The 54,226-nt window shown below is 66.5% G+C and carries 60 protein-coding genes, 1 tRNA gene and 1 other RNA gene (2 of these 62 cut by a window edge); 41 read left to right on the top strand and 21 right to left on the bottom strand.

Translation table 11 applies throughout. The annotated features are described in order from the left end of the window. A protein-coding gene (locus ACUXST_RS12040) for a calcium-binding protein (RefSeq protein WP_458390226.1) crosses the window boundary here: on the top strand, positions 1-105 show its final stretch. Its footprint begins 1,398 nt before the window's first position; the window shows 105 of its 1,503 coding nt (coding positions 1,399-1,503); its start codon lies off the left edge, out of view; its stop codon occupies positions 103-105. 215 nt (positions 106-320) lie between these two features. Beyond that, entirely contained in the window at positions 321-1,982 is a 1,662-nt protein-coding gene (locus ACUXST_RS12035; RefSeq protein WP_458390225.1) for a calcium-binding protein, read from the top strand. 28 nt (positions 1,983-2,010) lie between these two features. On the opposite strand, the gene ACUXST_RS12030 is transcribed toward ACUXST_RS12035, so the two are convergent. From ACUXST_RS12030 to msrA, 3 genes are all read right to left on the bottom strand, one after another. Then, complete coding sequence (locus ACUXST_RS12030) at positions 2,011-2,730, bottom strand: SDR family NAD(P)-dependent oxidoreductase (protein WP_458390224.1); 720 nt, start codon at positions 2,728-2,730, stop codon at positions 2,011-2,013. A gap of 42 nt (positions 2,731-2,772) precedes the next feature. Then, a complete protein-coding gene (gene purF, locus ACUXST_RS12025; protein ID WP_458390223.1) occupies positions 2,773-4,221 on the bottom strand; it encodes an amidophosphoribosyltransferase in 1,449 nt (482 codons plus the stop codon). A 95-nt stretch (positions 4,222-4,316) separates the two neighbouring features. Beyond that, positions 4,317-4,916: a peptide-methionine (S)-S-oxide reductase MsrA gene (gene msrA / locus ACUXST_RS12020; RefSeq protein ID WP_458390222.1), complete on the bottom strand. Its 600-nt coding sequence runs from the start codon at positions 4,914-4,916 to the stop codon at positions 4,317-4,319. 120 nt (positions 4,917-5,036) lie between these two features. Here msrA and ACUXST_RS12015 point away from each other — a divergent pair, with 120 nt between their 5' ends. From ACUXST_RS12015 to ACUXST_RS12000, 4 genes are all read left to right on the top strand, one after another. After that, positions 5,037-6,833: an acyl-CoA dehydrogenase C-terminal domain-containing protein gene (locus tag ACUXST_RS12015; protein ID WP_458390221.1), complete on the top strand. Its 1,797-nt coding sequence runs from the start codon at positions 5,037-5,039 to the stop codon at positions 6,831-6,833. Positions 6,834-6,973: 140 nt separating this feature from the next. Further along, entirely contained in the window at positions 6,974-8,011 is a 1,038-nt protein-coding gene (locus ACUXST_RS12010; protein ID WP_458390220.1) for a rod shape-determining protein, read from the top strand. A gap of 60 nt (positions 8,012-8,071) precedes the next feature. Then, positions 8,072-8,470 carry a DUF1801 domain-containing protein gene (locus ACUXST_RS12005; RefSeq protein ID WP_458390219.1) on the top strand — a complete coding sequence of 133 codons (399 nt, stop codon included), beginning with the start codon at positions 8,072-8,074 and terminating at the stop codon, positions 8,468-8,470. Between the two features lie 138 nt (positions 8,471-8,608). Beyond that, positions 8,609-9,181: a hypothetical protein gene (locus ACUXST_RS12000; RefSeq protein ID WP_458390218.1), complete on the top strand. Its 573-nt coding sequence runs from the start codon at positions 8,609-8,611 to the stop codon at positions 9,179-9,181. 66 nt (positions 9,182-9,247) lie between these two features. Here the strand turns inward: ACUXST_RS12000 and ACUXST_RS11995 are convergent, their stop codons facing one another. From ACUXST_RS11995 to ACUXST_RS11980, 4 genes are all read right to left on the bottom strand, one after another. Beyond that, positions 9,248-11,920, bottom strand: coding sequence for an EAL domain-containing protein (locus tag ACUXST_RS11995; protein WP_458390217.1), 2,673 nt, complete (start codon positions 11,918-11,920; stop codon positions 9,248-9,250). A 117-nt stretch (positions 11,921-12,037) separates the two neighbouring features. After that, complete coding sequence (gene cysK / locus ACUXST_RS11990; RefSeq protein ID WP_458390216.1) at positions 12,038-12,967, bottom strand: cysteine synthase A; 930 nt, start codon at positions 12,965-12,967, stop codon at positions 12,038-12,040. After that, complete coding sequence (locus ACUXST_RS11985; protein ID WP_458390215.1) at positions 12,964-14,238, bottom strand: MFS transporter; 1,275 nt, start codon at positions 14,236-14,238, stop codon at positions 12,964-12,966. Before ACUXST_RS11985 ends, cysK begins: the two co-directional genes overlap by 4 nt. 9 nt (positions 14,239-14,247) lie before the next feature. Then, positions 14,248-15,486 (bottom strand): cation:proton antiporter, encoded by a 1,239-nt coding sequence (locus ACUXST_RS11980; RefSeq protein WP_458390214.1) that lies wholly within the window; start codon positions 15,484-15,486, stop codon positions 14,248-14,250. 91 nt (positions 15,487-15,577) lie between these two features. Between ACUXST_RS11980 and radA the strand changes: the two genes are divergently transcribed. Genes radA through ACUXST_RS11955 form a run of 5 tightly spaced genes read left to right on the top strand, consistent with a single transcriptional unit; the run spans position 15,578 to position 20,754 of the window. Next, a complete protein-coding gene (gene radA / locus ACUXST_RS11975) occupies positions 15,578-16,942 on the top strand; it encodes a DNA repair protein RadA (protein ID WP_458390213.1) in 1,365 nt (454 codons plus the stop codon). Positions 16,943-16,995: 53 nt separating this feature from the next. Then, positions 16,996-18,420: an MFS transporter gene (locus ACUXST_RS11970; protein ID WP_458390212.1), complete on the top strand. Its 1,425-nt coding sequence runs from the start codon at positions 16,996-16,998 to the stop codon at positions 18,418-18,420. A 44-nt stretch (positions 18,421-18,464) separates the two neighbouring features. After that, on the top strand, positions 18,465-18,992 hold the full coding sequence (locus ACUXST_RS11965) for a CvpA family protein (protein WP_458390211.1): 528 nt from the start codon (positions 18,465-18,467) through the stop codon (positions 18,990-18,992). Next, on the top strand, positions 18,989-20,299 hold the full coding sequence (gene cysS, locus ACUXST_RS11960) for a cysteine--tRNA ligase (RefSeq protein ID WP_458390210.1): 1,311 nt from the start codon (positions 18,989-18,991) through the stop codon (positions 20,297-20,299). Before ACUXST_RS11965 ends, cysS begins: the two co-directional genes overlap by 4 nt. Further along, positions 20,296-20,754, top strand: coding sequence for an iron-sulfur cluster assembly scaffold protein (locus ACUXST_RS11955; RefSeq protein WP_458390209.1), 459 nt, complete (start codon positions 20,296-20,298; stop codon positions 20,752-20,754). Before cysS ends, ACUXST_RS11955 begins: the two co-directional genes overlap by 4 nt. Here the strand turns inward: ACUXST_RS11955 and ACUXST_RS11950 are convergent. Continuing rightward, on the bottom strand, positions 20,678-21,262 hold the full coding sequence (locus ACUXST_RS11950) for a shikimate kinase (RefSeq protein ID WP_458390208.1): 585 nt from the start codon (positions 21,260-21,262) through the stop codon (positions 20,678-20,680). The two genes, ACUXST_RS11955 and ACUXST_RS11950, sit on opposite strands and share 77 nt — an antisense overlap. A gap of 68 nt (positions 21,263-21,330) precedes the next feature. Between ACUXST_RS11950 and ACUXST_RS11945 the strand changes: the two genes are divergently transcribed. The 5 genes from ACUXST_RS11945 (at position 21,331) to ACUXST_RS11925 (ending at position 26,634) form a co-directional block, all read left to right on the top strand. Next, positions 21,331-21,465, top strand: a complete 135-nt coding sequence (locus tag ACUXST_RS11945; protein WP_458390207.1) for a hypothetical protein — start codon at positions 21,331-21,333, stop codon at positions 21,463-21,465. Beyond that, entirely contained in the window at positions 21,455-23,248 is a 1,794-nt protein-coding gene (locus ACUXST_RS11940) for a hypothetical protein (protein ID WP_458390206.1), read from the top strand. The genes ACUXST_RS11945 and ACUXST_RS11940 overlap by 11 nt, the downstream gene beginning before the upstream one ends. A 38-nt stretch (positions 23,249-23,286) precedes the next feature. Next, positions 23,287-24,129, top strand: coding sequence for a tyrosine recombinase (locus ACUXST_RS11935; protein WP_458390337.1), 843 nt, complete (start codon positions 23,287-23,289; stop codon positions 24,127-24,129). A gap of 35 nt (positions 24,130-24,164) precedes the next feature. Further along, a complete protein-coding gene (locus ACUXST_RS11930; RefSeq protein WP_458390336.1) occupies positions 24,165-25,106 on the top strand; it encodes an acetyl-CoA carboxylase carboxyltransferase subunit alpha in 942 nt (313 codons plus the stop codon). Positions 25,107-25,179: 73 nt separating this feature from the next. Then, positions 25,180-26,634: a M48 family metalloprotease gene (locus ACUXST_RS11925; RefSeq protein WP_458390205.1), complete on the top strand. Its 1,455-nt coding sequence runs from the start codon at positions 25,180-25,182 to the stop codon at positions 26,632-26,634. 9 nt (positions 26,635-26,643) lie between these two features. Here the strand turns inward: ACUXST_RS11925 and ACUXST_RS11920 are convergent, their stop codons facing one another. After that, positions 26,644-26,826, bottom strand: coding sequence for a Flp family type IVb pilin (locus ACUXST_RS11920; protein ID WP_458390204.1), 183 nt, complete (start codon positions 26,824-26,826; stop codon positions 26,644-26,646). Between the two features lie 86 nt (positions 26,827-26,912). Then, positions 26,913-27,704 (bottom strand): methyltransferase domain-containing protein, encoded by a 792-nt coding sequence (locus tag ACUXST_RS11915; protein WP_458390203.1) that lies wholly within the window; start codon positions 27,702-27,704, stop codon positions 26,913-26,915. Between ACUXST_RS11915 and ACUXST_RS11910 the strand changes: the two genes are divergently transcribed. The 8 genes from ACUXST_RS11910 to folE all read left to right on the top strand — a co-directional run bounded on the left by ACUXST_RS11910 (position 27,682) and on the right by folE (position 32,327). Beyond that, complete coding sequence (locus tag ACUXST_RS11910) at positions 27,682-28,482, top strand: ComF family protein (RefSeq protein ID WP_458390202.1); 801 nt, start codon at positions 27,682-27,684, stop codon at positions 28,480-28,482. The two genes, ACUXST_RS11915 and ACUXST_RS11910, sit on opposite strands and share 23 nt — an antisense overlap. Before the next feature lie 35 nt (positions 28,483-28,517). Continuing rightward, positions 28,518-28,775 carry a glutaredoxin 3 gene (gene grxC, locus ACUXST_RS11905; RefSeq protein ID WP_458390201.1) on the top strand — a complete coding sequence of 86 codons (258 nt, stop codon included), beginning with the start codon at positions 28,518-28,520 and terminating at the stop codon, positions 28,773-28,775. Beyond that, positions 28,772-29,599, top strand: coding sequence for a carbon-nitrogen hydrolase family protein (locus ACUXST_RS11900; protein ID WP_458390200.1), 828 nt, complete (start codon positions 28,772-28,774; stop codon positions 29,597-29,599). The genes grxC and ACUXST_RS11900 overlap by 4 nt, the downstream gene beginning before the upstream one ends. Then, complete coding sequence (locus ACUXST_RS11895; RefSeq protein ID WP_458390199.1) at positions 29,596-29,997, top strand: DUF1178 family protein; 402 nt, start codon at positions 29,596-29,598, stop codon at positions 29,995-29,997. The genes ACUXST_RS11900 and ACUXST_RS11895 overlap by 4 nt, the downstream gene beginning before the upstream one ends. Positions 29,998-30,031: 34 nt before the next feature. Further along, positions 30,032-30,108, top strand: a tRNA-Arg gene (locus ACUXST_RS11890). Between the two features lie 15 nt (positions 30,109-30,123). Next, positions 30,124-30,408, top strand: coding sequence for a DUF6356 family protein (locus tag ACUXST_RS11885; protein WP_458390198.1), 285 nt, complete (start codon positions 30,124-30,126; stop codon positions 30,406-30,408). Further along, the gene (locus ACUXST_RS11880) at positions 30,398-31,732 is read left to right on the top strand and encodes an FAD/NAD(P)-binding protein (RefSeq protein ID WP_458390197.1); all 1,335 of its coding nucleotides are present in this window, start codon (positions 30,398-30,400) and stop codon (positions 31,730-31,732) included. The genes ACUXST_RS11885 and ACUXST_RS11880 overlap by 11 nt, the downstream gene beginning before the upstream one ends. Further along, entirely contained in the window at positions 31,716-32,327 is a 612-nt protein-coding gene (folE, locus tag ACUXST_RS11875; RefSeq protein ID WP_458390196.1) for a GTP cyclohydrolase I FolE, read from the top strand. The genes ACUXST_RS11880 and folE overlap by 17 nt, the downstream gene beginning before the upstream one ends. Positions 32,328-32,388: 61 nt before the next feature. Here folE and ACUXST_RS11870 read toward each other — a convergent pair whose 3' ends face one another. Further along, a complete protein-coding gene (locus tag ACUXST_RS11870; protein ID WP_458390195.1) occupies positions 32,389-32,847 on the bottom strand; it encodes a ferritin-like domain-containing protein in 459 nt (152 codons plus the stop codon). Positions 32,848-33,039: 192 nt separating this feature from the next. Here ACUXST_RS11870 and ACUXST_RS11865 point away from each other — a divergent pair, with 192 nt between their 5' ends. The 3 genes from ACUXST_RS11865 to ACUXST_RS11855 all read left to right on the top strand — a co-directional run bounded on the left by ACUXST_RS11865 (position 33,040) and on the right by ACUXST_RS11855 (position 36,786). After that, positions 33,040-34,623, top strand: a complete 1,584-nt coding sequence (locus ACUXST_RS11865) for a flavin monoamine oxidase family protein (protein ID WP_458390194.1) — start codon at positions 33,040-33,042, stop codon at positions 34,621-34,623. 88 nt (positions 34,624-34,711) lie between these two features. After that, the gene (locus ACUXST_RS11860; protein ID WP_458390193.1) at positions 34,712-35,473 is read left to right on the top strand and encodes a class I SAM-dependent methyltransferase; all 762 of its coding nucleotides are present in this window, start codon (positions 34,712-34,714) and stop codon (positions 35,471-35,473) included. After that, positions 35,470-36,786: a dicarboxylate/amino acid:cation symporter gene (locus tag ACUXST_RS11855; protein ID WP_458390192.1), complete on the top strand. Its 1,317-nt coding sequence runs from the start codon at positions 35,470-35,472 to the stop codon at positions 36,784-36,786. Before ACUXST_RS11860 ends, ACUXST_RS11855 begins: the two co-directional genes overlap by 4 nt. Here ACUXST_RS11855 and ACUXST_RS11850 read toward each other — a convergent pair. Further along, positions 36,750-37,496 carry a LytR/AlgR family response regulator transcription factor gene (locus ACUXST_RS11850; RefSeq protein ID WP_458390191.1) on the bottom strand — a complete coding sequence of 249 codons (747 nt, stop codon included), beginning with the start codon at positions 37,494-37,496 and terminating at the stop codon, positions 36,750-36,752. The two genes, ACUXST_RS11855 and ACUXST_RS11850, sit on opposite strands and share 37 nt — an antisense overlap. Then, positions 37,489-38,697 (bottom strand): sensor histidine kinase, encoded by a 1,209-nt coding sequence (locus ACUXST_RS11845; protein ID WP_458390335.1) that lies wholly within the window; start codon positions 38,695-38,697, stop codon positions 37,489-37,491. Before ACUXST_RS11845 ends, ACUXST_RS11850 begins: the two co-directional genes overlap by 8 nt. 143 nt (positions 38,698-38,840) lie before the next feature. On the opposite strand from ACUXST_RS11845, the gene ACUXST_RS11840 reads away from it, so the two are divergent. Both ACUXST_RS11840 and ACUXST_RS11835 read left to right on the top strand, forming a co-directional pair. Then, a complete protein-coding gene (locus tag ACUXST_RS11840; protein WP_458390190.1) occupies positions 38,841-39,059 on the top strand; it encodes a hypothetical protein in 219 nt (72 codons plus the stop codon). Positions 39,060-39,253: 194 nt separating this feature from the next. Next, the gene (locus ACUXST_RS11835; RefSeq protein ID WP_458390189.1) at positions 39,254-39,805 is read left to right on the top strand and encodes a hypothetical protein; all 552 of its coding nucleotides are present in this window, start codon (positions 39,254-39,256) and stop codon (positions 39,803-39,805) included. 14 nt (positions 39,806-39,819) lie between these two features. Here the strand turns inward: ACUXST_RS11835 and ACUXST_RS11830 are convergent, their stop codons facing one another. The 4 genes from ACUXST_RS11830 to ACUXST_RS11815 all read right to left on the bottom strand — a co-directional run bounded on the left by ACUXST_RS11830 (position 39,820) and on the right by ACUXST_RS11815 (position 43,313). After that, a complete protein-coding gene (locus tag ACUXST_RS11830; protein ID WP_458390188.1) occupies positions 39,820-40,305 on the bottom strand; it encodes a 5' nucleotidase, NT5C type in 486 nt (161 codons plus the stop codon). Then, positions 40,305-40,682: a hypothetical protein gene (locus ACUXST_RS11825; RefSeq protein WP_458390187.1), complete on the bottom strand. Its 378-nt coding sequence runs from the start codon at positions 40,680-40,682 to the stop codon at positions 40,305-40,307. Before ACUXST_RS11825 ends, ACUXST_RS11830 begins: the two co-directional genes overlap by 1 nt. 25 nt (positions 40,683-40,707) lie before the next feature. Beyond that, positions 40,708-42,105: a UDP-N-acetylmuramate--L-alanine ligase gene (locus ACUXST_RS11820; RefSeq protein WP_458390186.1), complete on the bottom strand. Its 1,398-nt coding sequence runs from the start codon at positions 42,103-42,105 to the stop codon at positions 40,708-40,710. A 134-nt stretch (positions 42,106-42,239) separates the two neighbouring features. Further along, on the bottom strand, positions 42,240-43,313 hold the full coding sequence (locus tag ACUXST_RS11815; protein ID WP_458390185.1) for an aspartyl protease family protein: 1,074 nt from the start codon (positions 43,311-43,313) through the stop codon (positions 42,240-42,242). A 159-nt stretch (positions 43,314-43,472) separates the two neighbouring features. Here ACUXST_RS11815 and ACUXST_RS11810 point away from each other — a divergent pair, with 159 nt between their 5' ends. The 3 genes from ACUXST_RS11810 to ACUXST_RS11800 all read left to right on the top strand — a co-directional run bounded on the left by ACUXST_RS11810 (position 43,473) and on the right by ACUXST_RS11800 (position 45,325). After that, positions 43,473-44,117, top strand: coding sequence for a dihydrofolate reductase family protein (locus ACUXST_RS11810; protein WP_458390184.1), 645 nt, complete (start codon positions 43,473-43,475; stop codon positions 44,115-44,117). 53 nt (positions 44,118-44,170) lie between these two features. Beyond that, complete coding sequence (locus tag ACUXST_RS11805) at positions 44,171-44,983, top strand: LD-carboxypeptidase (RefSeq protein ID WP_458390183.1); 813 nt, start codon at positions 44,171-44,173, stop codon at positions 44,981-44,983. Between the two features lie 72 nt (positions 44,984-45,055). Beyond that, positions 45,056-45,325: an SWIB/MDM2 domain-containing protein gene (locus ACUXST_RS11800; protein ID WP_458390182.1), complete on the top strand. Its 270-nt coding sequence runs from the start codon at positions 45,056-45,058 to the stop codon at positions 45,323-45,325. 84 nt (positions 45,326-45,409) lie between these two features. Here the strand turns inward: ACUXST_RS11800 and ACUXST_RS11795 are convergent, their stop codons facing one another. Then, entirely contained in the window at positions 45,410-46,150 is a 741-nt protein-coding gene (locus ACUXST_RS11795) for an NUDIX hydrolase (RefSeq protein WP_458390181.1), read from the bottom strand. 84 nt (positions 46,151-46,234) lie between these two features. Next, entirely contained in the window at positions 46,235-46,504 is a 270-nt protein-coding gene (locus ACUXST_RS11790) for a hypothetical protein (protein WP_458390180.1), read from the bottom strand. A gap of 73 nt (positions 46,505-46,577) precedes the next feature. On the opposite strand from ACUXST_RS11790, the gene ssrA reads away from it, so the two are divergent. Continuing rightward, positions 46,578-46,921, top strand: a transfer-messenger RNA (tmRNA) gene (gene ssrA, locus ACUXST_RS11785). Between the two features lie 87 nt (positions 46,922-47,008). Here ssrA and mscL read toward each other — a convergent pair. After that, complete coding sequence (gene mscL / locus ACUXST_RS11780; protein ID WP_458390179.1) at positions 47,009-47,431, bottom strand: large conductance mechanosensitive channel protein MscL; 423 nt, start codon at positions 47,429-47,431, stop codon at positions 47,009-47,011. A gap of 94 nt (positions 47,432-47,525) precedes the next feature. Then, positions 47,526-47,807: a hypothetical protein gene (locus ACUXST_RS11775; protein WP_458390178.1), complete on the bottom strand. Its 282-nt coding sequence runs from the start codon at positions 47,805-47,807 to the stop codon at positions 47,526-47,528. A gap of 274 nt (positions 47,808-48,081) precedes the next feature. On the opposite strand from ACUXST_RS11775, the gene ACUXST_RS11770 reads away from it, so the two are divergent. From ACUXST_RS11770 to ACUXST_RS11735, 8 genes are all read left to right on the top strand, one after another. Continuing rightward, positions 48,082-48,699 carry a LemA family protein gene (locus ACUXST_RS11770; RefSeq protein WP_458390177.1) on the top strand — a complete coding sequence of 206 codons (618 nt, stop codon included), beginning with the start codon at positions 48,082-48,084 and terminating at the stop codon, positions 48,697-48,699. A gap of 44 nt (positions 48,700-48,743) precedes the next feature. Continuing rightward, on the top strand, positions 48,744-49,583 hold the full coding sequence (locus ACUXST_RS11765; protein ID WP_458390176.1) for a TPM domain-containing protein: 840 nt from the start codon (positions 48,744-48,746) through the stop codon (positions 49,581-49,583). After that, positions 49,577-50,254: a TPM domain-containing protein gene (locus ACUXST_RS11760; protein WP_458390175.1), complete on the top strand. Its 678-nt coding sequence runs from the start codon at positions 49,577-49,579 to the stop codon at positions 50,252-50,254. Before ACUXST_RS11765 ends, ACUXST_RS11760 begins: the two co-directional genes overlap by 7 nt. Continuing rightward, positions 50,251-50,766, top strand: coding sequence for an NUDIX hydrolase (locus ACUXST_RS11755; protein WP_458390174.1), 516 nt, complete (start codon positions 50,251-50,253; stop codon positions 50,764-50,766). Before ACUXST_RS11760 ends, ACUXST_RS11755 begins: the two co-directional genes overlap by 4 nt. A 38-nt stretch (positions 50,767-50,804) precedes the next feature. Then, positions 50,805-51,638, top strand: a complete 834-nt coding sequence (locus tag ACUXST_RS11750; RefSeq protein WP_458390173.1) for a metallophosphoesterase family protein — start codon at positions 50,805-50,807, stop codon at positions 51,636-51,638. A 38-nt stretch (positions 51,639-51,676) separates the two neighbouring features. After that, positions 51,677-52,534 (top strand): carboxylating nicotinate-nucleotide diphosphorylase, encoded by an 858-nt coding sequence (nadC, locus tag ACUXST_RS11745; RefSeq protein ID WP_458390172.1) that lies wholly within the window; start codon positions 51,677-51,679, stop codon positions 52,532-52,534. 103 nt (positions 52,535-52,637) lie between these two features. Continuing rightward, on the top strand, positions 52,638-53,222 hold the full coding sequence (locus ACUXST_RS11740) for a hypothetical protein (protein WP_458390171.1): 585 nt from the start codon (positions 52,638-52,640) through the stop codon (positions 53,220-53,222). Positions 53,223-53,360: 138 nt separating this feature from the next. Then, a protein-coding gene (locus ACUXST_RS11735) for an NAD(P)H-dependent flavin oxidoreductase (protein WP_458390170.1) crosses the window boundary here: on the top strand, positions 53,361-54,226 show its 5' portion. It continues 541 nt past the right edge of the window; 866 of the gene's 1,407 nt are visible here — the first part of the coding sequence; the start codon lies at positions 53,361-53,363; its stop codon lies off the right edge, out of view.

The raw sequence follows: 54,226 nt of genomic DNA, 5'->3' as shown, positions 1-54,226 counted from the left end.
ACTGATTTCACGTTTTACGGAGACACGAACGGGGACAGCATCGCAGACTTCCAACTGGCAGTGCATGCGACAGGAACCATCTATCTGGACGACTTAACCTTCTAGCGCTTGGACTGATGCACAGGGAGGCGTCGGGGCGCCGGAGCAATCCGGCGCCCTTTTCTTGATGAGCGAGCCCGTGAGAAGGTCCGGGGACTGCATCTCCGAGATTGATCCAGACTGGACTCATCTCTTCGGCAATCTTGTATCCACGCACTCGGTTCACGCTTTAACCCACTGCAGAGTTCGCGCTTTGTTCGCGCAGCAGAGGGGTTCCGTGAATGCCAGGCCGTTTCTTCACCAACGATGCCGACCAGTTCACGGTCAGGGGTCCCGGCGAATTCTTCCTGACCTTCCTGGACGGACTCGACGTACTCACGGTCGCCGGGGGCACCACGACCATGGCCGCGATGGGCGACGGCGACGACCGGGTCCGGCTGATCGCGGGGACCGCAACTATCTACGGTGAAGCCGGAGCCGACCGGTTCGACATCTGGGCATCGGGCGCGGCTTGTGCCGGTGGCGGCGGCGACGATCTCTTCGTGCTGCGGGATGGCTCCGGCCTGCTGATCTCGGGCGAGGATGGCGATGACCGGATCAATCTCGCGGGCGACGTCGGCAGCCTGAGCGCCGACCTCGGGTCCGGCAACGATGCGTTCGTCGGCGCCGGGTTCGCAGTGACCGGGACTATTCGGGGCGGCGGAGGTGACGACGTCTTCTATGATCTGAACGGCAGCGCCGGCCTGACGGTTTACGGCGGAGCCGGCAACGATATCTACCGGCTGAGCGGCGCCAGTTCCGCGACCATCGTTGAATTGACAGGCGATGGGACGGACACGGTGCAGCTTGCTCGTGGAGCGACATACAGCCTTCCCAATAACGTCGAGAACATCATCGTCGGCAGCTATGCCGGCAGCAGCGGAACCGCTGCAACGATCACCGGCAACGCCGCTGCGAACGGGATCTCCGGCTCCGGCAATGCCGAGACGATCGACGGTCAGGGCGGCAACGATCATCTGTACGGCAAGGGTGGTGACGACCTCCTGTCAGGTGGAGCCGGCAACGACGCCGTTGACGGCGGCGGCGGCAGCGATGCCCTCTACGGGAACGCCGGCAACGACGTACTAAACGGCCGTGACGGTGCGGACACGACCGCCGGTGGCAGCGGCGACGACATCTACTACGTCGACAGCTTCGCGGACGCGGTGATCGAGAAGGCGGACGAGGGCGCCGATACCGTCCGGACGAGTGTCAGCCTGACCCTTGCTGAGAATGTCGAAAACGGCGTGGTTGCCGACGCTTCGGGCCTGTCGCTGTACGGCAACGGTTTGGATAATCGCCTCTACGGCGTCGCTGGTGACGACTACCTTATGGCCGACGGCGGCAACGACTTCCTGACCGGCGGTGCCGGCAATGACTACCTCGGCGGCGAGACCGGGAACGACGTCCTGATTGGCGGGGCGGGCAACGATTATCTGTTCGGGGACGAGGGGGATGACAGCCTTCAGGGCGGCGATGGCGACGACTATTTCCAAGGCTATACCGGCAATGACCTGGTGGATGGCGGAGGCGGGGACGACTGCATCGCCGGTGGCCCTGGCGCCGACACACTGACCGGCGGCGCCGGCCGGGACAGTTTCTGTTATTACGATGCCGGCGATTCAGCGCTTGGCTCGCCAGATGAGATCACCGACTTCGCGAGCGCCCTTCGCGGCTCGAACAGCGACCAACTCGACCTGTCCGCTATGGATGCAGACACGAGAGCCGACGGCGATCAGGCATTCGAGGGCTATTCCACCGTAGCCATTGCGCACGGGCTCTGGTCGACAAGCAACGGCACCGATCTGACGCTCTATGGCGATGTGAACGGCGATGCAGCCGCTGACTTCGCGGTCGTTCTGCACGCGTGCGCGGGGCTGGCTGCCCAGGACATCCTCTTCTAGCGAAGCGGCCGTCACGTCGCGGCGCCGCTCAGGCTTCGACGCGTATCTTCTCGCCGGTTGGCGCATCGCCGGTCAGCCGCTCGAGGATCGCGCGTGCGACAACCTCCGGCGGCTTGACGCTCTCCGGCTCCTCGCCAGGGAAGGCGAGCGCCCGCATGCGGGTCCTGGTCGCGCCGGGATCGACGATGTGGACGCGAATCCGCCCGGTATAGGCCGTCTCGTCCGCATAGGTGCCGAGCAGGCCCTCTAACGCCGCCTTGGACGACCCGTAGGCGCCCCAGAAGGCGCGCGGCTCGCCACCGACGGACGAGGTCAACGCGACGACGTCCGCGCGGTCGGCCTTGCGGAGCAGCGGGTCGAAGGCGGCAATCATCGCCTGGTTGGCGAGGAGGTTGAGCGTCAGGACGCGCGAATATTCCTTCGGGTCGATGTCCTGCACGGGCGTCAGCGAGCCGAGCAGCGCGGCGTTCAGCACCAGCATGTCCAGCCTGCCCCAGCGTTCCGCGACTGCCGCCCCGAGCTTGGAGATCGACTCGCCTTCCGTGAGGTCGAGCGGTGCGATAGTCGCGCTTCCGCCGGCGGCATGGATGCGGTCCTCGATCTCCTCGAGAGCCGCGCTGGTGCGCGCCACCAGGATGACGTGGGCGCCGGCAGCGGCAAGCGCTTCGGCCGTGGCCGCGCCGATGCCGCGGCTGGCGCCCGTTACGAGAGCGAGCTTGTCGGCGAAAGGCTTTGCGTCGTCGGTCATGGGCGGCGCACTAGAGCCTGCCCGGTCGATTGGGAACCGGTGCTAGCGGCTGGCGACCAGCGACAGAGCCGCGCCGCCATCCTTTTCGGAGACGTCGGTCAGCATCGTCGGGTAATCGCCGGTGAAGCAGGCGTCGCAGCGCTGCGGGGCTCCCGCGTTCCGCTCTTGTCCCAAGGCCCGATAGAGGCCTTCGATCGAGACGAAGGCCAGGCTGTCGGCGTTGATGTAGTCGCGCATCTGCTCGACACCCATCTGGGCCGCGAGCAGCTTGGCACGCTCCGGCGTGTCGACGCCGTAGAAGCAGCTGTGGCGCGTCGGAGGCGAGGCGATGCGCATGTGCACTTCGCGAGCGCCGGCATCGCGCATCATCTGCACGATTTTCACGCTGGTGGTGCCGCGGACAATGGAGTCGTCGATGAGGACGATGCTCTTGCCGTGCACCAGGGCGGAATTGGCGTTGTGCTTCAGCTTCACGCCGAGGTGCCGCACGTCCTGGCTGGGCTGGATGAAGGTGCGTCCGACATAGTGCGAGCGGATGATGCCGAGCTCGAACGGGATGCCGCTCGCCTGGCTGAAGCCGATGGCGGCGGGAACGCCGCTGTCCGGCACCGGCACGACATAGTCGGCCTCAACCGGAGCTTCACGCGAGAGCTCCGCGCCGATGGCCTTGCGAACTTCGTAGACGGACTGGCCGTCGGCGACCGAGTCCGGCCGGGAGAAATAGACGTGCTCGAAGATGCACGGCCGCGGCGCGATCTTCTCGAACGGGCGGAAGGAACGGATGCCGTCGTCGTTGACGAGGATCAGTTCGCCCGGGTCGACGTCACGGATGAAGGTCGCACCAATGACATCGAGGGCCACCGTCTCCGAGGCGAAGATCGTCGCTTCGCCGAGCTTGCCCATGACGAGCGGCCGGATGCCGAGCGGGTCGCGGCAGGCGACCAGCCCCTGTTCGGTGAGGACCAGGAGCGAATAGGCGCCTTCAACCTGCTTCAAAGCGTCGGTCAGGCGATCGAGCATGGTGGTGAAGTGCGACGTCGCGACGAGGTGGATGATGACTTCGGTGTCGCTGGTCGACTGGAAGATCGAGCCGCGGCGATTGAGGGTGCGGCGAAGCTTCAGCGCGTTCGAGAGATTGCCGTTGTGGGCGACTGCGAACCCGCCCTCGGCAAGTTCAGCGAACAGCGGTTGAACATTGCGAAGAGCGGTTTCGCCCGTCGTCGAATAGCGGACGTGACCAATCGCGGTGGGCCCGGCGAGGCGGCGGATGATGTCGTCACGGTCGAAATTGCCGGCAACGTGGCCCATCGCGCGGTGCGAGTGGAAATGCTTGCCGTCGAAGCTGGTGACGCCTGCCGCTTCCTGGCCGCGGTGCTGCAGCGCGTGAAGTCCCAGGGCGACGAAGCTGGAGGCGTGGTCCGCGCCCCAGATCCCGAAGACGCCGCACTCCTCGCGCAGCTTATCGTCGTCGAACGGATTGGTCGTCAGCATGGATTTTCGGCCCCACCCAGCGTTGGATCGCCCATATAGGGCGCGGATGCTGCCTTGTCGCCCCCAGCCTTAATAAGCGCTGAAAAATTAAATACTTAGGCTTTCCAAAGGGCTGGGTAGGTCGCCTTGAGGCGGCGCAGCTTCGGCAGGTCGTTAACGACGATGTAGCCGTAGGTCGGATGCTTGCGCGCGAAGTCCTGGTGCGAGTCTTCCGCCGGGTAGAAGCCGCCGTTCTCGATTCGGGTTGCGATAGGCGCCTTGAAGGCATGTGCAGCGTCGAGGCGCGCGATGAACGCCTTCGCCTGGGCTGCCTGGGTCGGCGATTGCGGGAAGACCGCGGAGCGATAGCTCGGTCCGCTATCCGGGCCCTGCCGATTCACCTGGGTCGGGTCGTGCGCAACGGCGAAATAGACCTGCAGCAGCTGGGCGTAGCTGATCTTCGCCGGGTCGAAGCTGATCCGGACGGCTTCCGCATGCCCCGTGCGTTCGGAGCTGACAGCGTCGTAATTCGCCGTCGAGCGGCTGCCGCCCGCGTAGCCTGACACGACGCCAGTGACGCCTTTCACATGCTCGAACACCGCTTCCATGCCCCAGAAGCAGCCGCCGGCAAGCACTGCCGTTTCGGTCCGGGAAGCCGCTGGGGCCGGCGTCGCGAACGGCGCCAGGGCAATGATTGCGAGCGTCCAGACCTTCATCATCGTCTCCTTTGATCCCCTCGATATACGCGGGCAACTGAATGGCGGATGCACCCGGGGCCAACGTCTGGACGGGCAGGGGCACGCGCCATAAGACTTTACTGACACGGAGGTCAGCTGATGCCCATCTACACCGCGCCCGTCCGCGAGACACGTTTCGTGCTCAACGAGGTGCTCGACATCGGCCGCTATTCGAACCTGCCGGGCTTCGCCAACGCCACGCCTGATCTCGTCGATGCCATCCTGGACGAGGCAGGACGGTTCGCCGCGGAAGTGCTGGCGCCGTTGAACCGGGTCGGCGACGAAGTCGGCTGCACGCGGTCGGAAGATGGCTCCGTCACCGCGCCGCCGGGGTTCAAGGACGCTTACCGGCAATTCTGCGAGGCGGGCTGGCCGACGCTGACTGCGCCCGAGGACTATGGAGGACAGGGCCTACCGCAGGTCGTCGGCACCGCCGTGAGCGAGTACATCCTCTCCGCCAATCACGCGTTCGAAATGTACCAGGGGCTGACGTCGGGGGCGATTGCAGCACTGCTGGCGAAAGCATCGGACGAACTCAAGCAGCGCTACGTACCCAGGATGGTGACGGGGGAGTGGACCGGTACCATGAACCTGACGGAGCCGCACTGCGGCACCGACCTTGGGCTCTTGAAGACCCGAGCAGATCCTGAGCCCGACGGAAGCTATGCGGTCTCGGGCACCAAGATCTTCATCTCGTCGGGCGAGCACGATCTGAGCGAAAACATCATCCACCTGGTGCTCGCGAAGATCGCCGGAGCTCCGGACACAGTGAAGGGCATTTCGCTGTTCGTGGTGCCGAAGTTCCTCGTCAACGACGATGGCTCGGTGGGGGAGCGCAACGCGGTCTCCTGCGGCGCGCTCGAGAAGAAGATGGGCATCCACGGCAACGCGACCTGCGTGATGAACTACGACGCGGCCAAAGGGTGGTTGGTCGGCGAGCCCGGGAAGGGCCTCCAGGCGATGTTCATCATGATGAACGCCGCTCGCCTCGGGGTGGGCCTTCAGGGGCTGGCCCAGGGCGAGGTCGCTTACCAGAACGCAGTCGCTTACGCGAAGGACCGGCGGCAGGGTCGCGCGCTGAAAGAAGGCGAGCGGGAGGAGGGCGCGAGAGCGGACCCGATCATCGTCCATCCGGACGTCCGGCGGATGCTGCTGAAGGCGAAGGGCTGGAACGAGGCGGGGCGGGCGCTGGTGCTGTGGGGCGCGTTGCTGGTCGACCTGGCGCGCCGGTCGCCCGACGAGGCGGAGCGGAGGGAGGCGGACGACCGGCTCGGGCTGCTAACGCCGGTCATCAAGGGCTATCTGACGGACAAGGGCTTCGAAGCTGCGGTGCTGGCCCAGCAGGTGCTCGGTGGCCACGGTTACATCCGCGAGCACGGGCTCGAGCAGTTCGTGCGCGATGCGCGGATCACCCAGATCTACGAGGGCACCAACGGCATCCAGGCGATGGACCTGGTCGGGCGCAAGCTGCCGCGCGACGGCGGCCGGGCAATTCGCCGCTTCTTCGAAATGGTTGGCAAGGACATCGCCGGAGCTCGGGCTAGCGGCGACGCGCAGGGGATTGCCGCTGCGCTCGAGCCAGCGCTCGCTGACTTGCAAGCCGCGACCCTGTGGCTGGCGCAGCATGCGACGGCGGACCCGGACAACGCGGGTGCCGGCGCCTACCCGTACATGGAGCTGATGGGCCTCGTCAGCTTCGGGTGGATGTGGCTGAAGATGGCCGGGGCGGCGGGACGGGCGCTCGCTGCGGGAGAGGGCGACAGCGCCTTCCACGAAGCCAAGCTCGGGACGGCGCGCTTGTATGCCCAGCGTGAACTGCCGTTGTCGGCAGCGCTTCGCCGCCAGATCGAGGCCGGTGCCGAGGCTCTCATGACAGTGCCGGTTGACGCATTCTGAAGTCCGGCTGCTCACCGCGCGAATACAACGACTTATGGTTAACTGGTTCGCAGCCTAGTGCGCGCGGGCGCAGCCTGTGCGTAGCCTTCTTCTCTGTCGGGGGTCGGCACCCAATCATTTTTTGTCCTGGGGAGGGGCGCGTGCGTTCTTTGTTCAATTTCTCGGCGCGCGACATCGCGATCGATCTCGGCACTGCGAATACGGTCGTCTACCTGCGCGGCAGCGGGATCGTCACGAGCGAGCCGTCCGTCGTGGCGATGGAAACCATCAACGGCGTCCGCAAGGTTCGCGCCGTTGGCGACGACGCCAAGCTGATGATGGGCAAGACCCCGGAAAACCTCCGCACGATCCGTCCGCTCCGTAGCGGCGTCATTGCCGACCTCGAGGTCGCCGAGGAGATGATCAAGCACTTCATCCGCAAGGCGCATGGCGGGCCGACCCGCTTCTCGCGCGGGCCGGAGGTCGTGATCTGCATCCCGTCCGGCGCCACAAGCGTCGAGCGGCGGGCAATCCGTGACGCGGTGACGAACGCCGGCGCCGACAGGGTGTCGCTGATCGAGGAGCCCATGGCGGCGGCAATCGGCGCCGGGCTTCCGGTCACCCAGCCGATCGGCTCCATGGTCGTGGACATCGGCGGCGGCACGACTGAAGTCGGCGTCATCTCTCTTCAGGGGCTCGCCTACTGCCGCTCGGCGAGGGTGGGCGGCGACCGCATGGACGAGGCCATCACGGCCTACATCCGCCGCAACTACAACTTGATGATCGGCGAGGCGACGGCCGAGCGCGTGAAGCTGGAAATCGGCACCGCGCGCCTTCGCGGCGACACCCCGAAGCTGGTCAGCCACGTTCGCGGCCGCGATGTTGGCCGCGGCGTCCCGAGCGAAATCACGTTGGATCAGGCGCAGGTTGCCGAGGCGCTGTCCGAGCCGGTCAACCGGATCGTCGAGGTGGTGCGCGCCGCGCTCGAGCACACGCAGCCGGAGATTGCCGCGGACGTCATCGACCAGGGCATCACCATGACGGGCGGCGGATCGCTGCTGCGCGAGATCAGCGCGGTTCTGGCGGACGAGACCGGGCTGGCAGTCCGGGTTGCCGACAATCCGCTGAGCTGTGTCGCGCTCGGCGCCGGGCAGACGCTCGAGGACCAGGCGTACCGCGGGGCACTGCTCGCCGCCTGAGGCAAGCCAAACCCGCCCGCTGCTGCTACGCCCGGTTCTGCAGCAGGAGGACGACGCGTCATGACGGACTCGAAAGCAGAGGATGGCAAGTCGGCGTCCGAACTGATCGACCAGCGAATTGCTGACCTCGGCGATTGGCGCGGCGCAACGCTCGCGCGCGTGCGCGGACTGATCAAGGAAGCGGTTCCCGAGGTCGTCGAGGAGTGGAAGTGGCGCGGCGTGCCGGTCTGGTCCGACCACGGCATCATCTGCACGGGCGAGACCTACAAGAGCGTGGTCAAGCTGACGTTCGCGAAGGGCGCTTCGCTCGCGGACCCCGCAGGGCTGTTCAACTCGAGCCTCGAGGGAAACACTCGAAGAGCGATCGACATCCCCGAAGGCGCCGAAATCGACGGTGAAGCGCTGAAGGTGCTGGTCCGCTCCGCGGCTGCTCTGAACAGATCGAAGCCCCGCCGCTAAGCCATTCTGCCGGTTTGTTTAACTCCCGTTCATCGCCGCACGACGAGGCGACTGACTGACGGGACGAACGCAGGGCCACGGCTGATGCGAGGAACGTTCTATCCTCGAACAAACCAATCCCATCAGAAGGGACTATCCATGACCATGATGAAAACGATGCTGGCGGCCGGCGCGGCGATTGCGGCCGTGGCCGCTGCCGCTCCGGCCTCGGCGCAGAGCTATTACGGATACTCGCAGCCCACCTATGGCTACGCCCAGCCGACTTACGGCTCTGCGCAGCCGCGTTATGGCTATTCGCAGCCGACGTACGGCTATTCGCAGCCGACGTACGGCTATGCACAGCCGGGCTACGCGCAGCCTTATGGCGGCTATGCCATGAACACGAACGCCGCGACTCAGCAGTGCGCGGCTGCCGTCCAGAGCCGCCTCGGCAACCGCAGCACCATCGGCGGGATCCTCGGCGCGGTCCTTGGCACCAACACGATGGGCCGCGTCGTCTCGGTCACGCAGGTGCAGCCGCGCAACAATGGCACGGTTCGCGTGCGTGGTCTGGCCAGCAGCGGGCGCTATGCGTCGAACAACTACGGTCCGTATGGCGTGGGCGCCTATGGCGCGCTCGGCTACGGCTACCAGAACGCGGCCGACCTCTCGTTCCGCTGCGACGTCGACATGAACGGCTATGTCCGCAACGTCGACATCAATCGCCGCTAGATCGGCCGATCAGAGGTTCGCAAGGGAGGAGCGCCGGCTTGCCGGCGCTCCTTTTTAGTACGCCGCCTAGCTGGCGCGGCGTTCGACGAACCATTTCTGGGCGTCGCGCGGCTCCCGCTTGGGCGCGAGGCGCGCGAGGTCGAACGGTTCGAGGAACTGCAATCCGAACTTGCCCTCTTGAGCCCAGCGAACGATGCCGCGGACGGGGGCGACACCGATGATGTCGATCGTCACCTGCATGCCGGGTGAGACGGCGTTCGGGCATTCAACCAGCGCTCCCATCGACGAGATGTTGCGAAGCCTGAGCTCGATCCTCTCGCCATCTATGGAAGTGACCGCGCGGCGCATCAACCGGTGCCGCGCTTCACGGGCGCATTGGTAACCGTCCGCTTCGACCGTGACCAAGTTGGCGAGCTCGCGAGCGGTCTCGCCCGGGCCGGGTTTGCCGAAGATGTAGCCCTGGACCATGCTGACCCCGAGCTCGCGGATGAGCTGCAGATCGTCGTGCGTCTCGACGCCCTCGGCGCAAGTATCCATTCCCAGCGTCTCGGCGAGCGTCACGATGGCGCGGATGATGGCCGCGTTGCGGTTCACCGTAGACGCGGCGCCGCGGACGAAGCTCTGGTCGATCTTGATCTTGTCGAAGGGCGCCTTCTTCAAATAGCCAAGCGAGCTGTAGCCGGTGCCGAAGTCGTCCAGCGCCAGCCGGACGCCGAGCCGTTTCAGGCCGGCGAAGGTCTCGTCGGTCGAATCGCCGTCGGCCAGGAACACGCCCTCGGTGATTTCGAGCTCCAGCCGATCGGCACGGACGCCGGTCGCCTCGAGGTGCTTGGCGATGACTGCGACGATGCCCGGGTCGTTGAACTGCAGCGGGGACAGATTGACGGCGATGCGGACCTGCTCGGGCCACTGCGCGGCTTCCTCGAGCGCGGTCCGGAGCACCCATTCGCCGATCGCGCCGATGAGGCCCGCTTCCTCTGCCAGCGGCACGAACTTGTCGGGCGAGATGCGGCCGCGGGTCGGGTGAGCCCAGCGGACCAGTGCCTCGAAGCCGGAAATCTCCTCGCCGGCCGTGCGCACAATCGGCTGGTAGGCAACGCTCAGCTCGTTGCGGGCGATCGCCTGACGGAGGTCGTTTTCGAGCACCTGTCGCTCGGCGGCCTCGCTGTGCATCGACGGTTCGTAGAAGCAATGCTTGCCGCGGCCGGCGCCCTTGGCGGCGTAGAGCGCGAGGTCGGCGTTGCGGACGAGCGCATCGGCACCAGTCCGGCCCGGGTCACCGATGGCGATGCCGAGCGAGGCGCCGATGGTCACCGTGTGGCCTTCGATCATGTAGTGGCGTGAAACCTGCTCGATCAGCGTGCGGGCGAGCGACTCGATCAGGCCGATGTCGACGGTGCCGGGAAGCACCGCCTGGAACTCGTCGCCGCCGAGCCGGCCGACCTGGCCATGCTGGCCCATCACCGACTTCAGGCGGTCCGCGACCTGGCGCAGCAAGGCGTCGCCGATCGGGTGCCCGAGCGTGTCGTTGACGTTCTTGAAGCGATCGAGATCGATCATCATCAAGGTGCAACCCTTCTGCCGGTTGGCAGCATTGCGCAGCGCCTCGTCGAGCGTCTGCCGCATCATCGCGCGATTGGGCAGGCCGGTCAGCGAGTCGAAGCGGGCAAGACGCGTGATCTCCTGCTCCGACCTGCGCTGCTCGGTGAGATCGGTGCCGATGCCCCGGAAGCCGAGGAAGCGGCCGCGCTCGTCGAAGATCGGGTTGCCGGAGAGGGACCAGTGCACGTCCTGATCGCTGGCCGGACGAACGACGACGTCGGAGAACGGGAAACGGGCGGACAGATGGAAGCCTAGCGTCTTGCGCTCTTCCGACGCGCCGGAGCTGTTGACGTCGACGGACAACAGGTCCGTGAACTGGCGGCCGAGCAATGCGCCGGGCTCGCAGTTGAAGTCGTCGGCAAGCTGCTTGGAGACGTAGGACAGGGTGCCCAGCGGGTCCGTCTCCCAGAACCAGCCGCGGCCGGTGTTCTCGAACTCGTCGACGAAGTTCAGCGCCTTCTTGGCCTGCCACTCGACCCCAAGCCGCTGCCTGCCATTCGCGACGGACTTGCGGGTCGCCGCAACGGTGTAGACGAACACGGAGATCGCGACGGCATTGACCGCGAAACTGACCAGCGGCTCGGGCGAGAAAAGCAATGTTCCGAGGAGCGCGACGCCGACGTTGATGATTGCCAGCGGCGGCGACGTAACCGAGACGACGCTGCGCAGGACGAAGCAGCTGGCCAGCGCGATGGTCGCGAACGACACGTCGGCGGCAGCGAATGCGTGCACCGCTCCGCCCGCGACCGTGGAGCAGATCCCGACGGTGGCGATGTAGCCGCACATGAGGCGGCCGATCGTGTGCGATGCGAACTGAAGTCCACGCCAGCGGCTGACCACGAGTCCGGCGGCGAGATCGAGAATCAGCGCGATGACGAGCGGCAGGACGATGGCCACGGTGGTGGAGGAGCCGCTTCGTGCAGCCGGCGACACGAGCAGGGTGACCCCTGCGATCAGGTGGCTGGCAAGGAGCAGCCAGGGAACGAAAGTCCAGCCCGCGACCCGCAGCTCGGCGAGCCGCTGGTCAGTGCTCGACTCATGCTCCCGGACGTCGAACAGCAGGGCTTCGCTGGCGGACGCGCTGCGCGGGGCGATCCATTCAACCTCTGGATTCTTGCCGAACAGCGTACGCCGCATTCGTACTCACCCTCACCGACAGGAGTCGACGCGGCCGCTCGCCCGTCGGGCCGCGCCGCCGGCAAGGCTTAGCAGTCCGGGTTAACGGCGAGGCAAAGGAACACGGTTACCGGTGCATTAAGCTGTTTGTTCCGGTAGGAAATCCGGGACGGACAGGTAGCGCTCGCCAGTGTCGTAGTTGAAGGTGAGGATGCGGGCGCTCTCGCCGAGTTCGCCAAGCTTCTGCTGCACCCCGACAAGTGCCGCGCCCGACGAAATGCCGATCAGCAGCCCCTCTTCACGAGCGGCGCGGCGGGCCATTTCCTTGGCTTGATTGGCATCGACGTCGATGATGCCATCGAGCACGCCGGTATTGAGGATGCTCGGGATGAAATTCGCGCCGAGACCCTGGATCGGGTGCGGACCGGGCTTGCCGCCGGTCAGGATAGGCGACAGCGCCGGCTCGACGGCGAAGACCTTCAAGTTAGGCCAGACCGGCTTCAGCACCTCGGCGCACGCCGTGATGTGGCCGCCGGTGCCGACTCCGGTAATGATCGCGTCGATCGGCGAATCGCCGAAGTCGCGGAGAATCTCCTGGGCGGTGGTGCGCCGGTGGACCTCGACGTTGGCGGCATTGTCGAACTGCGCCGGCATCCAGCTGTTCGGCGTCTGCTCGACCAGTTCGCGGGCGCGATCGACGGCGCCCTGCATGCCCTTTTCCTTGGCGGTGAGGTCGAAGCTGGCGCCGTAAGCGAGCATCAGGCGGCGGCGCTCAAGGCTCATGCTCTCGGGCATGACCAGGACCAGCTTGTAGCCCTTCACGGCGGCGACCATCGCCAGGCCGATGCCGGTGTTGCCGGAGGTCGGCTCGATGATCGTGCCGCCCGGCTTCAAGGCGCCGGAACTCTCCGCATCCTCGATCATGGCGAGGGCGATTCGGTCCTTGATGGAGCCGCCGGGATTGGCGCGTTCGGACTTCATCCACACTTCGGCACGATCACCGAACAGGCGGTTGATCCGGATGTGCGGCGTATTGCCGATGGTCTCGAGGACGTTTGCGGCCTTCATCCCACGCTCTCCTTTGGTTTCAGTTCGTCCAAGTCGGGTGCGTCAAAGCTTCTTGCAAGCCGCAGCTCCGGGAATTTCCAGCCCCAGATTGCAACGACGAGAACTGCGCCCACACCCCCGGCGATGACCGCCGCTATGGGCCCGATCAGCGCGCCGAGGAAGCCCGACTCCGCCTCGCCAAGCTCGTTCGAGGCGGAGATGAAGAGAGAGGACACCGCGCCGACGCGGCCCCGCATCTCGTCCGGCGTATAAAGCTGGATCAGCGACTGGCGGACATAGACCGAGAACATGTCGGCGGCGCCGAGGACCGCCAGGCACGCAAGCGACAAGGGCATCCGGCGCGAGATGCCGAAGAGGATGGTGGCCGCTCCGAACACCGCCACGGCGGCAAGCATCTTCAGCCCGACGTTGCTCTTCAGCGGGCGCACGGCGAAGAACGCGGCCGTCAGCGTCGCCCCGACAGCTGGCGCGGCGCGCAGGTGGCCTAGGCCTTCGGGGCCGGCGTGGAGCACGTCGCGCGCAAAGACCGGCAGCATCGCCGTCGCGCCGCCGAGCAGGACGGCGAACAGGTCGAGGCTGATCGCTCCGAGCACCAGGCGGTTGTGGCGGACGTACCGAAGACCCTCGATCATCTGCCGCCACGGATGGCGCGTGCGGTCGATGTCGGTCCGCGGCAGCGGCGGGATGGCGAACAGGCCTGCCAGCGCGACCGCGAACAGCAGGACGCTCGCAGCGTAGGGCGCGACTGGTGCGACCGCGTAGAGATAGCCGCCGAGCGCCGGGCCGCCGATTGCGCCGGCCTGCCAAGCGATCGACGACAGGGCGATGGCGCGAGGGAGGATTTCTCGGGGAACGAGATTCGGCGCGAGCGCTCCAAGCGCGGGACCGGCAAACGCCCGTGCCACGCCGAGCAGTGCGGCGATCACGTAGAGAGCCGGCAAGGTGGTCGCGTGCCGCCAGGCAAGCGCCGCCAACGCCACCGCACACAGCAGCTCCAGGGCCACCGACAACCGAGCGATCCAGCGGCGGTCGACGCGGTCGGCGGTCCAGCCGGTGATCAGCGTCAGCAGGAACAGCGGCACGAACTGAACGAGGCCGATCATCCCCAGCCGGAGGGCTGCCGCTTCCTGCCCCATGCTGTGGCGGGCAATGTCGTAGGCCTGCCAGCCGATGACGATGACCATCGCCATCTGCGCGACGGTCGTGCTGAGCCGCGCCAGCCAGAAGGCGCGGAATGCCGGGATTCGAAGCGGTTCGGGGAGCAGGCTCACCCGCCGCGCCTAGCCGTCCGCCGGAGGAGCGGCAACGGCCTCCGAGGACTCCGCGGCGAGACCGAGCCGGCGGATCAGAAGCGGCATCGTCAAGCCTTGAACGAAGATGGAGAAGGCGACGACCAGGAAGGCCGTGACGATGATGGCGAGCCGCTCGGGCACGTTGGCCGGAAGCGCCAGCGCGAGCGCGAGGGCTAGCGCGCCGCGCAACCCTCCCCACACAAGCACGTGCTGGTACGCGCCCGGAACGGCGATCTTCGAGCGTCCGAACAAGGCCGAGAGCGGATAGACGGCGACGATGCGGCCGAGCAGCACCAGCACGATGGCAGCGAGGCCGATCCGCCAGCCGAGCTGGTGCAGGGGCTGCGCGGCCTCGTGCAGGCCGATGAGAAAGAAGACGAAGCTGTTCGCGAGGAACGCAAAATAGTCCCACGCCGACATGACGTGGTCGCGGCCCTCGTCGGAAATCGAACCGAGCCAGCCGATGTTGCCGATCACCAGCCCCGCGGCCACGCAGGCCAGCACGCCGGATGCATGGAAATGCTCTGCTGTGAGGAACGAGGCGTAGGCGGCGATCGTCGTCAGCGTGATCTCCACCAGGTGGTCGTCGGTTCGCCCCGCGATCATCAGGATCACGCCGCCAACCAGGGAGCCGATCAGGACCCCGCCGATGGTCGTCCACAGGAACTGAGTCGCAACGCCGGCGGGCGTCGCGGCTGCCGTGCTGACCGCGATACCTGCCAGCACCGCGAAGAGTACGGCCGCTACGCCATCGTTGAGCAGGCTCTCCGATTCGACGAGCATGCTTAGGCGCCGCTCGACCTTGAGCTCGCGGAACGACGCGATCACCGAGACCGGATCGGTGGCCGCGATCAAGACGCCGAACAGGGCGGCGCCGATCCAGCTCCAGCCGATCAGCCAGTGCATGCCAGCCGCGACGACCGCCGCAGCGATTGCGACGCCCGCAAAGGCGAGGAGCAGCACGACGGGCAACTCGCGCCGGAACGGCTTCCATTCGAGCTGCAGCGCCGCTTCGAACACCAGCGGCGGCAGGAACACGTTGAAGATGAGGTCGCGCGAAAGCGGGATCTCGGGAGCGGTTGGAAGGAAGGCGATGCCGACGCCGGCAGCCACCAGGCCGACGCTGTACGGCAGGCCAAAGCGCCGGGAGACCATCGCCATCAGGCAGGCGACGATCAGCAGCACGCCGATCGAGGCAAATGGGAAGGTTTCGACGGACGCGCTCATGGCCGCGCCATAACAAGCGTTTTCGGCCAGGTCTGCCCTGCTGCAGCTGTTCGGGGCTAGGAGAACGAAACGGGATCAGTTAGGCTCAGTCATGGCCAAGCCGAAATCCCGCTACGTGTGTCAGTCATGCGGCTCCATCTCGAGCCGGTGGCAGGGGCAATGCGTCGACTGTTCCGAGTGGAACACGCTGGTGCAGGAGACGGCCGAGGTCTCGAACATCTTCGCCGCCAAGCACAACCTGCAGGGCGGCGGGCGGACGATTCAGCTGGTCGGGCTGGAGACGCCTGCGAAGCTGCCGGAACGGCTGCCGAGCGGGCTTGCCGAGTTCGACCGCGCGATCGGCGGCGGCATCGTGCCGGGTTCGGCGATGCTGGTCGGAGGCGATCCCGGCATCGGCAAGTCGACGCTGCTGCTCCAGGTCGCAGCGCGTCTGGCGAGCGCCGGGCAAAGCGTCATCTACGTGTCGGGAGAGGAGTCGGCCGAGCAGGTCCGGCTTCGGGCTGTTCGGCTTGGTCTCGGCGGCGCGCCGGTGCAGCTGGCGGCTGCGACCTCCGTCCGCGACATTCTGACCACCGTTGGCGACGACGCGCCGGCGCTGCTGATCATCGATTCGATCCAGACCATGCACAGCGACCTCATCGAAGGCGCGCCGGGCACGGTCAGCCAGGTGCGGGCTTCGGCGCAGGAGCTCGTCCGCTTCGCCAAGGAGCATGCGACTGCCGTGGTCCTCGTCGGCCACGTCACCAAGGACGGCACCATCGCCGGGCCGCGGGTGCTCGAGCATATGGTCGACACGGTGCTGAGCTTCGAAGGCGAGCGGAGTCACCAATACCGGATACTTCGCGCCATGAAGAACCGCTTCGGCGGGACGGATGAGATCGGCGTGTTCGCGATGGAAGGGGCGGGCCTCGCCGAAGTGCCGAACCCCTCGGCGCTGTTCCTCACCAGCCGCGGCGAGCCGGTCAGCGGCACCAGCGTCTTCCCGGCCATCGAAGGCTCGCGCCCGGTGCTGGTCGAGATCCAGGCTCTGGTCGTCAGGTTGGCAACGGCGGCAACCCCGCGCCGCGCGGCGGTCGGCTGGGATAGTGGCCGCCTCGCCATGATCCTGGCCGTGCTTGAAGCGCGCTGCGGCATGAGTTTCGCTACGGCGGAGGTCTATCTCAATGTCGCCGGTGGATATCGCCTCAGCGACCCGGCTGCGGATCTGGCAGTCGCGGCGGCGCTGGTGTCGGCACTGTCCGAGCGCCCGGTGCCGGGTGACTGCGTGGTGCTTGGCGAGATCGCTTTGTCCGGTGAAATCCGGCCGGTCGCACACGCGGGACTGCGGTTGAAGGAATCCGCCAAACTCGGGTTCGAAGCGGGGTGGCTGCCCAAAGGCATCAAAGGCGGCGAGGGATTGCGAATGAATGAGTTCGCCAACTTGCGCGGGCTGGTGGACCAGGTCCTGGGCCGCTGAGCCGCAGCCGTAGCATCCATTCGGCCGGAGACGCGTTGCCCGCCCATTCAGCCGTGAACGTCCAAACCCAAATTCCCTCGGAGCAGCAGGCGGCCCAGGCTCAGGACGGCCTGCCGGTCCCGCGCCGCTACTGGTCCGTCGCCAGCATCTGGCTCGCCCTGACCATGGCCGTGCTGGACGGCGCGATCGCCAACGTCGCGCTGCCGACCATCGCCCGCGAGCTTGGCGCTTCGCCGGCAAGTTCGGTGTGGGTGATCAACGCCTATCAGCTCACCATCACCATGCTGCTTCTGCCACTCGCGGCGCTCGGAGACCGCGTGGGCTACAAGACGATCTACATCCCCGGCCTGGCGCTGTTCACGATCGGCTCGATCGCCTGTGCGTTCGGCAACACGCTCCTGCTCCTGATCCTGGCGCGGGTATTCCAGGGCGTCGGCGCCGCCTGCATCATGAGCATGAACGCGGCACTGGTGCGGGCAACTTACCCGTCGAGCATGCTGGGCCGAGGCATCGGCTACAATGCCATGGTGCTGTCGATGTCGGCGGCGATCGGGCCGACACTGGCGGCGCTCATCCTGAGCGTCGCGTCCTGGCAGTGGCTGTTCCTGATCAACCTGCCGATCGGCATCGCCGCGCTTTACGTCGGCCGACGGTCGCTTCCGGAGCCGCGTGGCCATGGGCAGCCGTTTGCGTGGACCTCGGCGGCGCTCAGTGCGGCGATGATGGGGCTGGTGGTGTTCGGCGCCGAGATGTTCGCGCGGGAAGGCGCCGGGCTTGGTCTGATCATGGTCGTCGGCGGAGTGGCCGCGGGCGCAGCGCTGGTGTGGCGGGACTGGAGCCGGCCGAACCCGCTGATGCCGCTCGACCTGCTGCGCATACCGATCTTCAGCCTCTCGATCACGACGTCGGTGGTATCGTTTGCCGCGCAGATGCTGGCCTACGTCGCCATCCCGTTCCTGCTTCAGTCGGTGCTCCATCGAAGCGTCTTCGCGACCGGGCTGCTGATGACTCCCTGGCCCATCGCAGTTGGCTTCGCTGCTCCGTTCGCCGGGCGGCTGGCGGACCGGGTTCCTTCGGGGCTGCTGGGCGGGATCGGGCTGGCGATCTTCGCGGCGGGCTTGTTCGCGCTATCGCGGCTCGGGGCTGATCCCGGCAACTTGGACATTGCCTGGAGGATGGCAGTGTGCGGCCTCGGTTTCGGGCTGTTCCAGTCGCCCAACAACCGCACGATCGTCAGCGCCGCGCCAAAACCGCGATCCGGTGCCGCGGGCGGAATGCTGGCGACAGCCCGGCTACTCGGCCAGACGGCGGGCGCGGTGACCGTGGGTGCGGCGTTCCACCTGTTCGGCGTCGGCGTGACGCCCAAGCTGCTCCTTGCCGCAGCGATTGCCGCTCTGGTCGCGGCGGGGATCAGCCTGACGCGCCTCCGGGTGCAGCCGCCGTCGCGCGTTGCTGTCTACAGGCCGATCCTCGACTAGCTCGGGACTGGCGCGGATAATTCGGCTCGGCTAGCCGAACGCTTGTGAGCGCGCTGGATATCTTCGTCTTCATCCTGCTGATCGGTGGCGGGGCAATCGGCTTCGTGCGCGGCTTCGTGCACGAGATCATCTCGCTGCTCGCCTGGATCGTCGCCGTCGCCATGCTCAAGCTGTTCCACGCGCAGCTCTGGGCGGGGCTGACCGGCAATGTGGTTGCGAGCCCGGCAGCGGCGGCGGTCCTCGCCTTTGCGATCCTCTTCGTTCCAAGCTTCCTCGCGGTGAAGCTGCTTGCCCGCGCGATCGGCGGCCGGACTCGCAAGCATGCCGTGCTGGGGCCGTTCGACCGTGTGCTCGGCGGCGGCTTCGGGCTGCTGAAGGGATTGCTCGGCGCGACCCTGTTCTTTCTTCTCGCCAACCTCGCCACGGACATGGTCTACGGCCCGCAGGCCGAGCGGCCGGCCTGGATGATCAAGTCGCGGACCTACCCGCTGCTGAACGCCAGCGGCCGCTCCATCGTCGACTGGGTGGAAGCCCGCCGGCACCATCCCGTGGCACGCCCGGACGACCAATGATCCGCCTTTACGACACCATGACGCGTGAGAAGCGGCCGTTCGTGCCTTTGAACCCGGAGCGGGTCACGATGTATGTCTGCGGCCCGACCGTCTATGGCCGCGCCCACATCGGCAATGCGCGTCCGGCCGTCGTCTTCGACACGCTGGCCCGACTGGTCCGCCACGAGTTCGGGGCCAAGAGCCTGGTCTATGCCCGCAACGTGACCGACGTCGACGACAAGATCATTGCCTCCGCCGAAGAGGAGGGCGTCGCGCCGGCGGTGATCACCGAGCGCTACGAGCGCTTCTATCTCGAGGACATGGGCGCTCTCGGTGTCGCCGCGCCGGACATCGCGCCCCATGCCACGCATGAGATCGCGCCGATGATCGCGATGATCGAGCGGCTGGTGGGTCTTGGCCATGCCTATGAGGCGGAAGGCCACGTCCTGTTCAACGTTCCCTCGGACCCGCAATATGGCGCGCTCAGCCGGCGTGACCGGGACTCCATGCTGGCCGGAGCGCGGGTCGAGGTGGCGCCCTACAAGCGCGATCCGGCCGACTTCGTCCTGTGGAAGCCGAGCGGTGAGCACATCATCGGCTGGGACTCGCCGTGGGGAAGGGGCCGTCCGGGCTGGCACATCGAGTGCTCGGCAATGATCAGCGCCCATCTCGGCGAGACGATCGACATCCATGGCGGCGGGCTCGACCTCATTTTCCCGCACCACGAGAACGAGATTGCGCAGAGCCGCTGCGCTCACGCCGGGGCGCCGCTGGCCCGCTTCTGGATCCACAACGGCTTCCTCGACATGGGTGCCGAGAAGATGTCGAAGTCGCTTGGCAACGTGATCACGCCGAACGAGCTGCTGGCGCAGGGACACAAGGGTGAGACGCTGCGGCTGGCGTTGCTCTCCGCCCATTACCGGCAGCCGCTGCCGTGGACCGAGGGGCTGATCGCGCAATCGAAGGCGAGCCTCGACCGGCTCTATCGTTCGGCAGGAGACGCGGAGGCCGGCGACGTCGACGGGGGAGTAGTGGACGCGCTTTCCGACGACCTCAACACGCCGCTGGCGCTATCGCGCCTTTCGGCCATCGAGGACGCCGCGACACTTCGGGCGAGCGGACAGTTGCTCGGACTGCTCGGCGAGAGCGGCGGCGCCTGGTTCCAGGGCGATGCGCACCCAAGCGCGATCGAACAGCGGATCGCGCACCGCGCGGCTGCGAAGGCCTCGCGCGATTTTGCGACAGCCGACCGTATCCGCGAAGAGCTGAAGGCCGAGGGCATCATCCTCGAGGACGGGGCCGGCGGAACGACCTGGCGGCGGGAATGAACGCGCCGCTCTATACCGCCGAGATATTGCGACTCGCAGCTTCGCTGTCGGACTCGCGTCCGCTGGGACGAGAAGATGGGACTGCGGAGCTGCGCTCGCCGACCTGCGGAAGCCGCGTGAAGATATCGGTTGAGGTCGGACACGACGCGCGCATCGAGGCACTGTCGCAGCAGGTTCATGCCTGCGCCTTCGGTCAGGCCTCGGCGGCGATCCTGCAGGAGGGCGCCATCGGCCGCAGCGCTGATGAGGTCGAGCGGACGGTGGAAGCCATCACGGCCTGGCTGGAGGGCTCTGACGAACTCCCCGCCTGGGACGGCATCGCCGCGCTCGCGCCCGCGCGATCCCGGCGCGCGCGACATGCGGCCATCCTGCTTCCGTTCAGGTCCCTAGCGGCTGCGCTGGTTGCGGCTGGGCGCCGTCGTGATCAGGTCCAAGATATTCCTCCAGCGCCCTGACGATCGTCTCGACGACGTCGCGATGGGCGCCGTCGTTGCTTCGCACGTGGATGTGGGCCTCGGCGTAGGCCGGCCGCTCTTCCTCGGCGATCCGCTGCAGGGTTGCCTTTGGGTCGTCGGTGCGCAGCAGCGGCCGGGTGTTGCGGCGCTTGGTCCGCTCGGCGAGCACCTCCACCGGCGCATCGAGCCACACCGTGATGGTTTGCGTTTTCAGAAGCTCGCGGGTGCCCGGGTCAACGAACACGCCCCCGCCTGTGGAGATCACGCGAACTCGCCCATCCACCAGTCGTGCGACGAGCCGTCGCTCACCATCGCGATAGTCCTGCTCGCCAAAGCGTTCGAAAACCTCGGCCGCGGAGAAGCCCGAGGCGTCCTCGATCTCCGCGTCGCTGTCGACGAATGGCAGGTTGAGCCGGCGGGCGAGACGGCGGCCGACGGTCGACTTGCCGACGCCCATCAGGCCGACGAGGACGACCGGGCGGTCGAGACGCTGCGACAAATCACTCACCGGAAAGGGCTATACAGCGCGATGCAGCGTCGGCAAAAGCGCTCAACCGGAAGGATCCAGCGAAACCCATGCCGCGCATTGTCGTCCTGATCATCGTCCTCGTGCTCATCATCGGCGGTCTCGTCCTGCTGTCGACCCTGCCCAAGGAGCAGCCGACGCGGACGATCCAGGTCGATGTCGCCCAACCCGCCAATGCGCAGTAGGACACTGCTGATTGCCGCATGCGGGGCCGCGCTGGCCGCCGCAATTCCGGCGATCGCCCAGGAGACCGCACAGCCGCAGCCGGCGCCGACGCAAACGCCGCCCGCGGCTTCGCAGCCCGCAACCTTGTCGCCGGTGCAATCCTCCACGCCCGCCATCCGCAGGGCGCCCGACAACGATCTGTCGAGCAGTTCCAGCGGGGACACCGGCATCGAGGAAGTTTCCGCCGAGAACCTGCCGCCGCCGCCGCCGCCCGTAGAATATCCCGGTTTCGCAAGGCGCGACCCGTGGGTCGTCGGGCGGCTCGATCCCACTTCGATAGGCCTGGGTGTGCAGCCATGGGGCACGGCGGACGGCGCCTTCCTGTCCAGCCTGATGCACAGCATGGACACGCCGCTCGCTTCGCGGTGGGTGCACATGGCTCTGCGCGACGCGCTGCTGGCGAAGGCCCATGCTCCCGCGAACGTGAACCCGGTCGACTGGGCCGCCGAGCGCGCCTGGCTGCTGCTTCGGATGGGGGAGGCTGCCGCATCGCGGATGATCGTGTCTGGCGTCGACGCCGACCGCTTCACGCCGAAGATGGTGCAGGTCGGCGTCCAGTCGGCGCTCGCGAATGCCGACCCTGCGGCGCTTTGTCCGCTGCAGGAGGGCATCCGCCAGTACGATCCGGGCATTCGCCAGCTCGTGGGGGCGATGTGCGCGTCGCTGGCCGGAGAGCCGCAAAGCGCATCCGCCCAGATCAGCGATGCCCGGCGCCACGGCCGCCTCGGCGGCATCGACCTTGCGCTTGCCGACAAGATCGTCGGTGCGGGAGCCAACACCGGGCGCGCGACGACCATCGAGTGGGACCCCGTCGAGAACCTGACCGCGTGGCGGTTCGGCTTGTCGGCCGCGGCGGGCCTTGCGCCGCCCGACCGGCTGGTGAACTCGGCGTCGCTGCAGCTGCGCGCCTTTGAAGCGCGCGTGCCGCTGCTTTCTCCGGCCCAGCGGCTCGGCTCCGCGCTCATCGCGACTGGCCTCGGCGTCTTCTCGTCGCAGTCACTGATCGATCTCTACTCAACGATGTACGATGCCACCGACCCGAGCGAGCTGCCGAACACGGATGCGTGGCAGGTCAGGCAGGCCTTCGTCGGCAAGGACCGCGACGCGAGACTAGGCTCGATCCGCAAGCTGCTCGGAGCTGCGAAGGACCCGCTGACCCACGAGGCGACCCGCGCACTCGTCGCCCGCGCCGCGACGCTCATCGATCCCGACCCTAAGCTTTCCAAGGATGCGCCCGAGTTGATCTCGGCGATGCTTGCGGCGGGCTACGACCGCGCAGCGGCACGCTGGGCCGGCGCCGTTTCGAACATGGACGGCGACGATGCCGACCGCGCCTGGGCAATGCTTGCGCTCGCAGCGCCCGAGGGCAGCCGCGTCGACCTCAGCAGCAGCCAGATCACCGGTTTCATCAAGCGGGACAACAGCCGTGGCAAGCAGCGGAGCGCGCTTCTGGTTGCGGGCCTCGCGGGGCTCGGGCGGATCGACACGTCGGCGGCCGAAAACCTCAGCCGCCGTTACGGCCTGGGTGTCGGCCACACGACAAGCTGGACGAAGATGATCGACGCCGCCGCAGGGCGGGGGCAGGCGGGCACCGTTCTGGTGCTTTGCGGTACCGGCTTCCAGACGCGTGACTGGAAGGATGTACCCGGGTCCCACCTGTTCCACGTCGTTGCCGCGCTCGATCATACCGGACAGGACTTCAGCGCGCGCATGATCGCTGCCGAGGCGCTTTCCCGGACGTGACCCCGGACGATCGCGCGCTCGTCGATCGGTTCCTCGACATGATGGCCGCCGAGGCAGGGGCTTCCCGCCACACGCTCGCTGCCTATCGCAACGATCTCGAACGGGCGGCGGAGGGGCTGGGCGGATCGCTCGGGCAGGCGCCCTCGACGACCGTGGCGACTTTGGGCGAGCAATGGCAGGCGCTGGCGCCGTCGACGGTAGCACGGCGATCGGCGGCGTTGCGGCGCTTCTTCGGTTTCCTCGTCGACGAAGGCTTGCGGCGCGACGATCCGTCATCCGCGCTGCCGAGCCCGCGCTTCGAGCGGCCGCTACCGCGAATCCTCGAAGCGCAAGAGGTCGAAGCCATGTTTCGCCAGGCGGAGAACCGGGCCGTCAGCGGCGAGCCCGGCGCCGTCCGCAACCTTGCGTTGCTGGAGCTGCTTTACGGATCGGGGCTGCGCGCGACGGAGCTAGTCAGCCTTCCTCGCGGCGCGGTTCGCAGCGGCCAGCCGTTCCTGATCGTCACCGGCAAGGGCAGCAAGGACCGGCTGGTGCCGATCTCGTCGCGGGCGGAGGCGGCAGTCGGCCACTGGCTCGAGCATGTGGCGAGCGACACCCAATGGCTGTTCCCGAGCGGCAAGCGCCACCTGAGCCGCGTGCGGCTGTTTCAGATCGTCCGCCAGATGGCCGCCGACGCCGGCATCGTGCCTGAACGGGTCAGCCCGCACGTCCTTCGCCACGCCTTTGCGACGCACCTGCTCTCGGGCGGCGCCGACTTGCGGGTGCTCCAGACGCTGCTCGGCCACGCCGATATCGCGACGACGCAGATCTACACTCATGTCGACAGCGCCAGGCTGGTGGAGCTGGTCAACACCCGGCATCCGCTGGCCGACCGTCGTTGACCGTTGCCCGGCTTCAGCTTACCCGCCGCGCCCACATGCTGACCTACCTCGATTTCGAAAAGCCGATCGCCGAGCTTGAGACTCGGCTCGCGGAGTTGCGCGAAACCGCGAGCAACGGCTCGATCGACATTGACGCCGAGATCGGCCGCCTCGAGGCCAAGGCGTCCAAGCTGCTTCGGGACACCTATGCCAAGCTGACGCCGTGGCAGAAGGCGCAGGTCGCGCGCCATGCCGAACGGCCGCACTTCAATGACTATGTCGCGGGCCTCGCGGACGACTTCGTGGCGCTGTCGGGGGACCGGGCGTTCGGCGACGACCCCGCCATCGTCGGCGGATTTGCCCGTATCGATGGCCGCCGCGTGATGCTCATCGGGCATGAGAAGGGCGACGATACCGCCTCGCGGCTGCGGCACAATTTCGGCATGGCCAAGCCGGAAGGGTATCGGAAGGCCATCCGCCTGATGAAGCTCGCCGACCAGTTCGGAGTGCCCGTCGTCACGCTCGTCGATACGCCGGGTGCGTTTCCAGGCGTGCAGGCGGAGGAGCGCGGACAGGCGGAGGCCATCGCCCGCTCTACCGAAGCGTGCCTCTCGCTTCGCGCTCCGTTGATTGCCGCAATCGTCGGTGAAGGCGGATCCGGTGGAGCAGTTGCGCTTGCTGCGGGCAATCGCGTCCTGATGTTCGAGCATGCAGTCTATTCCGTCATTTCGCCGGAAGGTTGCGCGTCAATCCTGTGGCGGACCGCCGACAAGGCGGGTGAAGCGGCCGAAGCGATGAAGATCACCGCGGCCGACCTGCTGGCGCTTGGCGTCATCGACCGCATCGTTCCCGAACCGCTCGGCGGCGCGCAGCGCGATCCTGGCGCAGCGATCGGCTCCCTCAAGCGGGTGATCGTCGAGGAACTGGATGGCTGCGGGAGGCTTCCCGCGGATGAGCTGCTCAGGCAGCGCCGGGCCAAGTTCCTGGCCATCGGCTAGCCACCGGAACCCGTCTACTCATCTCCCGTTCAAGAACGGACCGGATGTTAGAGGGGGTTCGGGAGAGGCTCTTATGCGTCAGCGCATCGTGTGGCTTGCAGTTGCTGCGATAGCTGTGCCGGCAATCGCGGGCGCTCAGGCGCTGCGTTATCTCAATCCGCAGGATGTCCGCGAGGCGCAGCAGGAGCATGCTGCTCTAGTCCAGGAGCTCGGCGGCGCCGAGACGGGACCCCGGGCCGGCTATGTCGACTCTGTTGGTCACCGGGTCGCGGCCTTTGCCGGGGTAGCGGATCCGGGGCGCGCCTTTCGTTTCACGACTCTGAACTCCTCGGCGCAGAACGCATTCTCGGTGCCCGGCGGCTACGTCTATGTGACGCGCCAGCTGCTGACGATCCTCGACGACGAGTCGCAGCTCGCCTTCGCGATCGGGCACGAGGTGGGCCACGTCGCCGGCAACCACGCCCACATCCGCGAGCAATATGTCCGCAGCAACCGATTGGGCGTGCTCGGAGCGATCATCAGCTCGGTGTTTGGCGATTCCAGTTTCGGCGGCCTGCTTCAGCAGCGGGCCCGGCTCGACACCCTGAGCTTTTCCCGCGAGCAGGAATATGAAGCCGACACGCTTGGGCTCTCCTACATCACGCGCGCCGGCTACGACCCTGCCGGCGCTCCCGGTATCCTTGCTGCACTCACAAGGGCGAGTGCACTCGAAGCGCGGGTGCAGGGGCGGACCAACCGCCGCACGCCCGAATGGGCTAGCACCCACCCGCTGAGCGAGAACCGGCTCCAGCGTGCGCTTCTGGAAGCGCGGCAGACGGGCCGGCTTGGCCGCGGCGTCCGCAACCGCGAACAATTCCTCTCCCAGCTGGAGGGTGTGACCGTCGACGACGATCCGGCCCAGGGCATCATCGACGGGCCGGTGTTCACCCATCCGGACCTCAGGATCCAGTTCCAGGTTCCACCCGGCTATCTCATGTCCAACAGCACCGAGGCGGTCACCATATCTGGCTCGGCGGGGAAGGCGCAGTTCAGCGGCGGCACTTATCCGGGGACGCTCGACAGCTACATCCTGAGCGCGTTCCGGGCGCTTACCGGCGGCCAGTCGCAGATCGCCATCCCGGCACCGCGGCACTTCGTAATCAACGGGATGCCGGCGGCGGTCACGACGGCGCGCGCCGAGACCGACTCAGGCGTCATGGACGTCAGCATCGCTGCCTACCAGGCGGACCCGCGCCACGTTTATCATTTCCTGATGATCACGCCCGGCGGCTACGGCTTCGGCGCGTTCGCGAGCATGGTCAATTCGCTGCGCCGCATCACTCCGGCAGAAGCGGCGGCGATCCGTCCGCGGATCATTCACGTGGTCACGGTGGGTGCGGGGGACACGGTGCAGTCGCTCGCCGGACGGATGGCCTATCGCGACTTCAGGCTGGAGAGGTTCCTGTCGTTGAACGGATTGAACGCGGCCAGCCGGCTTGCTCCCGGGCAAAGGGTCAAGCTGGTCGTCTTCGGGCCGAGGCGGAGCTAGCGCTCCTCCTTACATCGCGTTCCCGACAGTGTTGCTGAGATCCAGCCACTTGCCGGCGACGCCGCCGCCAAGACTGCCGAGCGACACCATCATCGCCATCACGATGAGAGCGGCGATCAGTCCGTATTCGATCGCAGTCGCACCGCGCGAGTCGGTGCAAATCCTGCGCAAGTAGCTTCGGATAGCGATCACGCCACCCTCCTCTGGTCCACGTCCACGCGGCGGGTCTACCCCGCTTGGGGTTAACAACTTTTACGATGAACATGATTAACGGCCGCTCACCCTTGTTGGGCAGGCGCGGGAGTCCAGCCGGCGAAGTGAAGGACTTCGAAAATCTCCGTCGTGCGGCCGCCTTCACCGGCTGCAGCGAACGCCGCCGCGCCCGCGTCGCGCTCGGCACGGGAGAGCGAACGGCGTGAGCGGGCAGACAGAAGGTTGGTCGCTCCCATTCGCCGCAGGTCGGCAACGAGGCGATCGAAGGAACCGTAGGCGACGGGGATACGGTCGACGTCGACGACCGGGCGCTCGAAGCCCGCAGCGGAGAGTAGGCCGGAAAGGGCGCCTGGCTCGACCCGGGGGTGTACGTGGGGAGCAGCCAGACCGCCGACCTGATCCGCCGCGCGCATGGCCGAACGAAGCTGCGGCAGGGTGTCGCCGCCCGAGAACGCGCCGATCAGCAGCCCATCGCGGGCAAGCGCGAACCGTATTCCGATCAGCGCCCGTGGCAGGTCGTTGACGGTGTCCAGCGTGCCGATGGCGATTGCGAGATCGTAGCGGCCGCCTTCGGGCTCCCATCGGTCCTCGATGATGGTCTCCCCATCCGCCGCTGCAGCGAAGGCGGGTCCGGGGTCGAGGACTTCGACGTTCCTGACAACGCGTCGCAGCAGCTCCGGCCATATTGGATCGGGGCAGCCGATCAGTATCGCGCGCTCGAACGTCCGCTGCATCATTTCGAGGCGCTCGACGACGTCCCGGAACACGCGCTCGAGCAGGAACAGCTCCGGCCCGGAGCGTGCCGCGCGGTCGCGGCGCCTGGCTCGCAATTCCATGTCGAAGAGCTCGGACGCCATCGCCGCGCTTGTGCGTCGGCGGCGGCTCGGCGACAAGCGGCGGATGCTGCGTAGCGTCATCCGGATTTGCACTCGCCAGGTTCTCGACTTCGCACTGCCGCCGCGCTGCTCGGCCTGCGGCGTCATCGTCGGCGAGGTGCATAGCTTCTGTCCCGATTGCTGGACGAAGATCGCTTTTCTTGGCTCGGGCGGATGCACCACCTGCGGACTGCCGCTGCAGGCAACCGAGGCAGAGAGCTGCGCGGTGTGCCTGGCGCAGCCGCCACGCATTGCCCGGACCCGCGCCGCAGTTGCCTACGACGAGATCTCGCGCGGCCTTGCGATCCGCCTCAAGTACGGGCGCAAGGTCGCGATCGCCAAGACGATGGCGCGGTTTATGGCGCCGCTGATCGCCGAGGGCGAAGAACGGGTGCTCGTGCCCGTTCCGCTTCACCGCAGCCGGCTGTGGTGGCGGGGCTTCAACCAGTCGGCCCTCGTCGCCGCCGAGCTTGCGAAGCGCCTGAGCATCCCCGCCGCGCCGCTGCTGCTAGGCCGCAGCCGGCGCACACCGCCACTCAAGGGAATGAGCGCATCGCAACGGCGGAAGACGGTCGCCGGCGCTTTCCGCGTTCGCGATCGCGAGGCGGTGGCGGGCAAGACGATCATCCTGGTCGACGACGTCCTGACCACCGGCAGCACCGCCGACGCCTGCGCGCGGGCGCTGAAGCGGGCCGGTGCGGTGCGAGTCGAACTGGTCAGTTGGGCGCGCGTGGTGAAACCTTCGCAGTTGATGCGTTGAAGACAGCGCCTAAGTAGCGGTTGGAAGGACCGGTTGTGCACGTCGTCGAAATCTACAGTAAAGCCACTTGCCCCTACTGCTGGCGGGCCAAGAGCCTGCTCCAGAGCAAGGGCATCGAATATGAAGAGATCGCCGTCGATTTCGGCGGACCGCGCCGCGACGAGATGATCCAGCGCGCCAATGGCCGGACTACGGTGCCGCAAATCTTCATTCGCGGAGCGCACGTCGGGGGCTGCGACGACTTGATGGCGCTGGAACGCGCCGGCCGGCTCGAGGCGCTGCTCGTCGAATGACCCGAATTGCAGTCTTCCAGTCGACGACCGGCATCGATCCTCAGCAAAACGCCGTGAAGATGGTTGCCGCCGCGACCGAGGCGGCGCGGGGCGGAGCGGCGATGCTGTTTACGCCGGAAATGTCGAACCTGCTCGACCGCGATTCAGCGCGGGCTGCGTCCAATCGGCGTGAGGAAGGCGAGGACGTCGTGCTCGCCGCCTGCTCTGAAGCGGCCCGGGAGAACGGCATCTGGATCCACGTCGGCTCGCTTGCCGTGCTTGCCGAAGAGGGCAAGGTCGCCAACCGCAGCTTCGTCGTCGATCGCACCGGCCGCGTTCGCGCCACCTACGACAAGATGCACCTGTTCGATGTCGATCTTCCGACCGGTGAAAGCTGGCGCGAGTCGGCAGTGTATCGCGCCGGCGAAGGCGCGGTGGTTGTCGCCGGGACGCCGGTCGGCAATCTCGGCCTGACGATCTGCTACGACGTTCGCTTTCCGATGCTGTTCGCCCGGCTCGCCGAGGCCGATGCGGACGTCATCGCCGTGGCTGCTGCCTTCACCGTGCCGACCGGTCGTGCCCACTGGCATACGCTGCTGCGGGCGCGAGCGATCGAGGCGGGCCTGTTCGTCGTCGCTGCCGCCCAGGTCGGCACGCATGAGGACGGGCGCGAGACGTTCGGGCACTCGCTGGTCGTCGACCCGTGGGGCGAAGTGCTGCTCGACATGGGTGAGGAGCCGGGTGTCGGCTTCGCGGACATCGACCTCGCTCGCATCCTCGAAGTCCGCTCGCGCATCCCGGCGCTCAAGCACCGCCGCGACATTGCGGAAGTGGCGCGGCAGTGATCGTCTTCGATCTCCACTGCGAGGACGGCGGCGAGACCTTCGAAGCCTGGTTCCGCTCCAGCGCCGACTTCGACGAGCAACTGGCCGGCGGACTCGTTCAGTGTCCGGTCTGCGGGTCGTCGAAGATCGCCAAGGCGCCGATGGCGCCACGTCTGCCTCGCAAGGGCGGTGGCGAGCCGCTTGCCCGCCTCGCTGCCATGCAGTCCGAAATGCTCAAGAATTCGCGCTGGGTCGGCGATCGCTTCGCAACGACCGCCCGCGCCATCCACAGCGGCGAGCTGCCTGCGGAGCAGGTGCATGGGCAGGCCACTCTGGCCGAGGCCAAGTCGCTGATCGAGGAGGGCGTTGCAGTCGTGCCGCTGCCTTTGCCGGTGCTGCCGCCCGCCCAAGTGAATTGATTGCGAAGGCCGCTGCCCTTATCCCTGACCACGGGACCCCGTAGCTCAGCAGGATAGAGCATCAGATTCCTAATCTGAGGGCCGCGCGTTCGAATCGCGCCGGGGTCACCAGATTGCAGGGGAAAAGTGGCCAGACAGCAACTCGATTCCGACGTTCACGACGGCAGCATCAAGCGGCTGTTCGTCGAGCATCCGCAGGCGCTTGGCATGACCTGGGCGAAGCATGGCGCTGGAGCTGTCAGGATTTCCGCGGAGCTGGTCGGGGCAGGCGTCGCCTGCCTCGTGCACGCCGCGGTGCCTGGCTGGTTCACCGAGACTGCCGGAAGAACGGTGACTCGGCTGCACGATCACATGCAGCAGCGCCGCGCCGGCGCTGCCGATCCGGATAAATGGCCAGACTATGAGATCTGACCGGCTGGTGCCGGTGGCGATTGTCGGTGGGGGGTTTTCGGGAACGGCTCTGGCTGCGCAGCTTGCACGCCGCGGAGTGGCCTCGGTCTTGATCGACGGCAGTGGCCGGGAAGGCCGCGGAGTAGCCTATTCGACCACGGACGCGGCGCACCTGCTGAACGTGCGAGCTGAAGGAATGAGCGCTCTGGCCGAGGAGCCGGGCCACTTTGCCGAACGGTTCGAAGCTGCGGGAGGCGACCGGAAGGGCTTTGCGCAGCGGCGCTTTTTTGGCGGTTATCTGAGCGACATCCTCGCCGGCGCCGTAGCCAGCGGGCGCGTCGAACTCGAGCATTCGGTCGCGGTCGGCGCCAAGGCGAGTGACACGGACTGGACGATCGCGCTGGATGGGGGCGAGCAGGTCGAGGCCGAAGCCTTGGTGCTTGCGAACGGCAATCAGGAGCCGGAGCCGCTGCTGGGGTTCACGGCGGCTGGTCCGCGCTACCTCAACAATCCGTGGGGCGAAGCGGCGCAAGCAGCCGTTGCCGATCTGGCGCGAAACGGCGGCAGCGCCATGCTCATTGGAAGCGGCCTGACGATGATCGATCTTGCGTTGTCGCTGGACGCCGCAGGTCATCGCGGCCGGGTGGTTGCGCTTTCGCGCCGTGGCCAGGTGCCGCGTGCGCATGCCGGCTTCGAGCCAGCGCCGGTGCCCTTCGAGGAATTGCCGACGGGCTTGCGGCCGCTGCTGCGCTGGCTTCGCGAGCGTGCCGCGCAGGTCGGCTGGCGTGCCGCGGTCGATAGTCTGCGGCCGCACACCCACTCCATCTGGCAGAGCTTCGATGCGGGCGAGCAGCGGCGGTTTCTTCGCCATGCGCGGGCCTGGTGGGACGTCCACCGGCACCGCATCGCCCCTGAGGTGGCCCAGACCGTCGCCAGCATGGTTGCAGCAGGGCGTCTCGAGATCCTCGCAGGAAACGTCGTCTCGGCCTCCGCGGCCGGCGACAGCGTGGAAGTCGAATACCGGCGGCGAGGCGCGGACCGAAGCTCACGCGAGCGCTTCGATTATGTCTTCAATTGCACCGGCCCGCTCGGCGCGATCGAGCGGACCCGCGACCCGCTGCTGCGGAGTTTGCTGGACGGTGCTGCGATCGCGCCGGACCATCTCGGCATAGGGCTGGATGTGGACGAGCGCTCACGGGTACCCGGCGCCAATCGTCTGTGGGCGCTCGGTCCTCTGACGAAAGGGAAGTTCTGGGAAATCGTCGCGGTCCCCGATATCCGGATCCAGGCCGCTGCTGTTGCGGACGACATCGCGAAGGAGCTTGGCAATGACCGGCACGCCTGACGACGGGGACCTGGTGAGCCCGCCGCCCGAGACTGCGGTCCCGCCGGAGGTTGCCGAGGCCGTGCGGACGCTGATCCGCTGGGCCGGCGACGACCCCGACCGCGAGGGGCTGCTCGACACCCCGCGCCGGGTCGCGAAAGCGTGGCGCGAATATGCACGGGGTTATGGCGAAGACCCGTCCGCCCACCTCACGCGCACCTTCGACGAGGTCGGCGGCTATGACGAGATCGTGCTTCTGAAGGACATCCCCTTCCAGTCTCACTGCGAGCATCACCTGGCACCGATCATCGGCAAGGCGGCGATCGCCTATCTGCCGAACCATCGCGTGGTCGGGATCTCCAAGCTTGCGCGTGTGCTCCACGGCTTTGCGCGGCGGCTCCAGGTTCAGGAGCGGCTGACGGCGCAGGTCGCAGACGCGATCTGGGAGCATCTTCAGCCCAAGGGGGTCGCCGTGGTGATCGAGGCGAGCCACGCCTGCATGACGGCGCGGGGAGTCAGCACGCCGGGCGTGATGATGACGACCAGCCGGATGATGGGCACCTTCCGCGAAGACGAGCGCAGTCGGCGCGAGGTCCTCGCCCTGATGGGCTACTGACGCAAACAGGGCGGCCCCTCTGCCGAGGAGCCGCCCTGCTGAGATCGTCTAGCCTGGCGGGTTAGGCCGAAGCTTCGAGCCCGTGCTTGAGCTGGCTGATCTGGTCGTGACCCTGGCGCACCGACTGATACGCACGCTCGACGACCGAGCGGGACTCGCCGCTGAGGTTGCCGTCGTTCAGCGCCGTCTCGAACTTGTCCTTGAGATAGTCCTCGCCGCGCTCGACTTCGTTGATGATCGACTTCTCGTCGCGACCGGTGACGGCAGCCTTCAGATCTTCGAAGCGCTGGTGGGTCTTGCCGAGGAACGAGCCGCTCTCTTCCGGGTCGCCGCCGAGACGGCGGACTTCGCCGCGGAGCTGCTCGACAACCTGCTGGCGCTCGTCAGCACGCTGGCGGAAGATTTCGCGCAGGCGCTCGTTGTCGATGTTCTGTGCGGAATCCTCATAACCGGTGATGCTGTCGATCGTGGTTGCGATGAGGGTGTTCAGCGTGGTGATGCCTTCCGACTGTTCGGCCATCGTAAATCTCCGTCTCTGGGGGTGAACTCGTATCCGGCTTGAACGCGCGAACGGCCGTGATGATGCCAAGCTCGTGCGTTTTTGGGGGCGTAAGGCGCGAATTGCTGTCAGTCTGTCGCTTGAGCGGCGAGATGTGGGGCGATTCGCCGCCAATCGCCGCAGCGCGTGCCGGTCGCGGCGAGGGGGACGGGCATGACACTGACGCGACGGGCACTGCTTGAACGGGTCGGCGCTGCCGGCGGTCTGGGAGCGGCCTATTCCGCGATGGAGGTGCTTGGCCTCGCCATGCCTACCCCGGCGGGAGCGGAAAACTTCACTCTTCCGACCGGCAGCGGCCGCGGCAGGTCGGTGGTTATTCTGGGCGCCGGCATCGCGGGCCTGGTCTCGGCCTACGAGCTGCAGCGCGCCGGGTTCCGGGTAACGGTGCTCGAAGCGCGAAACCGTATCGGAGGCCGGTCCTGGACCATCCGTGGAGGCGACCGCATCGTCCAGAACGGCAGGCCGGACCAGATCGCGGAACTCGACCGCGGCCTATACTTCAACTCAGGCCCCGCGCGGCTGCCGAGCACGCACCGCCTGATCCTCAATTACGCGCGGCGGTTCGACGTGCAGCTCGAGCCCTTTCTTAACGGCAATCGTAACGCGGGGTGGGACTTCGGCGGCAAGGTCCAGCCGGAGCGCCGCATGGTCGAGGACATGCGCGGCTACATGGGCGAACTGCTCGCCAAGGCGATCGACGCCCACGCGCTCGACCAGCAAGCGCCGAAAGACGAGCTCGCAGCCGTCCGGCAGCTTCTTGCGCCCTATGCCGGCGTCGGCCGGAACGGCGCCTATGTTCCGAACGGTCCGAGCGGCTATGCGGTCGAGGGCGGCGGCTACAACCAGGTGCCCGTGCCGTTGCAGCCGCTGGGCTTCAGGGACCTGCTGCCGTCGCGAGCGGTCGGGCTGCCTTACTTCTTCGAGCATATCTGGGACATGCAGGCGACAATGCTTCAGCCGGTCGGCGGGATGGATCGCATCGCGCACGCCATCTACGACCAGGTCCGGCCGACGGTTCGCCTCGGCACTGCGATTTCGGCCATCCGCCGGACAGGCGACCGGGTGCGGATCGAGCATGGCTCCGGCGCTCAGGTGACCGAGGCGGACTATTGCGTCTGCACGCTGCCGCTGCCGATCCTTGCCCGCATTCCGAACGATTTCTCGGCGCCGAAGAAGGCGGCGCTTACCGCCGCGCCGCCTTACCTCCCGAGCGTAAAGGTCGGTTTCGAAGCGCCTCGCTTCTGGGAAACGGACGATAACATCTTCGGCGGGATGGCCTGGACCGACCGGCTGAACGAGAACGTCCTTTATCCGTCCCACGACATCGGCGCGGCCAAGGGCGTTCTCGTCGGCGCTTACTGTGCCGGATGGACTCACCAGGACAACCCGCAGGCATTCGCGGCGCTTTCCCATGAGGAGCGCTTCCGCGTGTGCCGGGACTCGGTCGAGGCGCTGCATCCCGGACGGTCGAAGCTCCTCGGGAAAGGCGTGACGGTGGCTTGGGGACTGACGCCCTATTCCGAGGGTGTGGGGGCCGAGTGGAGCGATTCCGGACTCGGCCGCGGCGGCGCTCGGGGACCCGTCTACCAGGAGCTGCAGAAGCCCGAAGGTCCGATCGTCTTCGCCGGCGAGCATCTGAGCTACCAGCCCTTGTGGCAGGAAGGCGCCGCGTCTTCCGCCCATGAAGCATTGAAGCTGCTCCAGGCGATGGCTCAGGAGAGACGCGCGGTCGCCTGACAGCGGGCGCCCGACGTCGCGACGTGCCTGCTGGCGCGTGACCGTGGCGAGCGATACAAGCGGACGCACACAACCGCAGGGGGATTCCATGCGCACCATTGCCGTGTCCGCGATCGTAGTTGCTATGGCCGTCTCGCCAGTGCTCGCCCGTCCTGCGGCAGCCCCGACCATCGCCACGGCCGTCGCGATGCCAGGCCGCTCCGCGGACAACGTGAAGCTGGACGAGTCCCGCAAGCCGGCCGAAGTTCTCGCCTTCCTCGGTGTGAAACGGGGAATGCATGCGCTCGATCTCTTCGGGGCCAACCGCTACTGGTCGGAGATCATGGCTCCGGTCGTCGGGCCGACGGGTAGCGTCGCGGTCTGGGAGCCAACGCAATTCTACGATGGCGAAGGCAAGACGGCCTTCGCCGCGTTCAAGGCGAAGAACCCGAACGTTTCCATCGTATCGACGCCCTTCGAGGCTCCCGTGCTGCCGAAGAACAGGTTTGACGTCGCGATGCTCAACCTGAACTATCACGACGTCTACTGGCAGAGCGACAAGTACAAGATCCCGAAGATGAACCCCGCGCGGTTCCTGAAGACGGTCTACGGCGCGATGAAGCCAGGTGGAGTGATCGGCGTCATCGATCACGCCGCCAGCCCGAACTCCGACACCCGGGCAACGGTGGAGAAATACCACCGCATCGACCCGGCGGTGGTGAAGGCGGACTTCCGCCGCGCCGGCTTCGTGCTGGTCGGCAGCAGCGATATCCTGCGCAACTCTGCGGATCGGCACGACCTGCCGGTGTTTGATGCTAAGATCCGCGGCAAGACCGACCGGTTCTTCCTCAAATTCAAGAAGCCGCGTTGAGCGAGGCTCCTCCGGCGGTCGGCACCGGCCGCAGCACTCGAGCCTACTGGCCGCTCGCCGCGCTGATTGTCGGCATAACGCTTGGAGCAACGTCGGGCTGGATGAGCCCGCAACTGCATTCGGCCGCGATCGGCACCGCCGATTTCGTCGGCACCTTGTGGCTGAACGGCCTCAAGATGACCGTTATCCCGCTGGTGGTCGCCTTGCTGGTGGTGGGCATCGCCAAAAGCGCGGAGGCGGCGCAGGGCGGGCGCATCGCCGGACGCAGCGTGCTCTGGACGGTCATCTTCTGCACCGCATCGGCGGTGTTCGGTACGCTGGTGATGCTCCTGCTCACCGACCTCTGGCCGCTGGGCCGGACGACGGCAGCGGCGCTGCAGCATGCGCTTGGAGCCGTGGAGGCCAAGACCACGACGCCCCTTCCGGGCATCGCGGACTTCTTCAAGGGCGTGATCCCGGGCAATGTCTTCGCCGCTGCAACTAACGGCGACGTGCTGCCGCTGGTTGTCTTCGCGCTGCTGTTTGCGCTGGCGCTCGGCAAGCTTGCCGCAAGGCGCCGCGCCGTCGTCGTCGAGCTGTTCGAAGCGGTTGCCGAGGCGCTGCTGGTCATCATCGGCTGGGTGCTGCTCCTGGCGCCACTCGGCGTCCTGGCGCTGGGCTTCACCGTGGGCGCGTCCGCCGGCGGCGCGGCCTTCGCGGGGCTTGGCCACTACATCGCCCTCATCTCGGGCGTCGGGGTTCTGGTCTGGCTGCTTGCCTATCCGGTCGCGGTCATCGGCGGGCGCATTGGCCTGGCCACGTTCGCGCGCGGCATGATCCCGCCCCAGGCAGTGGCGATCTCGACACGATCCTCGCTTGCGTCGCTGCCGGCGATGCTGACCGCTTCACGCGACATCGGCGTGCGTCACCAGGTCGGCGACGTCACCTTGCCGATCGCGGTGGCGTTGTTCCGCGCGACGGGGCCGGCGATGAATGTCGCAGTTGCAATGTACGTGGCGCATTGGCTCGGCCTCCACCCGAGCGCCGGACAGATCATTGCTGCGACAGCCGTTGGCGCGGTCATGAGCTACGGAGCGGTCAGCCTGCCCGGAGAGGTGAGCTACATCAGCTCGATCGCGCCGATTGCCCTCGCCTTGGGAGTGCCGATCGCGCCGCTCGGGCTCCTCGTCGCCGTCGAAATGGTGCCGGACATCTTCAGGACGCTTGGCAACGTCAACTTTGACGTTGCGCTTGCCGCCGTCGTCAACCGGTCGACGGCTGGCGATGCCGCAGTGGATCAGCGTCCGGCGATTGAGCGCACGCGGTCCGAGTAAAGCCGGCCGACCGGCTGCTCGCTGCCGTCGATCAGGCGCGCAATCCACCGTCCCGAGGGGCTGCGGGTGAACCCCGCGATGAAGTCCTTGCGGACGATCGCCGAGCGATGGAGGCGCACGAACAGCTCGGGGTCGAGACCTTCTTCGAGGGCGGCCATGGAATGGTGGATCAACCAGCTGCGCCGTCCGACATGGAGCCGCATGTAGTCGCGCTCCGCCGAAACCCGGTCGATGTCGCGCGAGGCGATACGGACGAGTCCGGTCAGGTCCGATGCCCAGAACTCGTCGAGGTGGGGGGAGGGGGCATGCTCCTCTTGCGGCTGGGTCTTGCGTCTCTCGAGATAGTCGCGGGCGCGGTCGAGGGCGCGCTGCAGGCGCACCGGCTCGACCGGCTTCATCAAATAGTCGACCGCTGCCACCTCGAACGCCGCCACCGCGAACTGGTCAAAGGCCGTCACGAAGATGACTGCCGGACTCGGCCGGTGATCGGCGAGCGCCTGGGCGACTTCGATGCCGTCGAGACCGGGCATAGCGATATCGAGAAGGAGCAGGTCGGGGCTGAGCGCCTGGCTCATCTGCACGGTGCTTTCGCCGTCGCTCGCGGTGCCGACCAGCGCGACGTCCACGAACCGTGCGAGCAACAGCTGCAGCCGTTCCGCGGCCAACGGCTCGTCATCGGCGATGAGAACGCGGATCGGCGCTTCAGTCATGCCGGTCCAGGGGAAGCAGCAGTTCGACCCGGTACCCGCCCTCTTCCGTGGCGCCAAACGAGCAGCTGGCGAGGTTGCCGAAGCGGGCAGAGAGGCGCTGCCGCACGTTGGCGATGCCGACCCCCGTCCCGGAAAGCTCGGCAGCCTTCTTGGCGAGCGGACGGCCGCCGCGATTGGTGACCTCGATCGCGATGCGACCGGGGCCCGCTTCGCGCGCGGCAATGCGAAGAATGACTGTGTCGCGCGTCGGCGAGACCGCGTGCTTGATCGCGTTCTCAACCAGCGGCTGCAGGATCAAGGCCGGGAGCCGCGCCTTCTCGAGGTCCTCGGGCACGTCCACCTCGACCTTGAGGCGGCGCGGGAAGCGCACGCGCTCGATGTCCAAGTACAGCCGCTGCAGGGCGATCTCCTCGGCGAGGCTGATGTCCGCGCCGGTGTCGAGCGTCAGGCTCTGGCGGAAGAATGTCGACAGCTTGAGCACCATCGATTCCGCTTCCTCACCGCGGTCGGCGATGATCAGCGACGAGAGCGAGTTCAGCGTGTTGAACAGGAAGTGCGGGTTGACCTGGTAGCGCAGCGCACGGAGCTGCGCGGCCTGGGCGGCACTTTCCGCCTCGGCCGCTCTCCGTTGCGCGCCGAGCGCGACCGATTGCGCCTGGGTCGCGATATAAAAGGCGGTCCAGGCGAGAAAGAAGAATAGCCAGATGACCGCGGCGTCGGCCGCGTAGCGGAAGCGCTGGTTGGGATCGAGCTGCGCCATCTTGGGCAGGGTCAGCACCAGCGGTTCTGCGGCGCTGCGCTCGATACGGACGCTGCGGCCCTGCTCGACCACGACGAAGCCCTCCCGCGCCTGGAAGCGGAACTGCTCCTTGCTTTGGCGCAGGTGGTCCTCGATCTCGATGAGCGCTGCTGCCATCAGCGCGGAGGCGACGACGGAGCCGGCAACAGCGATGATGGCTTTGCGGCGTATCATCCCGCCTGAGCCGAACGTCGCGATCGCCACGTAGATGAGTGCGGTGAGGACAATTCCGACCAGGATTACGATCAGCTTGTTCTGGACGGTCGTCATCGGGTCCGAGCCGAGGAACGCGCGGGCGGCGACCGTCGCGGCATAGAAGAGCCAGAAACCGAGGATCGACTTGATCGCCAGCGGCCAGTCGGCGAAGCGGCTTCTGGCGGGCGCTACGGGCATCATGAGCATGTTCACCGTCTTGCTCCTTATCCGCCCCCTCTGGAACCGCCGATCGCCGCATTGGCAGAACGATGCCGCCTGCCGGTCGAAAGGAGCTGCTCGGAACGACCGTTGCGGATGGTCGTTTGGGTGAGACGCGAGGGAGGATGACGATGAGCGAAGGCCAGGACAAACAGACGCCGCCACCGCCGCCCGTCTTCTCGGCTCCGCCGGAACGCAGCCTCGAGCGCAAGCTCAAGCACAACCCCGACGATCTCGACGCGAAGGCCGATGTCGGCAGCGACGAGTCCATGGACGCGTCCGATCCGCCGTCCGCAGCGCAGCCGGGACAGAACGACGACCCGGTCCCTTCATCCGGATTTCCCGAATAGGTTCCACGGGCGTCACGAAATTCCCGTGAAGTTGCAACAAATCAACAATCCACAGTTTTGACCGTCGGAGGCAATTTCCTCCTTGCCGCGGTGACTCCCCTCTGATTCAATCTGAACGGGGGGTGGGATTGTGGTTAAGATTCTTGCAACCAAAACCACAGCATGATCCCGCCCAGGCAAAAGGAGTCGGGTTCATGATTACGCGGACCAGCCAGCCGGCAAGCGGCGCGATGCTGATCTCGGAGATGAAGGAGTTTGCGGGCTTTCCAAAGGCCACGCAGCGCTACATCCGCCGTTCGCTCGACGTAGCATACGGCCGCCGCGATCCCATCGAGTGCTGGGCACGCGACGAGGCCGAAGGCGCCTCCATTCGCGGCCAGGCACGGCTCTACAAGCAGCTCGATCATCTGCGCCTCCAGGTGCCGGACGACAGCGGTCTCGACATGATCGAACCGTTCATCGGCATGCTGATCACTGTTTCGGCGTTCGACCTTGGCCAGGATCGCCTGCCTAACTTCGCCGCCTACCGCTTCCTCTACGAGCGTCTGATCGGCGCTTCGGCGCGGCCGTGGCTGCCGTCGGCATTCTGCGCCGCCGCAGCGCTTCCGCACCTTCATCCCGATCGCCGCCGCCTGCTGCTGCAGTCGATCAGCGAAAGCGCGGCGACCGCGCCGGGCTGGTCCAACCGTGAGCCGGTGTTCTGGCCGGAGTGGGTCGAGAAGGTCGACGTCAAGGCCGCCGCCTAACGATCGCCGGGGCGTCAAGGCGCCTTCACGGACGGGAAGATAGTCGCCAGCTGCCGTAGGCTGTCCTCGGCATTCCTATGATGCACGAACACTACGCCCGCCGCCTCGTAAGCGGCGCGGTGGTTCTCGCGATCGTCCACCAGCACGTCACCCGCGTGCATATGCTTGTGCTTGTCGCGTGCCATGCAGGTGACAATTGGAACGCCGGGAAAGTGCTCGGCGGCCCAGGCCACCTTCTGCGGCGCCGCCCAGTTGCCGAGCGGCAGGCCAGTCAGGATCGTCGGCTTGAGGTGCTCAACGGCGTCGAACAGCAGCCGCGCGTCCGGCATTTCGGGAAGGCTGCCGTAGAAGTTCCTGGCCGCCGCCAACCGGCGCCAGAACTCGCGCCGGCCGTGCTTCGCCTCGAACTGCCTGGATGGCACGCCGAACAGGCGGCACGCGCCCTCGTCGAAATCGGCGAGAACTCCGTCGGCGTCTAGGAACAGCCGCGGCTCGGCCATCAGAAGCGGGCTGGCTCCAGGGTGATCGGCACGGGCGGCTTGATCGCCGTCCAGCCGCGATCCCGGAGTACGTCGTTGCTTTCCTTCGCTCTCCGGCCCGGTCCCAGCGACCAGGTGATGTGGAAGGTCGAACCGTCCGGACGATGGGTCGTCCCGTCCAGCGCAACGACGAGGCATTCGAGGCTGTCGCCATCATCCCCTCGGCCGACCACCTGAGCCTTCGGCCTCGCCGGTAGCGGCGTATCCATCGCGGCGCCGACCCGCAGCGTGACGTGATCAGCAACGACGTTCTCATACTTCGGCGGGAATTGCTGCAGCAGCAGTTCGCGATCCGTCTGCGCGAGCTTCCAGCCGGTTACTGATCCAGGTTTACCCATCGCGCCTTGACGCCGGAGAGCGCGTTCAGTTCCGGTCGCCGAGCCTCGTTACCAGTTCGCGCGCGAAATCGCTGAGCGTGTCGTCGCGGGCGCCCATGATCACGATGCGGTCGCCGCGCTGCGCGTCCCGCAGTAGCGCGTCGCTAATGCTACCGCGGTCCGCCAGGTGCTGGGCCTCGCCGCCGCGCTGCCGCACCGCGTCGGCCAACCAGTCGGACCCACGCGTCTTCTCGACAGTCCCGCCAAAGTAGGCTGGGTCGGGCAGGTACAGCCGGTCGCCCGCAGCAAGCCCCTGCGCGAAGCTGTCGGCAAGCTCGTCCCCCATCTTGGCCAGGGGCCCGAAGCCGTGCGGCTGAAAGATGACGAGCAGGCGGCCGGGGTGGGCCCGGAGGGTCGCCAGGCTGGCGTCGATCTTGTCGGGGTTGTGCGCGAAGTCGTCGATGACGGTGACGCCGCCGGCCGAGCCGACCGTCTCCAGCCGGCGCTTCAGGCCTTCGAAGCGCGCGAGCGCCTGCACCGCGTCCTCGACGCGGATGCCGACGGCATTCGCGCCAGCGATTGCTGCAAGCGCATTCGAGGCGTTGTGACGTCCGGGCACAGCAAGCCGCACCTGGTGGCGCTCGCCCTCCGCCTCCAGGGCGAAGCTAGCTCCATCGCTCAGCAGCTGCAGGTCCTTGCCCATGAACTGAGCAGCCGGTGCGTCGAAGCCGTAGCCGATCGCCTTGCCCGTCGGCAGCGCCTCGGCGAGTGCTCGCGTCTCCGCATCGTCGAGGTTCAGCACAGCCTTGCGCGCGGCGTCGAGGAAGCCTGCGAAGAGGCCCCGAAGCTCGTCCATCTCCTTATGGTCGAGGCTGATGTTGGTCAGCACCGCGACTTCCGGCCGATAGAGCGAGATGGAGCCGTCGCTTTCATCGACCTCGCTGACGAACAGTTCGGGATCGCCGACCAGCGCGCTTGCGAACGGCGCCGACGGTGTCACGAAATTCTTCATCACCGCGCCGTTCATGACCGTCGGCTGGCGATGGCAGGCGTGGAGGATCCAGCCTATCATGCCGGTGACGGTCGACTTGCCGCTGGTGCCGCCCACCGCGACGCTGCGCTGCGCCTGATTGAGGAGCTGGGCAAGGAATTGCGGGCGGGTGAGGTGCGTCAGGCCGAGTTCGCGGGCGCGAACGACGTCGGGGATCGTCTCCTCGACGGCGGCCGAAGTCACCAGGGTCATGCCGTCCTGCAGGCCCGAGCCGTCCTGCGGGAAAAGCTGGATGCCGAGCGAGCGGAGATAGTCGAACTTGGGCGCAATCCGCCCAGCGTCAAGTGACCGGTCGCTGCCGGAAATGCGGCTGCCCGAAGCCCGAACGATGGAGGCAAGCGGAAGCATGCCGCTGCCGCCGATACCGCAGAAAAAATAGCGCGAATCATTCATGGCCGCGGCCCTATTGAAGGGCAGGTCGATTGGAAAGCAGCACCGGGCCGACCGTGCCGATCCGCGGATCGCTGCCGGCAAGTTCGCTGCGCTTATCCAATCATATCCATTACGCCCGGCTAGCTAATGAGACGTCACCGCAGGCAAGCTTCCGTGCTTCCGGCGGGCAGGAGGAAGGTCAGCCTCTCATTCACCGAGGTGTCGACGTAGAAACCCTGCGCCTTGCAGCGCCGCAGCTGGAAGCGGACTTTGCGCGCCCGGAAGTCGAGTGACACGCGGCGGAAGTTCGCGAGCAGGTCGGTGCCCAAGAGCAAGGCGGGCTCGTCCCGAAGCCCGAATGCCGCAAACGGCGGCACGTCCGCGAAGGCGATCGGAATGTCCCGCAGGGTCACGGGGCCAAGCTGCAGCTCGTCGATGCGCGTCATCTGCAATGTGATGGGGATTCCCGTCACGCCGACCGCGACGGCAGTCGAGAACTTGTTTCGGTGCCGCCGGAACAGCTTGTCGCGGAGCGCCAAGTTGCCAATCGTGACTTCGGATCCGGTATCGATGACGGCATCCAGCGGAAGGCCCGCGGCCGAAACATGGGCGAGGATGAGCTGCCCGCGTCGGCGCCGGGCGACGATGACGATCTCGCCGGCGATATGCCGATCCGGAAGCCGGGCGTCCTCTACCTTGATGGTCCGCTTCTCGAAATCCATCATAAGACGTTGCATGACCAGCGCGTCGATGCCGATCAGGCCATCGCCGCCGACATCGACCTCGCGCAGTGCGGGGAGGTCGAGGTTGTTGATCGTGCTTGGCCCGAGAGTGAGTTGATCGACCCTAACGCGGTCGACGACGTCGCGCGCCGTCATGCCGTTGAGGATCGCCGGCGTGCCGATCGGGAGCTGCAGACCTCGCGCGATGCGAAGCCCGACAACGGAGGTGTCAGCGCCGCTATCGACGACGAAGCGAAAAGGACCTCGGCCGTTGACCAGCACCTCAACGCTGAGGCGAGTATCGACGAGCCGCGCCTTTACGTCCTGGCCCCCGATCACGAGCGTGTTGTCGATCTGCGCCGGAGTCAGCGGCGGAAGCATGGAGGGAGTGGACGGCGGCGGGTTGAGGTTGCTGATCCGCGGAGCTTGCGCTGCGGCGGCAGCATCGCTGGCGGCGCTGCAGAACGTGAGCGACAATGCGACGACCAGGCTACGCACAGTAGACATTTGGCTCGCCTCCTCACCGGAGGACGCCAGGATACGCCTGACGAGGCTGGCTTGCCACACAATTTGCGTGGCGACGCTGTTGCGGACCGTTGTCGGTTCCTTATGCTGCAGCGGATGAGTGGGCGAAGCCCGTTTTGCTCCGCCGGAGGACAGTCACACGTGACAGCGAAGGTGAGAGTTGGCGGGTTCGCAGTGTCGCTCGACGGCTTTGGTGCGGGCCCAGAGCAAAGCCTGGAGAACCCGCTCGGCAAGCGTGGGCAGGAACTGCATCAATGGCAATTCGGCACGAGGGCCTTCCAGTCGATGATCGGCAAGGAGGGTGGCTCCGAAGGCGTCGATAACGACTTCGCTCTGCGTTCGATGGAAGGGTTCGGCGCCTACATTCTCGGCCGCAATATGTTCGGACCGGTCCGCGGCGAGTGGCCTGATGACCAGTGGAAGGGCTGGTGGGGCGACAATCCCCCGTATCACGCGACAACCTTCGTTCTTACGCATCACCCGCGCGAACCGATCGACATGGAAGGCGGCACGACCTTCATCTTCGTCACCGATGGCATCGAGGCGGCGCTGGAACAGGCGCGCGCCGCCGCGGGCGATCGCGACGTGAAGGTCGGCGGCGGCGTGTGGACTGTCCGGCAATATCTCGAGGCCAATCTGATCGACGAAATGCACCTGGTATTCTCGCCGGTGATGCTCGGGTCGGGTGAAGCGCTGTTCGAAGGCATCGACCTTCCGGCGCTTGGCTTCACCGTCACCGACCGCGTGACGACGGAGTTCGCAACCCACGTGGTGCTCAGCCGGTAACAAGGACGAGCAGCCCATTGCGGACATTGGCTTCGCCACCCTAAGCAGCGGCCATGCGCATCGCCGTTGTCGCTCCGAGTTGCACGCTCAGGCGGGAAGCCGCTGAGGCAGTGCAGCGTATCGTCGACGCGAGAGGCGATTGCGTCCTTTCCATTCATCCACAGTGCTTCCTGGCGGAAGGGCATTTCGCGGGACCGGATGCCGCGCGGCTGCAAGCGCTGCGCGAAGTCATGGCCGATCCGGCGGTGGACGCTGTGTGGTTCGCGCGCGGGGGCTACGGTTCCAACCGGATTGCCGCGGCCGCTCTTGCCGACCTGCCGGACGCGGCTCGGTCCAAGCTTTACATGGGCTACAGCGACGCCGGTTTCCTGCTGGCGGGTCTGCACAAGGCCGGTGTGCAGGTCGCCTGGGGTCCAATGCCGCAGGACATGGTGCGGAGCGGCGGCGAAGCGGCGATCGGCCGTGCGCTCGACTGGCTGGTGCGCAGAGACCCGTCGGCCGTCGAGCCGGGGCTGAGCGGTCCGGCGATGGCGTTCAACCTGACGGTGCTTTCCAACCTGCTGGGAACGCCCCTCGAGCCGGACTTCACCGGCGCCGACCTGCTGATCGAGGACGTTGGCGAGCACCTCTACCGGACCGACCGGACGATGTTCCATGTCACGTCGAACGCGAACGTGCGGAGGGCGCGGCAAATCCGGCTCGGGCGGGTCGCCGACGTGCTTGCGAACGACGTCGAGTTCGGCTCGGACGAGGTTGCGATCGTCGAGGATTGGTGCCGCCGTTCGGCTATCGAATACGGCGGCCGCGCGGACATCGGCCACGACGCCGCCAACAAGGTCGTGCCCTTCGCCGCCGCCTCGGAGTGATCCCCCTCTGCAACGGCATTGCAAAGAGGGTGGAGTTGCGCTCTACGAAGGTAAGAACAACAGGAGGGCCTGATGGCACAAGGGACTGGACGTAAAGCAGGGGGCGGACTGGCTCGCCCGGTTCAACCTTCCGCGGATCTCGCGGCGATTTGCGGGAGCGACCCGCTGCCGCGCAGCCAGGTGGTTTCGAAGGTGTGGGACCACATCCGCAAGAACAACCTGCAGAACCCTCAGAACAAAAGAGAAATCGTTGCTGACGACAAGCTGAAGAAGGTCTTCGGCGGCAAGGACCGCGTCAGCATGTTCGAAATGAACAAGCACCTGTCGAACCATCTGAAGTAGAAACTTCAAGGTTCCAGATCGAAAGGGGGTCCGCTTCGGCGGGCCCCTTTTTTCATTGCGCGCAACTAGCGAATCACCTTCGCGTCAGCCTCGCCAGAGCCCGTCCAGCCGCTCCTGAGTGACCGGATAACCGAGGTCACCGGGGATGGTGATGAAGCGTTCGTTATCCTTTTCTTCGACCCACGGAGAAATCGGCTCAATGGCATGAGCTTCGGCGTCGGTGCGGATCTCGTCGAAGCTTGCATGCTGCGCGAGCCGCTCGAGCGTGCGGCGGGTCGGGAAGATCAGCCGCGCCTTGCCGCGCTGCTCCCGCTGCAGGACTTCCGCGGCTGGCAGCCAGGACGCGCCGGCGCACTCGCCGGCGTTGACGTTCGGAACCCATTCGCCATCGGGTGCGCGCGCGACGAAGAACATGGTGTCGAACCGCCGCACTGCGTGGAACTTGGGCACCCAGCGCGCGAACGGCACGAGCGCCGCTGGGTCGAGGCGGACACCGTTGTCGCGAAGAACGTCGGCAAAGCCACCGTCGGCGACCAGCGCTGATTGCATGTCGCGGGCGAGCGACGCGTCAGGCTGCGGAGCGATTCCGACGGGCACTGCAGTTTCCTCGATCGTCTCGCGGATCGCGGCGACGGCCGCCGCACTTGCTCCAAGCGCGCCAGCAAGCGCTTCGTCGGCGGCGTCAATGCGCCCGCCCGGGAAGACCAGCGCACCGGCGGCGAAGGCCATGCCCCGGCTGCGCTCCACCATCAGCAGCTCGGGCTTACGGCCAGGCGCCTCGCGAACGATGATCAGCGTTGCGGCGGGGATCGCTTCGTCAGGCATGGCGGCGGCGTAGGCGTTGCGCGGACAAATAAAAAGCCGCCCGGAACGCGCCCGGGCGGCTCATACGCGCGAACCATGCCAGCGTTACATGCCGCTGACGTTCTGCTCCTCATCGTCGCTCGGATTGACGGTGGTGTTCACCGGCGCGCTCGCATTCTGGTCGGCGGGCGTGGTCACTGGCGCCGGCGCAGGCGTGTTGGCGGCGTCGTTCGCCGCATCGTTCGCAAGGTCGTTGAGCTGCTCGACATCAGGCTGGTTCATGACGGCGTCGTCAACCTGGTCCTGGTTCTTGCTGCCGCATGCGCTGAGGGCCAGCGCGGCTGCTCCGATCACGGCGAAAGTCAGTCTGTTCATCGTCCTCGAATTCCCATGGAGTTGGCGCATGGCTGCGCGTTACCAGCAGTGGACGGGCCGCCGCAATGCCCCCAGCCTTGAGAACGCGCCCGAAAAACCCTATCTGACCTGTGTCGGGGCAACCCGGCTACGTCGGTAGACTGTTGGGTGGAATAGGCATCTCGGACCCGGGGGGCAGTACCCCGGCGCCTCCACCATCAACCGCGGTGCAACGCGGCTGATGATGGGGGCGAAATAGGATCGACGAGTGCAATAAAGGCCTAATTGCCGATCGGATTGAGCCACCGCGACGGCTCATTCACACAAGTGCCAACGATAACGAGGCGCTCGCAATTGCTGCGTAACTGATGGCCTAACGGTCTAAGTTACAATGACAAAAGCGCGGTTGGACCCCACCGGGCAACAGAAGGGGATTCCAGCGGCCTCCAGGGGAGCCGGGCAACAGAATCCCCTGGACTTCTCATCGAACGCGCGAAGCCGAAAAAGGATGGGCTTGGCCGCGGTCTAGCGGCGCCGCAACTCGTCCCTGATCTCGGCCAGCAGCTCAACTTCTGTCGGGCCACCTGGCGCGTCTTCCTTCCTTCGCATCCCCTTATTGGCTGCGCGAACCAGCAGGAAGATGATGAAGGCGAGGATCAGGAAGTTGATGACCACAGTCACGAACTGGCCCCAGCCGAGCACCGGTGCGCCGGCTGCTTTCAACGCGGCATAGTCGTTGAGACTGCCATGGTAGCCCGGAGGGACGGGGCCAAGCAGCGTGAAGTAGCTGGAGAAATCGAGCCCGCCGAAGATTGCGCCGACGACCGGCATGATGATGTCTTCGGTCAGGCTGGTGGTGATGGTGGCGAACGCCGCGCCGATGATGACGGCGACGGCCAGGTCGAGCACATTGCCCTTGGCGATGAACGCGCGGAATTCCTTCAGCATGGCAGCCCCCTTCACGCTTGCGTTGAGCGAACGACAGTAAGCACGCTGCGATGCGGATGGAAGTGACGGCGCCGCTGCGTGAGGCCGGAGAGAGTTAGTCGTTGTTCGCCGTCGCAGGGCCCGGCAGGCACTGCTTGACCGCCTTGATCAAAGGCCCGACCTTCTCGCCCGGCACGCCTGTCGAGCCGCTGCGGTACGCGTTCCTCGCGCGCAGTCTGGTCCGCTTCACGTCCTTGTAAACGGCAGGACCGGTCAGCCCGAGATTCGAACCGAACTTCAACGCGTCTTCGAGGTTGCCTTCCGCCGCCTTCTCGATGTCGAACCGGTACAGACCGTACTGGCGAAGCTGCGGGGCAGGGATAAGGTTCGAGCTCACGTCTAGCACGCCAATGCAATGGATCGACTGTTCGTAAATCTTTTTATCAGGCGGGTGGCAGCCGGAGAGGGCGGCCGATAGCAGGCCCATTGCGGCGCAAGTTAGCCCTGATCGCTTCATCCGGGGAATCTGCGCCGTGCGTCTGATCTGCGCAATGGCGGAGATTGGAAGTCGTGCGAAGCTGCTGTGTTGCTCCTCTAGAACAGCCCATTGAACCCTAACGGCAGTGCGTCTACCTAAGCGGGCACGTGACGCGATCTTAGGGGACTGTCAGATGACCGCGCTTGCCCGTTTCACTCCGGCCGCTTCGCTGAAGCGCGCCATGCTCGTTCTGCTTGCTGCAATCGGATTGTCGAGCTGCGGGCTCAACAGCGTTCCGACCTCCGAAGAGCAGGTCAACGCCGCCTGGGGCAACCTCCAGAGCGAATATCAACGTCGTTCCGACCTCATCCCGAACCTGGTCGCGACCGTGCAGGGATATGCCAAGCAGGAAAAGGACGTCCTGACGCAGGTCACAGAAGCCCGCGCCAATGCGAACCGCGTCCAGCTAAGCGCGGCCGATCTCGACGACCCGGCAAAGGTGAGCGCCTTCAACGAGGCTCAGAGCCGGCTGACCAGCGCCATCATCCCGCTGCAGCGGATGCAGGAGGCCTATCCCGAGTTGAAGTCGAACGAGAACTTCCTGACGCTGCAGTCGCAGCTCGAAGGGACCGAGAACTCGATCCTGGTCGCTCGCCGCGACTACAATGCCGCCGTCCAGTCATACAACACGCGCATCCGGACCTTCCCGGACGCGATCGGCGCCAAGATCTTCTACGGCGCCAAGCCCAAGGTGCCCTTCGAAGCCTCGGCCGGCGCGCAGAACGCGCCGAAGGTCAACTTCGGCTCTTGAGCCAGACCATGCGCGTCCATCCCGCGCCGGCGGGAGGCTTGACCTTGAAGGGCTGGCCTCCTGCCGTCGCGCGGTTCACCAAAGTCCTGCTGCTGTGCTTGGTGCTGTTCGCCGTGCCGGCGGTGGCGCAGACCTTCCCGAAGCTGACCGGCCGGGTTGTTGACGAGGCGCATCTCCTCTCGCCCGAGCAGGTGCTCGATCTCACCAGCAAGTCCGAGGCGCTGGAGGCGCAAAGCAAGCGCCAGTTCGTCGTCGCCACCGTGCCCAGCCTGCAGGGGCGCACGATCGAGGATTACGGCTATCAGCTCGGCCGCGCGTGGGGCATCGGGCAGAAGGGCAAGGACGACGGCGTCATCCTGCTCGTCGCTCCGAACGAGCACCAGGTGCGGATCGAGACAGGCTACGGCGCGCGCGTGTTTCTGACCGATGCAGTGTCGAGCATCATCATTCGCAACCAGATCCTGCCCAAGTTCAAGGCCGGCGATTTCGGTGGCGGCATCGAGGCGGGGGCGGATGCGATTATCAAGCAGATGAGCCTGCCCGCGGTTGAAGCGCAGAAGAACGTCGCCGAGGCGGAACAGCAACAGCGGCAGCACCAGCATTCGAGCGGCGGAGCAATTCCGGCGATCTTCTGGTTCATGATCATCGGTTTCGTCCTGCTGTCGATGATGCGGCGCGCCGGTGGACGGCGTTATCGCCGGCGCCGCGGCGGGATCAGTCCATGGGTCGTGCTGTGGGGACTCGACGCACTTTCCCACTCCGGCCGCAGCAGCGGCTGGGGCGGCGGCGGCAGTTCCTGGGGCGGCGGCGGCGGAGGCGGTTTCGGCGGCTTCTCCGGCGGCGGAGGCTCGTTCGGCGGCGGCGGGGCGTCGGGTTCATGGTGACGAAGCTCAGCGAAGCCGACCACCAGGAGGTCAGCGCCGCGATCGCGGCGGCGGAGGGCAAGAGCGCGGGCGAGATCGTCGCCGTCGCAACGCCGATCAGCGATTCCTACCACGACGTCGCGCTGCACTGGTCGCTGGTGCCGCTGTTCGCGGTGCTCGCGTGGGCGGCCTGGTGCCCGTCCTGCCTGACGTGGTGGTATCACCTGCTGTTCGGCGCGTGGCAGCCGGAGCCGACGCTCGGTCAATTGCTGACGTTGCTGATGTTCTTCGCGGCACTCAAGTTCACGATCGCGCTGCTGATCCTGAAGTGGATGCCGCTGCGGCTCGCGCTGACGCCGGGGGCGACCAAGCAGCGGCGTGTCCGCCGCCGTGCGGTCTCGGTCTTCAAGGCGGCGGCCGAGCGGCGTACCGAGGGACGCACCGGCATTCTCATTTATTTGTCGATGGCCGAGCGGCGCGCCGAGATCGTTGCCGACGAGGCGATCCTGAAGGTCACCGACGCGCATACCTGGGGCGAGGCGATGGAGGCGCTGATCACCGATGTCCGGGCCGGACGTCCGGGCGACGGCATCTGCGCAGCGATCGAACAGGTCGGCGTGGTGCTTGCGAAGCATTTCCCGCGTTCAGCGACCGACATCAACGAGATACCGGACAAGCTGATCGAGCTATGAAATTCGAAGACCTGCCGCCGCCCGAGGTCATGTGGGCGGGAAAATTCGTGCGCGCCGTCCGCCGCGGCAAATGGGAATATGCCAGCCGCGCCAACGACATTCGCGCGGTCGTCATTCTCGCGGAATATGAGGGCAAGGTGATCCTGGTCGACCAGCCGCGCGTGCCGCTGGGCAAGAGGAGCATCGAGCTACCCGCTGGCCTGGTCGGCGACACCGACCCGAACGCCACCATTGAGGGAACGGCGGTCAAGGAGCTGGAGGAGGAGACCGGCTTTACGGCCGAGCATGTGGAGCGGCTCGGCGAATTCTACGCGTCGCCAGGTATGCTGTCGGAAGGCTTCACGCTGGTGCGCGCAACGGGGCTCAGGAAGATTGGCGAGGGCGGCGGCGACGAGAACGAGGACATCAACGTCCACCTCGTTCCGCGCGCAGACATCCCCGAGTTCATCGAGCAGAAGCGGCGGGAGGGGCTCGGCGTCGACGTCAAGCTTCTGCTGTTCCTCGACTTCTGAACGGCTGAACCGCAGCGAGGGCCGCGCGTTCACCGCGCATGGCTCGGCTCCTCCATCTGTCGGATCTCCACTTCGGAGCGCATGACCAGCGCCTGGTCGATGCCGTCGAGCGCAGCATCGGCGAGCTCAAGCCCGACCTGGTGGTCGTGAGCGGCGACTTCACGCAGCGCGCCAAGACGGAAGAGTTCGCGGAGGCCTGCCGCTTCCTCGAACGGCTGCGCGACGGCGGTCACGAAGTGCTCGGCGTCCCGGGCAATCACGACGTGCCGCTCTATGATGTGCTGCGCCGCTTCCTGTCGCCGCTCACGCGCTACAAGCGCTATATCGACGACGTGCTGTGCCCCGTGCACGAGGTTCGCGGCGCGATCGTGCTCGGAATCAACACGGCGCGATCGCTGACGTTCAAGGACGGGCGGATCAACGCCGAGCAGGTCGAGTTCATCCGCGACACCTTTGCGCGTGCGGATTCCGAAAGCGTTCGCGTTCTCGTCACCCATCACCCGCTGTTCGCGCTGAAGGTCGGTGAGGAACTGCAGCCGGCGATCGGTCGGCAGGAAATGGCACTGGACGCCGTCGAGGAAGCCGGCGTCGACGTGCTTCTTGCCGGGCATAACCATCACGCCTCCGTGAACAGCGCCAAAGACCTGGTGACCCGTGCCGGCGGAGCGCTCGTCGTGCAGGCGGGTACCGCGACTTCGACGCGGGTCCGCGATCAGGACCAGAGCTTCAACGTCGTCGACGTCGAATCGGGCCGCGTCGTGCTGACGGTTCATAGCTGGGCAGGGGAGGGTTATCGCCCGTCCGACGCGCAGGCGTTCGAGCAGAGCGATGGCCTATGGAAGCTCGTGCGAACGCCGCAGCCCGCCGGTTGAGCTTGTCGGCCGCGCCAGCGCTCGACTAGAGCGGGGAAATGCCGCTTTCCACAGAGTTCGACATTACCGAGTTCGTCGATCGCCTGCTCACCGAAGACATGGGCTCGCGCGGCGACGTCACGTCGAATGCGACCATCGGCGCAGACGAGCGCTTCGCCGCCGAGATGGCATCACGGCAGGACATCGTCGTTGCCGGACTCGACATCGCTGTTGCGGTTTTCCGCGCGCTCGACCCAGCGGTGGACATCGAATTGCTGAGCACCGACGGCGACGCGATCGCGGCGGGCGACGCGCTGATGCGGCTGCGCGGCAATGCGCGGGCGATGCTTGCCGCCGAACGGTCGGCGCTCAACACGCTTCAGCACCTGTCCGGGATCGCCACGCTGACGCGAAGCTATGTCGATGCGATCGCCGGCACCGGGGCGACGCTGCTGGACACGCGCAAGACGATCCCGGGACTGCGTGCGCTCGACAAATATGCTGCGCGGATGGGCGGCGCTACCAACCACCGCATGCGGCTCGATGATGGCGTTCTGATCAAGGACAATCACGTCGCTGTGTGCGGCGGCGTTGCCGAAGCGGTGCGGCGCGCCAAGGCCGCGAACACCGGGCTTCAGGTGCAGGTTGAAGTCGACAGTGTTGCGCAGATCGAACCGGCACTAGCGGCCGGAGCCGATCGGCTGCTCCTCGACAACATGCCGCCGCCGGTGCTGCGCGAGGCTGTAGCTCTGGTGGCCGGCCGGGTTCCGCTGGAGGCGTCCGGCGGCGTAAACCTCGATACGATCCGCACAATCGCGGAGACGGGCGTCGATTTCATCTCGGCCGGACGCATCACCCAGTCCGCTCCCGCGGTGGATATCGGGCTCGATTACGCAATTCAGGCGTTGACGTCATGAAAGCACGTTCATCACCCTGACAGCAGGTTTGGTGCACGTGCGGAATGGAGTCGGCCTCGGTGTGTATTGAGGCTGATGCGTTTGAAAATCGAGGAGTATTTCGATGAAGAAAGTCATCGGTCTCGCGCTCGCGGCATCATCGCTCGTGGCGCTCCCGACTGCGGCGAACGCCCGCGATCACCATCGTCACCAGTATCGCAACGGCTATTCGTCCTACGGTTACAACAACTATCGTTATGCGCGTCCGCGGGTCGCCTACCGCAGCTACCGCGGCTACCGCAACTACGGTTACGCCTACCCGCGCGTCGGCGTAAGCATCGGTTACGGCTATCCGTCGTACGGTTACGGCTATCCAGCCTATAACTACGGCTACGGGTATCCGGCGTACGGTTACGGTGCTCCGGCCTATGGCTACGGCTACGCTGCTCCGGCTTACAGCTCCGGCTACGGCTACGGTTATCGCCCGGGCTATTACGGCAACGGCTATCAGTGCGGAAACCCGGCTGCAGGCGCGGTCGTCGGCGGCGTCGCCGGCGCGGTGATCGGCAGCTCGGTTGGAAGCAACGGCCATCACTATCGCCGTTACGGCTATCGCCATGGTGGCGGCGGCCGCACGACGGGGGCACTGATCGGCGGAGCGCTTGGCGCGGTCGTCGGCAGCGCCGTCAGCCAGGGCAATTGCTACTAAGCAACCGCCCGGATTTGAGGCCTAAAGAAGCGGGGCTCCGGAACCTACCGGGGCCCCGCTTACTTTTTGCATTCATTACGCGAGCGGCGGCCCTATATGGCTGTTTGCGGGCGCGTGCCGCGCCTGAGGAGACGAGCGTTGTTCAAGGGCCTTAAGCCCATTCTGTATGCCGGCAAGGAAGTCTGGCCGCTCATTGAAGGCGGCAAGGGCGTGTCGGCAACAAACCACGCGAGCTCTGGCGCGTGGGCAGCCGCCGGAGGCATCGGCACCGTCAGCGCCGTCAACGCTGACAGCTACGATCCGGAAGGCCGGATCATCCCGCAAATCTATGAAGGACTAACCCGCCGCGAGCGGCATGAGGAGTTGATCCGCTTCGCCGTCGACGGCGCGGTTGCCCAGGTTGAGCGCGCCTATGAAATGGCGGGCGGCCGCGGCGCCATCAATATCAACGTCCTGTGGGAAATGGGCGGCGCCCAGCGCGTCCTCCACGGCGTGCTCGAGCGCACCAAGGGTCTGGTCAGCGGCGTCACCTGCGGCGCCGGAATGCCCTACAAGCTCAGCGAGATCGCGGCATCATACGGCGTCAGCTACCTGCCGATCATCAGCTCGGCGCGCGCGTTCAGCGCATTGTGGAAGCGCGCCTATCACAAGGCCGCGGAATGGCTTGCCGCCGTCGTCTATGAAGATCCGTGGCTTGCCGGCGGCCACAATGGCTTGAGCAACGCCGAGGACCCGCGAAAGCCGCAGGATCCCTATCCCCGCGTCAAGGCGCTCCGCGACACCATGCGCGAGCAGGGCATCGCCGACAGTGTTCCGATCGTGATGGCGGGCGGCGTGTGGCGGCTCGACGAGTGGGAAAACTGGATCGACAACCCCGAGCTCGGGCAGGTCGTCTTCCAGTTCGGAACGCGGCCGCTGCTGACCCAGGAAAGTCCGATTCCGCCGGAGTGGAAAGCGCGCCTGGTCGACCTCGAAGAGGGCGACATCCTGCTGCACCGCTTCTC

The sequence above is a fragment of the Sphingomonas sp. F9_3S_D5_B_2 genome, from assembly GCF_054263715.1.
The sequence above is the reverse complement of the archived record's forward strand: the minus strand, read 5'-3'. Positions and strand labels throughout refer to the sequence as shown.

Excerpts from the sequence above, each read along its gene's own strand:
- ACUXST_RS11755 (WP_458390174.1), top strand. The coding sequence starts at position 50,251 with ATGAAATTCGAAGACCTGCCGCCGCCCGAGGTCATGTGGGCGGGAAAA.
- ACUXST_RS11935 (WP_458390337.1), top strand. The coding sequence starts at position 23,287 with ATGATGGCCGCCGAGGCAGGGGCTTCCCGCCACACGCTCGCTGCCTAT.
- ACUXST_RS12035 (WP_458390225.1), top strand. The coding sequence starts at position 321 with ATGCCAGGCCGTTTCTTCACCAACGATGCCGACCAGTTCACGGTCAGG.
- ACUXST_RS11940 (WP_458390206.1), top strand. The coding sequence starts at position 21,455 with ATGCGCAGTAGGACACTGCTGATTGCCGCATGCGGGGCCGCGCTGGCC.
- ACUXST_RS11900 (WP_458390200.1), top strand. The coding sequence starts at position 28,772 with ATGACCCGAATTGCAGTCTTCCAGTCGACGACCGGCATCGATCCTCAG.
- ACUXST_RS11915 (WP_458390203.1), bottom strand. The coding sequence starts at position 27,704 with ATGGCGTCCGAGCTCTTCGACATGGAATTGCGAGCCAGGCGCCGCGAC.
- ACUXST_RS11820 (WP_458390186.1), bottom strand. The coding sequence starts at position 42,105 with ATGAATGATTCGCGCTATTTTTTCTGCGGTATCGGCGGCAGCGGCATG.
- ACUXST_RS11955 (WP_458390209.1), top strand. The coding sequence starts at position 20,296 with ATGAACGCGCCGCTCTATACCGCCGAGATATTGCGACTCGCAGCTTCG.
- ACUXST_RS12015 (WP_458390221.1), top strand. The coding sequence starts at position 5,037 with ATGCCCATCTACACCGCGCCCGTCCGCGAGACACGTTTCGTGCTCAAC.
- cysS (WP_458390210.1), top strand. The coding sequence starts at position 18,989 with ATGATCCGCCTTTACGACACCATGACGCGTGAGAAGCGGCCGTTCGTG.
- ACUXST_RS11995 (WP_458390217.1), bottom strand. The coding sequence starts at position 11,920 with ATGCGGCGTACGCTGTTCGGCAAGAATCCAGAGGTTGAATGGATCGCC.
- ACUXST_RS11945 (WP_458390207.1), top strand. The coding sequence starts at position 21,331 with ATGCCGCGCATTGTCGTCCTGATCATCGTCCTCGTGCTCATCATCGGC.
- ACUXST_RS11760 (WP_458390175.1), top strand. The coding sequence starts at position 49,577 with ATGGTGACGAAGCTCAGCGAAGCCGACCACCAGGAGGTCAGCGCCGCG.
- ACUXST_RS11800 (WP_458390182.1), top strand. The coding sequence starts at position 45,056 with ATGGCACAAGGGACTGGACGTAAAGCAGGGGGCGGACTGGCTCGCCCG.
- ACUXST_RS11865 (WP_458390194.1), top strand. The coding sequence starts at position 33,040 with ATGACACTGACGCGACGGGCACTGCTTGAACGGGTCGGCGCTGCCGGC.
- ACUXST_RS12030 (WP_458390224.1), bottom strand. The coding sequence starts at position 2,730 with ATGACCGACGACGCAAAGCCTTTCGCCGACAAGCTCGCTCTCGTAACG.
- radA (WP_458390213.1), top strand. The coding sequence starts at position 15,578 with ATGGCCAAGCCGAAATCCCGCTACGTGTGTCAGTCATGCGGCTCCATC.
- ACUXST_RS11845 (WP_458390335.1), bottom strand. The coding sequence starts at position 38,697 with ATGCTCATGATGCCCGTAGCGCCCGCCAGAAGCCGCTTCGCCGACTGG.
- ACUXST_RS11860 (WP_458390193.1), top strand. The coding sequence starts at position 34,712 with ATGCGCACCATTGCCGTGTCCGCGATCGTAGTTGCTATGGCCGTCTCG.
- ACUXST_RS11980 (WP_458390214.1), bottom strand. The coding sequence starts at position 15,486 with ATGAGCGCGTCCGTCGAAACCTTCCCATTTGCCTCGATCGGCGTGCTG.
- ACUXST_RS11925 (WP_458390205.1), top strand. The coding sequence starts at position 25,180 with ATGCGTCAGCGCATCGTGTGGCTTGCAGTTGCTGCGATAGCTGTGCCG.
- ACUXST_RS11825 (WP_458390187.1), bottom strand. The coding sequence starts at position 40,682 with ATGGGTAAACCTGGATCAGTAACCGGCTGGAAGCTCGCGCAGACGGAT.
- msrA (WP_458390222.1), bottom strand. The coding sequence starts at position 4,916 with ATGAAGGTCTGGACGCTCGCAATCATTGCCCTGGCGCCGTTCGCGACG.
- ACUXST_RS11815 (WP_458390185.1), bottom strand. The coding sequence starts at position 43,313 with ATGTCTACTGTGCGTAGCCTGGTCGTCGCATTGTCGCTCACGTTCTGC.
- nadC (WP_458390172.1), top strand. The coding sequence starts at position 51,677 with ATGCCGCTTTCCACAGAGTTCGACATTACCGAGTTCGTCGATCGCCTG.
- ACUXST_RS11795 (WP_458390181.1), bottom strand. The coding sequence starts at position 46,150 with ATGCCTGACGAAGCGATCCCCGCCGCAACGCTGATCATCGTTCGCGAG.
- ACUXST_RS11835 (WP_458390189.1), top strand. The coding sequence starts at position 39,254 with ATGATTACGCGGACCAGCCAGCCGGCAAGCGGCGCGATGCTGATCTCG.
- ACUXST_RS11930 (WP_458390336.1), top strand. The coding sequence starts at position 24,165 with ATGCTGACCTACCTCGATTTCGAAAAGCCGATCGCCGAGCTTGAGACT.
- ACUXST_RS11850 (WP_458390191.1), bottom strand. The coding sequence starts at position 37,496 with ATGACTGAAGCGCCGATCCGCGTTCTCATCGCCGATGACGAGCCGTTG.
- ACUXST_RS11740 (WP_458390171.1), top strand. The coding sequence starts at position 52,638 with ATGAAGAAAGTCATCGGTCTCGCGCTCGCGGCATCATCGCTCGTGGCG.
- ACUXST_RS11770 (WP_458390177.1), top strand. The coding sequence starts at position 48,082 with ATGACCGCGCTTGCCCGTTTCACTCCGGCCGCTTCGCTGAAGCGCGCC.
- ACUXST_RS11750 (WP_458390173.1), top strand. The coding sequence starts at position 50,805 with ATGGCTCGGCTCCTCCATCTGTCGGATCTCCACTTCGGAGCGCATGAC.
- ACUXST_RS11840 (WP_458390190.1), top strand. The coding sequence starts at position 38,841 with ATGAGCGAAGGCCAGGACAAACAGACGCCGCCACCGCCGCCCGTCTTC.
- ACUXST_RS11880 (WP_458390197.1), top strand. The coding sequence starts at position 30,398 with ATGAGATCTGACCGGCTGGTGCCGGTGGCGATTGTCGGTGGGGGGTTT.
- ACUXST_RS11790 (WP_458390180.1), bottom strand. The coding sequence starts at position 46,504 with ATGAACAGACTGACTTTCGCCGTGATCGGAGCAGCCGCGCTGGCCCTC.
- ACUXST_RS11805 (WP_458390183.1), top strand. The coding sequence starts at position 44,171 with ATGCGCATCGCCGTTGTCGCTCCGAGTTGCACGCTCAGGCGGGAAGCC.
- ACUXST_RS11910 (WP_458390202.1), top strand. The coding sequence starts at position 27,682 with ATGTCGAAGAGCTCGGACGCCATCGCCGCGCTTGTGCGTCGGCGGCGG.
- folE (WP_458390196.1), top strand. The coding sequence starts at position 31,716 with ATGACCGGCACGCCTGACGACGGGGACCTGGTGAGCCCGCCGCCCGAG.
- mscL (WP_458390179.1), bottom strand. The coding sequence starts at position 47,431 with ATGCTGAAGGAATTCCGCGCGTTCATCGCCAAGGGCAATGTGCTCGAC.
- purF (WP_458390223.1), bottom strand. The coding sequence starts at position 4,221 with ATGCTGACGACCAATCCGTTCGACGACGATAAGCTGCGCGAGGAGTGC.
- ACUXST_RS12000 (WP_458390218.1), top strand. The coding sequence starts at position 8,609 with ATGACCATGATGAAAACGATGCTGGCGGCCGGCGCGGCGATTGCGGCC.
- ACUXST_RS11830 (WP_458390188.1), bottom strand. The coding sequence starts at position 40,305 with ATGGCCGAGCCGCGGCTGTTCCTAGACGCCGACGGAGTTCTCGCCGAT.
- cysK (WP_458390216.1), bottom strand. The coding sequence starts at position 12,967 with ATGAAGGCCGCAAACGTCCTCGAGACCATCGGCAATACGCCGCACATC.
- ACUXST_RS11870 (WP_458390195.1), bottom strand. The coding sequence starts at position 32,847 with ATGGCCGAACAGTCGGAAGGCATCACCACGCTGAACACCCTCATCGCA.
- ACUXST_RS12005 (WP_458390219.1), top strand. The coding sequence starts at position 8,072 with ATGACGGACTCGAAAGCAGAGGATGGCAAGTCGGCGTCCGAACTGATC.